At 57.9% G+C, this 56431-nt stretch carries 57 protein-coding genes (2 of these 57 cut by a window edge); 39 read left to right on the top strand and 18 right to left on the bottom strand.

Going from position 1 to position 56431, the window contains the following annotated elements; translation table 11 throughout:
- Window positions 1–658, bottom strand: partial view of an MFS transporter gene (locus tag ABUK12_RS22650; RefSeq protein WP_410013939.1) — the 5' end (the start) only. The gene continues 740 nt to the left of window position 1, outside the view; 658 of the gene's 1398 nt are visible here — the first part of the coding sequence; its start codon is at window positions 656–658; its stop codon lies off the left edge, out of view.
- Window positions 659–921: 263 nt separating this feature from the next.
- Here ABUK12_RS22650 and ABUK12_RS22645 point away from each other — a divergent pair, with 263 nt between their 5' ends.
- The 14 genes from ABUK12_RS22645 (at window position 922) to ABUK12_RS22580 (ending at window position 13745) form a co-directional block, all read left to right on the top strand.
- Window positions 922–1743 carry an AraC family transcriptional regulator gene (locus ABUK12_RS22645; RefSeq protein WP_410013938.1) on the top strand — a complete coding sequence of 274 codons (822 nt, stop codon included), beginning with the start codon at window positions 922–924 and terminating at the stop codon, window positions 1741–1743.
- Window positions 1744–2622: 879 nt separating this feature from the next.
- Window positions 2623–2973 carry a flagellar transcriptional regulator FlhD gene (gene flhD / locus ABUK12_RS22640; protein ID WP_410013937.1) on the top strand — a complete coding sequence of 117 codons (351 nt, stop codon included), beginning with the start codon at window positions 2623–2625 and terminating at the stop codon, window positions 2971–2973.
- A 2-nt stretch (window positions 2974–2975) separates the two neighbouring features.
- Window positions 2976–3542 carry a flagellar transcriptional regulator FlhC gene (flhC, locus tag ABUK12_RS22635; RefSeq protein ID WP_410013936.1) on the top strand — a complete coding sequence of 189 codons (567 nt, stop codon included), beginning with the start codon at window positions 2976–2978 and terminating at the stop codon, window positions 3540–3542.
- A gap of 323 nt (window positions 3543–3865) precedes the next feature.
- Entirely contained in the window at window positions 3866–4012 is a 147-nt protein-coding gene (locus tag ABUK12_RS22630; RefSeq protein ID WP_410013935.1) for a hypothetical protein, read from the top strand.
- Window positions 4013–4331: 319 nt separating this feature from the next.
- The gene (locus tag ABUK12_RS22625) at window positions 4332–5252 is read left to right on the top strand and encodes an alpha/beta hydrolase (RefSeq protein WP_410013934.1); all 921 of its coding nucleotides are present in this window, start codon (window positions 4332–4334) and stop codon (window positions 5250–5252) included.
- A gap of 115 nt (window positions 5253–5367) precedes the next feature.
- Window positions 5368–5514 (top strand): hypothetical protein, encoded by a 147-nt coding sequence (locus tag ABUK12_RS22620; protein WP_410013933.1) that lies wholly within the window; start codon window positions 5368–5370, stop codon window positions 5512–5514.
- A gap of 380 nt (window positions 5515–5894) precedes the next feature.
- Window positions 5895–7004 carry an ABC transporter ATP-binding protein gene (locus tag ABUK12_RS22615; protein ID WP_410013932.1) on the top strand — a complete coding sequence of 370 codons (1110 nt, stop codon included), beginning with the start codon at window positions 5895–5897 and terminating at the stop codon, window positions 7002–7004.
- Complete coding sequence (locus ABUK12_RS22610; protein WP_410013931.1) at window positions 6994–7644, top strand: ABC transporter permease; 651 nt, start codon at window positions 6994–6996, stop codon at window positions 7642–7644. The genes ABUK12_RS22615 and ABUK12_RS22610 overlap by 11 nt, the downstream gene beginning before the upstream one ends.
- Window positions 7641–8366, top strand: a complete 726-nt coding sequence (locus ABUK12_RS22605) for an ABC transporter permease (protein WP_410013930.1) — start codon at window positions 7641–7643, stop codon at window positions 8364–8366. The genes ABUK12_RS22610 and ABUK12_RS22605 overlap by 4 nt, the downstream gene beginning before the upstream one ends.
- Before the next feature lie 15 nt (window positions 8367–8381).
- Window positions 8382–9284, top strand: a complete 903-nt coding sequence (locus tag ABUK12_RS22600; RefSeq protein ID WP_410013929.1) for an ABC transporter substrate-binding protein — start codon at window positions 8382–8384, stop codon at window positions 9282–9284.
- Window positions 9285–9321: 37 nt separating this feature from the next.
- On the top strand, window positions 9322–10869 hold the full coding sequence (gene hutH / locus ABUK12_RS22595; RefSeq protein WP_410013928.1) for a histidine ammonia-lyase: 1548 nt from the start codon (window positions 9322–9324) through the stop codon (window positions 10867–10869).
- The gene (locus ABUK12_RS22590; RefSeq protein ID WP_410013927.1) at window positions 10866–12068 is read left to right on the top strand and encodes a CaiB/BaiF CoA transferase family protein; all 1203 of its coding nucleotides are present in this window, start codon (window positions 10866–10868) and stop codon (window positions 12066–12068) included. Before hutH ends, ABUK12_RS22590 begins: the two co-directional genes overlap by 4 nt.
- Before the next feature lie 22 nt (window positions 12069–12090).
- Window positions 12091–12981, top strand: coding sequence for a 3-hydroxyacyl-CoA dehydrogenase family protein (locus tag ABUK12_RS22585; RefSeq protein ID WP_410013926.1), 891 nt, complete (start codon window positions 12091–12093; stop codon window positions 12979–12981).
- Window positions 12978–13745, top strand: a complete 768-nt coding sequence (locus tag ABUK12_RS22580) for an enoyl-CoA hydratase-related protein (protein ID WP_410013925.1) — start codon at window positions 12978–12980, stop codon at window positions 13743–13745. Before ABUK12_RS22585 ends, ABUK12_RS22580 begins: the two co-directional genes overlap by 4 nt.
- A 115-nt stretch (window positions 13746–13860) precedes the next feature.
- Here ABUK12_RS22580 and ABUK12_RS22575 read toward each other — a convergent pair whose 3' ends face one another.
- Complete coding sequence (locus tag ABUK12_RS22575) at window positions 13861–14022, bottom strand: hypothetical protein (protein ID WP_410013924.1); 162 nt, start codon at window positions 14020–14022, stop codon at window positions 13861–13863.
- Between the two features lie 1234 nt (window positions 14023–15256).
- On the opposite strand from ABUK12_RS22575, the gene ABUK12_RS22570 reads away from it, so the two are divergent.
- Entirely contained in the window at window positions 15257–16246 is a 990-nt protein-coding gene (locus ABUK12_RS22570) for a GlxA family transcriptional regulator (protein ID WP_410013923.1), read from the top strand.
- Window positions 16247–16254: 8 nt separating this feature from the next.
- Here ABUK12_RS22570 and ABUK12_RS22565 read toward each other — a convergent pair whose 3' ends face one another.
- A complete protein-coding gene (locus tag ABUK12_RS22565) occupies window positions 16255–16932 on the bottom strand; it encodes a trypsin-like peptidase domain-containing protein (RefSeq protein WP_410013922.1) in 678 nt (225 codons plus the stop codon).
- 773 nt (window positions 16933–17705) lie between these two features.
- Window positions 17706–17927, bottom strand: a complete 222-nt coding sequence (locus tag ABUK12_RS22560; protein WP_410013921.1) for a hypothetical protein — start codon at window positions 17925–17927, stop codon at window positions 17706–17708.
- A gap of 140 nt (window positions 17928–18067) precedes the next feature.
- Between ABUK12_RS22560 and ABUK12_RS22555 the strand changes: the two genes are divergently transcribed.
- Both ABUK12_RS22555 and ABUK12_RS22550 read left to right on the top strand, forming a co-directional pair.
- Window positions 18068–18940: a LysR family transcriptional regulator gene (locus tag ABUK12_RS22555; protein WP_410013920.1), complete on the top strand. Its 873-nt coding sequence runs from the start codon at window positions 18068–18070 to the stop codon at window positions 18938–18940.
- Between the two features lie 17 nt (window positions 18941–18957).
- Window positions 18958–19512 carry a sugar O-acetyltransferase gene (locus ABUK12_RS22550; RefSeq protein WP_410013919.1) on the top strand — a complete coding sequence of 185 codons (555 nt, stop codon included), beginning with the start codon at window positions 18958–18960 and terminating at the stop codon, window positions 19510–19512.
- 5 nt (window positions 19513–19517) lie between these two features.
- Here the strand turns inward: ABUK12_RS22550 and ABUK12_RS22545 are convergent, their stop codons facing one another.
- The 4 genes from ABUK12_RS22545 to ABUK12_RS22530 form a co-directional block, all read right to left on the bottom strand.
- Window positions 19518–20009: a CinA family protein gene (locus ABUK12_RS22545; RefSeq protein ID WP_410013918.1), complete on the bottom strand. Its 492-nt coding sequence runs from the start codon at window positions 20007–20009 to the stop codon at window positions 19518–19520.
- A 190-nt stretch (window positions 20010–20199) separates the two neighbouring features.
- Entirely contained in the window at window positions 20200–20364 is a 165-nt protein-coding gene (locus ABUK12_RS22540) for a hypothetical protein (protein WP_410013917.1), read from the bottom strand.
- A 338-nt stretch (window positions 20365–20702) separates the two neighbouring features.
- Window positions 20703–21995: an MFS transporter gene (locus tag ABUK12_RS22535; protein WP_410016744.1), complete on the bottom strand. Its 1293-nt coding sequence runs from the start codon at window positions 21993–21995 to the stop codon at window positions 20703–20705.
- A gap of 96 nt (window positions 21996–22091) precedes the next feature.
- On the bottom strand, window positions 22092–23552 hold the full coding sequence (locus ABUK12_RS22530) for a diguanylate cyclase (protein ID WP_410013916.1): 1461 nt from the start codon (window positions 23550–23552) through the stop codon (window positions 22092–22094).
- 155 nt (window positions 23553–23707) lie between these two features.
- On the opposite strand from ABUK12_RS22530, the gene ABUK12_RS22525 reads away from it, so the two are divergent.
- From ABUK12_RS22525 to ABUK12_RS22515, 3 genes are all read left to right on the top strand, one after another.
- Window positions 23708–23992: a YciI family protein gene (locus ABUK12_RS22525; protein ID WP_410013915.1), complete on the top strand. Its 285-nt coding sequence runs from the start codon at window positions 23708–23710 to the stop codon at window positions 23990–23992.
- Window positions 23993–24319: 327 nt separating this feature from the next.
- Complete coding sequence (gene aldA / locus ABUK12_RS22520; protein WP_410013914.1) at window positions 24320–25762, top strand: aldehyde dehydrogenase; 1443 nt, start codon at window positions 24320–24322, stop codon at window positions 25760–25762.
- 175 nt (window positions 25763–25937) lie between these two features.
- Window positions 25938–26903 carry a 2-hydroxyacid dehydrogenase gene (locus ABUK12_RS22515; protein WP_410013913.1) on the top strand — a complete coding sequence of 322 codons (966 nt, stop codon included), beginning with the start codon at window positions 25938–25940 and terminating at the stop codon, window positions 26901–26903.
- Window positions 26904–26936: 33 nt separating this feature from the next.
- On the opposite strand, the gene ABUK12_RS22510 is transcribed toward ABUK12_RS22515, so the two are convergent.
- From ABUK12_RS22510 to ABUK12_RS22500, 3 genes are all read right to left on the bottom strand, one after another.
- Window positions 26937–27497, bottom strand: a complete 561-nt coding sequence (locus tag ABUK12_RS22510; RefSeq protein WP_410013912.1) for a DUF1003 domain-containing protein — start codon at window positions 27495–27497, stop codon at window positions 26937–26939.
- A 166-nt stretch (window positions 27498–27663) separates the two neighbouring features.
- Window positions 27664–28416 (bottom strand): hypothetical protein, encoded by a 753-nt coding sequence (locus ABUK12_RS22505; RefSeq protein WP_410013911.1) that lies wholly within the window; start codon window positions 28414–28416, stop codon window positions 27664–27666.
- A 339-nt stretch (window positions 28417–28755) separates the two neighbouring features.
- Complete coding sequence (locus tag ABUK12_RS22500; RefSeq protein ID WP_410013910.1) at window positions 28756–29100, bottom strand: ArsR/SmtB family transcription factor; 345 nt, start codon at window positions 29098–29100, stop codon at window positions 28756–28758.
- A 129-nt stretch (window positions 29101–29229) separates the two neighbouring features.
- On the opposite strand from ABUK12_RS22500, the gene ABUK12_RS22495 reads away from it, so the two are divergent.
- The 5 genes from ABUK12_RS22495 to ABUK12_RS22475 all read left to right on the top strand — a co-directional run bounded on the left by ABUK12_RS22495 (window position 29230) and on the right by ABUK12_RS22475 (window position 32825).
- Window positions 29230–29979, top strand: coding sequence for an SDR family NAD(P)-dependent oxidoreductase (locus ABUK12_RS22495; RefSeq protein ID WP_410013909.1), 750 nt, complete (start codon window positions 29230–29232; stop codon window positions 29977–29979).
- Window positions 29980–30091: 112 nt separating this feature from the next.
- Entirely contained in the window at window positions 30092–30388 is a 297-nt protein-coding gene (locus tag ABUK12_RS22490) for a DUF1330 domain-containing protein (RefSeq protein WP_410013908.1), read from the top strand.
- A gap of 26 nt (window positions 30389–30414) precedes the next feature.
- Window positions 30415–31095 carry an NAD(P)H-binding protein gene (locus tag ABUK12_RS22485; protein WP_410013907.1) on the top strand — a complete coding sequence of 227 codons (681 nt, stop codon included), beginning with the start codon at window positions 30415–30417 and terminating at the stop codon, window positions 31093–31095.
- A gap of 42 nt (window positions 31096–31137) precedes the next feature.
- Complete coding sequence (locus ABUK12_RS22480) at window positions 31138–32079, top strand: AEC family transporter (protein WP_410013906.1); 942 nt, start codon at window positions 31138–31140, stop codon at window positions 32077–32079.
- 17 nt (window positions 32080–32096) lie between these two features.
- Window positions 32097–32825 (top strand): SDR family oxidoreductase, encoded by a 729-nt coding sequence (locus tag ABUK12_RS22475; protein WP_410013905.1) that lies wholly within the window; start codon window positions 32097–32099, stop codon window positions 32823–32825.
- On the opposite strand, the gene ABUK12_RS22470 is transcribed toward ABUK12_RS22475, so the two are convergent.
- Window positions 32820–33833: an AMP-binding protein gene (locus ABUK12_RS22470; protein WP_410013904.1), complete on the bottom strand. Its 1014-nt coding sequence runs from the start codon at window positions 33831–33833 to the stop codon at window positions 32820–32822. The two genes, ABUK12_RS22475 and ABUK12_RS22470, sit on opposite strands and share 6 nt — an antisense overlap.
- Window positions 33834–34175: 342 nt before the next feature.
- On the opposite strand from ABUK12_RS22470, the gene metQ reads away from it, so the two are divergent.
- Entirely contained in the window at window positions 34176–34991 is an 816-nt protein-coding gene (gene metQ / locus ABUK12_RS22465; RefSeq protein WP_410013903.1) for a methionine ABC transporter substrate-binding lipoprotein MetQ, read from the top strand.
- 38 nt (window positions 34992–35029) lie between these two features.
- Here the strand turns inward: metQ and ABUK12_RS22460 are convergent, their stop codons facing one another.
- From ABUK12_RS22460 to ABUK12_RS22450, 3 genes are read right to left on the bottom strand one after another with little or no spacing between them, the layout of a single operon-like run.
- Entirely contained in the window at window positions 35030–35848 is an 819-nt protein-coding gene (locus tag ABUK12_RS22460; RefSeq protein WP_410013902.1) for a MetQ/NlpA family ABC transporter substrate-binding protein, read from the bottom strand.
- Between the two features lie 20 nt (window positions 35849–35868).
- Window positions 35869–36537 (bottom strand): methionine ABC transporter permease, encoded by a 669-nt coding sequence (locus ABUK12_RS22455; protein WP_410013901.1) that lies wholly within the window; start codon window positions 36535–36537, stop codon window positions 35869–35871.
- Entirely contained in the window at window positions 36530–37555 is a 1026-nt protein-coding gene (locus tag ABUK12_RS22450) for a methionine ABC transporter ATP-binding protein (protein WP_410013900.1), read from the bottom strand. Before ABUK12_RS22450 ends, ABUK12_RS22455 begins: the two co-directional genes overlap by 8 nt.
- A gap of 357 nt (window positions 37556–37912) precedes the next feature.
- Here ABUK12_RS22450 and ABUK12_RS22445 point away from each other — a divergent pair, with 357 nt between their 5' ends.
- The 6 genes from ABUK12_RS22445 to ABUK12_RS22420 are packed head-to-tail and all read left to right on the top strand — an operon-like array spanning window position 37913 to window position 45341.
- Entirely contained in the window at window positions 37913–39592 is a 1680-nt protein-coding gene (locus ABUK12_RS22445; protein WP_410013899.1) for a TIGR04028 family ABC transporter substrate-binding protein, read from the top strand.
- A gap of 35 nt (window positions 39593–39627) precedes the next feature.
- Window positions 39628–40572 carry an ABC transporter permease gene (locus tag ABUK12_RS22440; protein ID WP_410013898.1) on the top strand — a complete coding sequence of 315 codons (945 nt, stop codon included), beginning with the start codon at window positions 39628–39630 and terminating at the stop codon, window positions 40570–40572.
- Window positions 40569–41459, top strand: a complete 891-nt coding sequence (locus tag ABUK12_RS22435) for an ABC transporter permease (protein ID WP_410013897.1) — start codon at window positions 40569–40571, stop codon at window positions 41457–41459. Before ABUK12_RS22440 ends, ABUK12_RS22435 begins: the two co-directional genes overlap by 4 nt.
- Window positions 41459–43159, top strand: a complete 1701-nt coding sequence (locus ABUK12_RS22430) for a dipeptide ABC transporter ATP-binding protein (protein WP_410013896.1) — start codon at window positions 41459–41461, stop codon at window positions 43157–43159. The genes ABUK12_RS22435 and ABUK12_RS22430 overlap by 1 nt, the downstream gene beginning before the upstream one ends.
- 11 nt (window positions 43160–43170) lie before the next feature.
- Entirely contained in the window at window positions 43171–44235 is a 1065-nt protein-coding gene (locus tag ABUK12_RS22425) for a putative FMN-dependent luciferase-like monooxygenase (protein ID WP_410016743.1), read from the top strand.
- Window positions 44232–45341: an alkylhydroperoxidase domain protein gene (locus ABUK12_RS22420; protein ID WP_410013895.1), complete on the top strand. Its 1110-nt coding sequence runs from the start codon at window positions 44232–44234 to the stop codon at window positions 45339–45341. The genes ABUK12_RS22425 and ABUK12_RS22420 overlap by 4 nt, the downstream gene beginning before the upstream one ends.
- Window positions 45342–45398: 57 nt before the next feature.
- Here ABUK12_RS22420 and choX read toward each other — a convergent pair whose 3' ends face one another.
- Together choX and betC are read right to left on the bottom strand one after the other, a co-directional pair.
- The gene (gene choX, locus ABUK12_RS22415; protein ID WP_410013894.1) at window positions 45399–46346 is read right to left on the bottom strand and encodes a choline ABC transporter substrate-binding protein; all 948 of its coding nucleotides are present in this window, start codon (window positions 46344–46346) and stop codon (window positions 45399–45401) included.
- A gap of 23 nt (window positions 46347–46369) precedes the next feature.
- Entirely contained in the window at window positions 46370–47905 is a 1536-nt protein-coding gene (gene betC / locus ABUK12_RS22410) for a choline-sulfatase (RefSeq protein ID WP_410013893.1), read from the bottom strand.
- Window positions 47906–48011: 106 nt separating this feature from the next.
- Here betC and ABUK12_RS22405 point away from each other — a divergent pair, with 106 nt between their 5' ends.
- From ABUK12_RS22405 to ABUK12_RS22390, 4 genes are all read left to right on the top strand, one after another.
- Window positions 48012–48959: a choline sulfate utilization transcriptional regulator gene (locus ABUK12_RS22405; protein ID WP_410013892.1), complete on the top strand. Its 948-nt coding sequence runs from the start codon at window positions 48012–48014 to the stop codon at window positions 48957–48959.
- 99 nt (window positions 48960–49058) lie between these two features.
- Window positions 49059–49949 carry a glycine betaine/L-proline ABC transporter ATP-binding protein gene (locus ABUK12_RS22400; protein WP_410013891.1) on the top strand — a complete coding sequence of 297 codons (891 nt, stop codon included), beginning with the start codon at window positions 49059–49061 and terminating at the stop codon, window positions 49947–49949.
- Window positions 49946–50779 (top strand): ABC transporter permease, encoded by an 834-nt coding sequence (locus ABUK12_RS22395; RefSeq protein ID WP_410013890.1) that lies wholly within the window; start codon window positions 49946–49948, stop codon window positions 50777–50779. Before ABUK12_RS22400 ends, ABUK12_RS22395 begins: the two co-directional genes overlap by 4 nt.
- Window positions 50780–51658: 879 nt before the next feature.
- A complete protein-coding gene (locus ABUK12_RS22390) occupies window positions 51659–52729 on the top strand; it encodes a porin (protein WP_410013889.1) in 1071 nt (356 codons plus the stop codon).
- Between the two features lie 67 nt (window positions 52730–52796).
- On the opposite strand, the gene bhsA is transcribed toward ABUK12_RS22390, so the two are convergent.
- Entirely contained in the window at window positions 52797–53054 is a 258-nt protein-coding gene (bhsA, locus tag ABUK12_RS22385; RefSeq protein ID WP_410013888.1) for a multiple stress resistance protein BhsA, read from the bottom strand.
- A gap of 304 nt (window positions 53055–53358) precedes the next feature.
- Here bhsA and cecR point away from each other — a divergent pair, with 304 nt between their 5' ends.
- The 3 genes in view from cecR to ABUK12_RS22370 are tightly spaced (each overlapping or abutting the next) and all read left to right on the top strand, a layout consistent with a single transcriptional unit that may run on beyond the window.
- Window positions 53359–54057: a transcriptional regulator CecR gene (cecR, locus tag ABUK12_RS22380; protein WP_410013887.1), complete on the top strand. Its 699-nt coding sequence runs from the start codon at window positions 53359–53361 to the stop codon at window positions 54055–54057.
- On the top strand, window positions 54054–55088 hold the full coding sequence (gene hlyD / locus ABUK12_RS22375) for a secretion protein HlyD (protein WP_410013886.1): 1035 nt from the start codon (window positions 54054–54056) through the stop codon (window positions 55086–55088). The genes cecR and hlyD overlap by 4 nt, the downstream gene beginning before the upstream one ends.
- A protein-coding gene (locus tag ABUK12_RS22370; protein ID WP_410013885.1) for an ATP-binding cassette domain-containing protein crosses the window boundary here: on the top strand, window positions 55078–56431 show its 5' portion. 389 nt of this gene lie beyond the right edge of the window; the window shows 1354 of its 1743 coding nt (coding positions 1–1354); the start codon lies at window positions 55078–55080; the stop codon falls past the right edge of the window. The genes hlyD and ABUK12_RS22370 overlap by 11 nt, the downstream gene beginning before the upstream one ends.

Below are 56431 nucleotides of genomic sequence, written 5' to 3'. Positions count from 1 at the left end.
CACGCACCCAGAAAAAACAGCACAAAAACATCGCCACCGCGATAACGCACAGCACGGCGACGCCGCGTTGATAGCCTTGGGCCGCATGGCCGCGCCCCAGCGCCTCCACCAGCCAGGGCAATCCCACCGAGACCAGGAAACCGGCGACGCCGCACAGCACAAAACGCCAGGCCTGACAGGAAATCACCTCCCGGTGGACACCGGTCATGGTGTTTATCAGCGCGCAATAGGGCACATTGATGGCGGTATAACTCAGGGAGAGCATCAGGTAGGTGACAAAGGCCCAGAGGATTTTTGCATGGATGCCCACATCGGGCACGGTGAACGTCAGGATACCGATAATACCGATGGGCAGCGCGGCCCATAGTTGCCAGGGGCGAAACCGTCCCCAGCGGCTTACGGTCCGGTCAGCCACCACGCCCATCAGGGGATCGGAAACGGCATCCACGACGCGCAGCACGATAAACATAATGCCTACCAGCGCCGGGGTGAGTCCGAATATATCCGTATAAAAGAAGGTGAGGAAATTCATCATCAGGCAGGTAATAACGGTACCGCCCGCATCGCCTAAACCGTAACCGATTTTTTCACGCATGGATAAATAGCTGCCGGCGGTTATTGCCGGGGCAACCGTATGGGGAATGGAGGTGGTTGACATTATTTTCTCCTCGCCGATAACGCGTTATTGGCATGCGGAAGGATTAAGAAGTTAACGCTTCAATGTAATAAGCATTTTTAGGGTTCCACCGGTTAAACGTCGCACACTACCGGGGCCGCAACAAGGTGAGGAAAAGGCAGATAAAGGGTACAATTCCGACATGGATTTAAAATTGTGAAGCAGATCAATAGTGCGTTCATATTACCTGACATGCCCAGTCAGGTTTGCTAAGGTGAGGGAAAACGGCAACCAAGGTAATTGATATGCTAGAAATATCAGTTAATTACCCCATTAGAATTGAAAATGGCGGCCTTTTTATTTCCCGCGGCCTGGGCCACCACCCCACCCGCGTCCTGGGATCCTATGAATTAATTTTTGTTGAACAGGGGATATTAGCGATTCGAGAGAACCAGCATGATTTTTATGTCAAAGCCGGGGAATCGCTTTTATTATGGCCAGGCCGGGAACATACGGGCATAGGTAATTTTCCCGCGGATTTAAAATTTTACTGGCTGCACTTCGGCATGACGGCCAGTAATGCCGCCAAAGAACAGGCGATTAAATTACCTATACCGCAATACAGTAAAATACGCGATCCACGCCGGTTTGTTACGCTGTTTAGACTGTTTCTCAGCGAGCAGGAAAACCGATCGCCCCCTTCCTCGCTGGAATTAATTCTGCTGCTGCTGTTGCAACAGGTGGCGGACGGCTGGACCGAAAGCACTGAACCGGCGGAACCGGGCATAGCCTTGGCCTGGAAAGCGCAACAGCTGATCGGCACCCAGTTTCATCTGCCTCTTACCGCATCCGGGTTGGCGTCACAACTCTTCTGCAATGCCGACTATCTGGGCCGGGTCTATAAAATGACGTTCCGTATGACCCTTACCGAGGCCATTCACCGGCGGCGCATCGGCAACGCAGAAAAGCTGCTGGTTGCGGACTGCGGCATCATTGCCGATATCGCAAAACGCTGTGGTTTCCAGGATGTGGGATACTTCAGGCGGCTGTTTCGCCGGCTAACCGGTTTGACGCCGCTGGAATATAAAAAGCGTTACTGTAAAGAGCATATTAATTCGGATATCTAGGCACGCTGGGGAACAACAGGGGAAGACCCAAAAAAAACACCGGCCGGGAGAGGCGCCCGGATTGACGCACCCTCTGCCGCACGCAAGCCGCCCCTGCTTACTCACCCGTCGCTGAGCGATACAACCTTTACACACTGTGGAAAGCCGTTGCCGGGTATGTTATGCGCAGTAGGGTATTAATTATCATTACGGCATACGCTGGCTTAATAGGTAATTGTTAAAATACCGCAACACTATTACCTTATTACGCTCGGCTGAGCGCGAATGGATTCACTTACTGCATATAATTTTGATTAAGTCACAATTTTGCCACTAAAAATTCATGTTAAATGCACTTTAAGCAAAATAAAGAGCCTAAATATTTAACACTTCAATTTAATTACCATGCTAATATTTTTAATATCAGCTATTACTAAAAAATAGCGAAAAGTCAATAAATTATTAGTGGTTGATTTTTATAGGTATTTATTTAATATGTCGATCGCTGTAACATTTGCTTAATTAAACGCGTTGTCTTAATATAAAATTAATACTTTGTTACTATTATCCTCGCAGCAATTAAGTCAAATATTGATGGCTTCACACTTAATTCTTGGTTGCGAGAAGGTATCAGTTGTTAACTTTCATGAAAATAAATGGCATCTCATCTATTTGGTTGGTCATACAACTAATGTATGACAGACGAGCTCTCCGGCTAGTTAATAGTGAATAATTGCCCGGTGATACCAGGCTATTTTTAGCAGCAATCAGGAAAAGAGAGACGAATATGACCGAATGTGTGATGTTATGCGTTGGATTGTTATTCTTTAGTGCTTGTTTTATATAAATAATAATATCAATACTCTAATTATGATTAACGGTGATTGTCAGGATGAAAAAATGAACGCCAAAGAAATTCGCCAATATATCTTCGATCTTAATTTTTCCTATTTACTTCTGGCGCAACGCTTGATTAATCAGGATAAAGCCGCCGCAATGTTCCGCCTGGGTATTGATGAAGACATGGCCGATACGCTGAAAAAGCTGATGCCATCACAAATGACGAAACTGTCGGAAGCCAGTCAACTCTTATGCCTGTTTCGCTTTGATGACCATCAGACCATCAGATTGCTGACCCAAGAGTCGCGGATTGACGAATTGCAGCAACTTCATACGGGTATTGTTTTGTCGACTGCGTTAGCAAAACGTACAAGCGCAAAAATAGTGCCTTTACCTAACCCAAGGGGGTGACCATGACCTATAAAAGCATCATTCAGGAAGCAAAAGATATCCAAATGGCCATGGAACTGATCACCCTGGGGGCCCGTCTCCAGATGCTGGAATGTGAAACACAGATCAGCCGCCCCAAATTAATCAAACTCTATAAGGAATTGCGCGGTAGCCCTCCGCCGAAAGGGATGCTGCCGTTCTCTACCGACTGGTATATGATATGGGAGCAGAATATCCACTCCTCTATGTTTTATAATATCTTCCGGGCATTAAAGAAAAACGGCGAATCCAGCGATATAGCGATAATTATCCAGGCTTATCACCTCTATCTGGAGCAGTGCCCGCCGCAGGTGGACGAGTTACCGCTGCTGACCATGACCCGCGCCTGGACCCTGGTACGCTTTGTCAATAGCGGCATGCTGCAATTAACGCCCTGTAGCCATTGTCAGGGCCATTTTGTCACTTATGCCCATCATCCGGTTTATGGGTTTGTCTGCAGCTTATGCCAGCCGCCGTCGCGGGCCATAAAAAGACGTAAGATTATACCCGAATCAGAAATGCCAGCGATAACGCCACAATATGCGTACTAATTAATGCCCCCCTGTTTATCACGCTGGCTGAGAGGCGTGAAACGGGCTGTTGAAATCGGCATATTATGAGTGGCATACGCGCCCAGGCTAAGAGCGCCGGACAGGTTTTTTTTTCGCCAGGACATCCGTCTCGCCGCATTGCCGTTATGACGCCACCGCGGCTAACCGCTTGAGGTTATCCGTGGCGTATATCACCCGCTCCATAAATCAGTTAATTTGAACAACACCAGCGAATTTATTCGATATCCCATTATGTTAATGAGCGTTATATTTATTCCATCGAAAGCAAAACGCTTTCACTCATACCACACAGGATATCAATCATGAAAAAGACCATCGCAGCCCTCGCCCTTATCGCAGCCGTTCTTGCTCCAGCAGTTTCCATGGCGGCAGGCGGTGATTACCAAAGCTACACCAACACCTATCCGGTGACGCAAAGCAGTAATCATCACGTCAATACCGCCGAATAAGGGTGTCATGAAATAAAAGACAAAAAAATTGATTAAATCGCAAAGCCATGGCGTAAAAGTCGTGGTTTTGCGATTTTTTTTGCCCGCTTTGAGTAGCCTTGCCGGCATGCTTTGCCATCAGCGCCGCCTGGGCCACGCCATCCGGCGCAACGTGACCCGTATGCCCGCAAAATAAGAGACAACATGGCCGTTGGGCTATAAGATTCAGTGTCAGTAAACGTTGCCTGCGAGATCTCAGTGTATTTGTATTTATTAAATTCAGCTGATTTGCCGGGGTTGTCCCCGGTTATGTTAACTTTATCGGCGCGGGTTAACTCCGATGAGCACTATTGACGCGTTAGGTCCAATGGGGCCGCTTAAGGGAACCCTTAGTGGAGTGCCAGATAAGTGTTCGCCAGTGGTCCTTATCATCCCGGGGTCCGGCCCAACGGATCGCGACGGCAATAGCGTACTGGGAATAAAAGCCGCGCCCTATAAATTATTGGCGGAAGGACTGGCCGCCAAGGGGATAGTCAGCGCACGCATCGATAAGCGCGGCATGTTTGCCAGCGCGGCAGCCGTACCGGACCCGGATGCGGTGACCGTCGCTGATTATGTCGATGACATTCACAACTGGATTAACACCCTGCGCCGGCGTACCGGCACAAACGCGGTATGGTTGCTTGGCCATAGTGAAGGCGGTTTAGTGGCGCTTAGCGCACTAACACGAGCGTCGGAACATATAGCCGGGCTGATATTGGTCGCATGCCCCGGCCGGCCGGCCGGCGAAGTGCTGATGTCCCAGTTGCGCGCCAACCCCGCCAACGCGCCGTTGCTTGACGCGGCCGCCAAGGCGATCGCCGCGCTTTCGTCCGGCCAGCTCATAGATGCCAGAGCAGTGCCGCCGGCCCTGGAGGCGTTATTCCGGCCGGCGGTGCAATCCTTCCTGATCAGCCTCTTTGCCTTAGATCCCGCGCAACTCATCAAGCCGGTTAACAAGCCGGTGCTGATACTGCAGGGAAAACGCGATCTCCAGGTCGGTATTGCGGATGCCAAACGTCTCCATCAGTTCGCGCCGGCCTCTACCCTTCTCCTGATCCCCGACACCAATCATGTGCTTAAACGGGTCGCAGTTGATGAACCCAGCATCAATCTGGCCGCCTATGCCGATGCGAACCTTCCCCTGGCTCCGGGCGTTATTGAAGCCATTGCGCTTTTTGTCAGGTCGAATAGCGGACAAACCCCATATCAAATCAAATAATTTGAACAATAAAAACAAATTTATTCACTAGACCATTTAATTAATGAGCATTATATTAATCACATCGAAAGCGAAAGGCTTTCACCCGTACAAACAGAACGAGAGGATATCAATCATGAAAAAGACCATCGCAGCTTTAGCCCTTATTTCCGCCATGCTCGCCCCCGCAGTTTCCATGGCCGCCGGCGGTGACTACCAGAGCTATGCCAATACCTATCCGGTAACGCAAAGTTCTAACCAGCATGTCAATACCGCGGAATAATAGCGCGGTAAAACTAAGACAAAATTTTTCATCAAGGCGCAAATCCATATCAAGATATGATCATGGATTTGCGTTTTTTTTTGCGCTTATGGCGGTCGCATAGCCGCGCCCACGCCAAGCCCCTCCCCTCTTTATCCATACCCCCTTACCCATTAGGCAAACTCTGTTGATGGCGGTGCCTCATTACAGTGCGCCGCGCTACATGATGGAACATCCAGGCTCCCGCCCTAACTCATCATCGCGCAGGCAACGGGGCGTCCCGCCACCGCTGCGGGCGGGCGGACATCCGACTGGAGTTGGCATCTAAATTGCTTGGTTGTACATACAAGAATATACATGCCTGATTTTACAGCGCGGATTATAAATTTGATGGATAAGCCATGATCGCATTCGACAATGTCACCAAATTTTACCCCGATGGCACCGTTGCCGTGGACAGATTGTCTTTTGTCGCGCCTACGGCAAAAATCACCATTCTGGTCGGCCCCTCCGGTTGCGGCAAAACCACCTCGCTGCGCATGATCAACCGGCTGATTGAGCCGAGTTCGGGCGTGATTACGCTCAATGGGCAATCCACGCAGGATATGGATGTGGTGCGGCTGCGGCGCAAGATAGGCTATGTCATCCAGAATGCCGGCTTATTCCCGCATAAAACCGTACAGGATAATGTCGCCGTTACCGCGCGCCTTAACGGCGCGACGCGGCATGCCGCCCGGAAAACCGCGCTGGATTTACTGGCGCGGGTGGGCCTGTCGCCGGAGATGGGCCAGCGTTATCCCTGGCAATTGTCCGGCGGGCAGCAGCAGCGGGTAGGTGTTGCCCGGGCGCTGGCCTCGGATCCGGAATTCATGCTGATGGACGAGCCCTTCAGCGCGGTGGATCCGGTGGTGCGCGAGCAGTTGCAGGATGAATTCCTGCGCCTGCAAAGCGATATCGGTAAAACCATTATTATGGTCACGCACGATATTGATGAAGCCATGAAGCTGGGCGATCGGGTGGCGGTGTTCAGGCCCGGCGGCAGGCTGGCGCAGATCGACGCGCCGTCTAGGCTGCTTAACCATCCCGGCGATGCGTTTGTCGCCGATTTTATCGGCCGGGACCGTGGCTACCGTAAGCTGGCCTTTAGCGCCATCCCCTCCGGCCTGGCCTTGTCCAGCGAACCCTGCGCCGCCGTGGGGATGCCGGTCGCCGAGGCCCGTGAGCGGGCGCAGGGCCGGTGGATACTGGTGACCGCTGACAACCAGCCCCTGGGCTGGTTTGATGTCGCCCAGCCAAAAAGCCATATCCTGGCCGGCGACATTAACCTGAGCGGTACGTTTGCGCCGCTGAGCGGCTCGCTGCGGCAACTGATGGACGCGGTGCTGAGCTCGCCTTCCGGCCGGGGGATCGTCGTTGACGATAACCGGCAATTACTCGGTTCGGTGAATATCGAGCAGGCGTTCGGCGCCGCGCGTCAACCGATGGACGTGGAGCAACGCCATGCGGTTTGACTGGCTCTGGGCGCAAAAAGACACCATTTTCAACCTGCTGTGCTGGCACCTGTATTTGTCCGTGGTGCCGGTATTGATTGGGTTAATCCTGGCCATCCCGGCCGGGATCGTTATCTATCGCAGCGCGCATATCAAGAACCTGCTGCTCAATATGCTGGGACTGCTCTATACCATTCCCTCCCTGGCGTTGTTTGTGCTGCTCCCGGGGATCCTTGGCACCCGAATTCTCGACACGCTTAACGTGGTGGTTGCGCTGACGCTGTACGCGTTTTCATTATTGGTGCGCACGGTATGCGACGGGCTGGATTCCGTGCCGGAAGACACCCGCCAGGCCGCCGTGGCCCTGGGATACCGGCCGCTGCAGCGGTTCTTGCTGGTGGAGCTCCCCCTGGCGGTTCCCGTTATCGCCGCCGGGATGCGGGTGGTCCTGGTATCCAATGTCAGTATCGTGTCCATCGCCGCGGTGGTGGGCATGCCGCAGCTCGGAGCGCTGTTTACCCAGGGGTTCCAGCTGCATTTCCTGACGCCGATTATCGCCGGTATCGTCTTATGTATCGCGCTGGCCCTGGTTCTCGATAATTTACTGCTGCTGGGCGCGAATAAGATTACGGCCTGGAAACCTAAACGGAGCGGACGATGATAGCGTGGTTTATGGACAGCGCCCATTGGCTGGGCGATGACGGCCTGCTGGTATTAATCACCCAGCATGTTATTTACAGCGCCGAAGCGTTGCTTATCGCGTTGATTATCGCTTTTCCCATTGGCTGTTATGTCGGCCATACCGGCAAAGGCACACGCACGCTTATCGGTATCGCCAACGCCATGCGGGCCTTGCCCACGTTTGGCCTGATTATTTTACTGGTCATTATTTTCGGCCCGGTGTTCGAATCGGATCTGGCGTTTATCGTCCCCTGTCTGATTGTGCTGATTATACTGGCGCTGCCGCCGATTATGATGGGGATCTATTCCGGCATGACCGCCATTGATCCCAGCGTTATCGACGCCGCCGTCGGCATGGGGTATTCACCCTGGCGCCTGCTGCTGACCGTGGAAATTCCCTGCGCGCTGGCGCTGATCCTGTCCGGCATTCGCAGCGCGGCGCTGCAGATTGTCTCCACCGCCACCATTGCCGCCTATGTGTCGCTGGGCGGCCTGGGCCGGTTGATTATCGACGGCCGCGCGCAAAACGATTATCCGCAGATGGTCGCCGGCGCCATTACGGTGGGCGCGCTGGCCCTGGCGGTGGATTTTATCTTCTCGTTGTTCATTCGTTTCATGGTCTCATCCGGCATACAGCGGCGCGAGCGCCGGCGTAAGCCTTTTATTCTATTAACCCACTATATCAATCGCCTATATCATTAACCGGAGCCCGTCAAAATGAAAATGAATCAATTGCTCGCAGCAACGTTGTTTTCCGCCGTTTTATTGCAGACCGCCCCGGCATCGGCTGATGATAAAACGTCCGCGACCGGCGATATCGGGACCATTATCGTGGGATCGGCGGATTTTCCGGAAAGCCAGTTGCTGGCCACGATCTATGCCGACGCGCTGGCCGCGAAAAATATCAAAGTGGAAAAGAAATTAAACATCGGCAGCCGGGAAGTGTATATGCCCGCCTTGCTGGACGGTTCCATTAATTTAATCCCGGAATACAGCGGCGCGACACTGAGCTATCTGGACGAGAAAACCCAGGCCCATAGCGTGGAAGATGTCGAGGCCGCGCTGGGTAAAGCCCTGCCCGCCAAGATCAAGATGCTGTCCATCTCCCGGGCGCAGGATAGCGACGTGCTGGCGGTTACCGACAAAACCGCCAAAAAATATAACCTGAAGACCATCAGCGACCTGCAGCCCGTCGCCGGCAAACTGGTGTTGGGCGGACCGGCGGAATGGAAAAGCCGGCGCGAGGGGGTGAAGGGTTTAAAAGACATTTACGGCCTGACCTTTAAAAACTTCAAGGTACTGGATGTGGCGGGACCGCTGACTTTGTCGGCGCTGGTCAATAATCAAATCCAGGTGGCGGATATGACCTCGACCGACCCGGCGATGAAAAAAAATAACCTGGTGGCCCTGGAGGATCCCAAGCATCTGTTCCCGGCGCAAAATATCGTGCCCCTGATTGCCGCCGACAAACTCAGCGCCCCGGTCGGTGACACGCTGAATAAGATTTCCGCCCAGCTTACCACCGATGATCTGATTGTCATGAACGGCAAACTGGCCAATTTTGACAGTATCGATGCGGTGGCAAAGGAATGGCTGACCCAGCACGGCCTGGATAAATAATGCCGGTGAATGAAAACCATCCGGTCGGGAGCATGATATGGCTTTAGTGGATAGCATTCTGTTAGGCAAAACCGCGACCACCACCGGCGATATCGCCGCGATTGCCGCAGGCGCCGAGGTACGGCTCGATCCGCCGGCGCTGGCGGGCATGGCGGCGGTGCACCAGGAAATCAACCGGGCGCTGGCCGCGGATAAAGTGATTTACGGCCTGACCACCGGCGTGGGCGATCTGGTTACCCAGCGCCTGTCCTCGCCGCAAATCGCCGCCGTGCAGTTGAACATGCTGAAAAGCCATGCCTGCGGCACCGGCGCGGATCTGGCGCCCCGGGAAGTGCGCGCCATGATGGCGGTAATGATCAAATCGCTGTTGCAGGGTTATAGCGGCGTCAGTCCGTCTCTTGTGACCAGCATGGCGATGATGCTGAACCGGGGTGTTATTCCCTGGGCGCCCGCCAAAGGGTCGGTGGGGTATTTGATAGCCACCGCGCATATCGGCCTGGCGGTTTTCGGCCACGGCAAAGCCTGGTACCAGGGGGAACTGCTGCCCGGCGGGGAAGCGCTGCGCCGGGCGGGTATCGAGATGCGCACGCCGGGACCGCGCGAGGGACATGCCCTGGTCAGCGGCACATACGAAATCACCGCCCTGGGATGCCTGGCGGTGGAGGAATTTACCGCGCTGCTGCCGGTCGCCGACGCGGCCGGCGCAATAAGCCTGGAGGCGTTGAAAGGCAATATCCGTGGTTACGATGCCCGTCTGCACGCGCTGCGTCCGCATCCCGGCCAGCTGGAGACGGCGCGCATCCTGCGCTGCCTGCTCCAGGACAGTGAAATACTGGACCGCTATCGTGATTTTCGCGTTCAGGATGCGCTGAGCCTGCGCTGCATTCCGCAAATTCACGGCGCGGTACGCGACGTGCTGGCCTGGTGCCGGCAGGTATTGACCACCGAGATCAATTCCGTCACCGATAATCCGGTATTTCTGGTGGAGGACGGCGAGCTGCAGGTTCTGCCGGGCGGCAACGGCCATGGCGCGCCCACCGCCCTGTGTCTTGACGCGCTGGCGATCGCCGTTGCGCAGCTCAGCACGGCGTCGCAGGCGCGTTCCGACCGGTTGACCAACAGCCACCTCAGCGGTCTGCCGGCATTTTTGATCCAGGAAGGCGAGGCGTATTCCGGCATGATGATCCCGCCTTATGTCGCCGCGGCGCTGGCCGGCGAAAACCGCGCCCTGGCCTCTCCCGCCAGCGTTCACACGGTGTCGACCTGCGCGGGCCAGGAAGATCATGTCAGCATGGGTGTGACGGCGGCGCGTAAAGCGCTGGATGCCCTGCAAAACGCCGTCGATATCGTGGCCATCGAACTTCTCTGCGCCACCCAGGCCATTGATTTCCATCGGCCGCTGCGCCCCGCGCGGGGAACCCGGGCGGTGCTGGCGGTAATACGCCGGGAAGTGCCGTTCCGCCAGCGGGACGACGAGATGTATCCGGATATGTTGGCCATCCGGCGGCTGATCGCCGACGGCCGGTTATCGCAAGCCCTGGAACCCGTGCTGGCCGATGGCGCCGCTACGGGAGCGCGCCTATGACGATCCCCGTTTCACCGCGGCCGCTGGAAGGCATCCGGGTGCTCGATCTCTCGCGCGTACTGGCGGGTCCTTATTGCGCATCCCTGCTAAATGATTTGGGCGCGGAGGTGATTAAAATAGAAATGCCGGGCAAAGGCGATGATTCCCGTGATTTCGGGCCGCATATCGGCGGCGAAAGCAGTTATTTCATGCTGCTCAACCACGGCAAAAAAAGCCTGACCCTGAATCTTAAAACCCCCGAGGGCCGGCGGCTGCTGGAGCAATTAATCGCAACGGCCGATGTGCTGGTGGAAAACTTCCGCCCCGGGGTGACCCGGCGTCTGGGCATTGATTACGGCGCGGTAAGTGAAATCAATCCCAGGCTTATCTATGCCAGCATCTCCGGTTTCGGCCAGGAGGGTCCCCTGGCGCATAAGGCCGCGTATGATCACGTGATCCAGGCCATGGGCGGCATTATGCAGGCGACCGGCTGGCCGGACGGCGAGCCGACCCGCGTCGGCGACGCCATCGGCGATGTCGTCGCCGGGCTTTATTGTTCATGGGGCGTGCTGGCCGCGCTGCTGCAACGGGGCATCACCGGCCGCGGCCAGCAGGTGGACATGGCGATGCTCGACGCCATGGTCTCGTTGCAAATGGTCTCGCTCACCCAGTTGCTGGGCGGCAAACCCTCCGCCGGGCGCCTGGGCAATGCGCATCCCATCAGCGCGCCGATGGACAGTTACCGGGCCGCCGACGGCCACGTGGTCATCGCGGTCGCCAACGACAGCCTGTTCGCCCGTCTGGCGGCGGCCATTGACCAGCCTGGGCTGGATAAGGACGCGCGCTTCGCCACCGATCCGCAGCGGCTGCGACATCAGTCCGAGCTGCGCGGTTATATCGAGGCGTGGCTGCGGGATAAAAACGTGGCGCAGGCGGTGACGCTGCTCGACCAGGCGGGTATTCCCGCCGCGCCGGTTTGGGGGCTGGACGAGGTATTGCAAAGCCCGCATGCCTTAGCGCGGGGACTACTGCAAAAAGTCGTTCATCCCACCGCCGGCGAAATCAGCCTGCTCCCCCAGCCGGTCAAGCTGAGCGGCATGGCGCAGCCGCCTGAACTGATGCCGCCGCGGCTGGGCGAGCATACCCGCGGCATCCTGGGCGACATCCTGGACCTGAGCGAGCGCGAGCTGGATGAACTCCAGCAACGCGGTGTTATTTAACCCGGCAACGGAGCAAAACGCTATGCAGCCAAATAAAATCGCCGTAATCGGCGCCGGCACCATGGGAACACGCATCGCGGCGGTATTCGCGGCGCGGGGCTTTGCCGTTTCGCTCTATTCGCGCACTGCCGCCTCGCTGGAGAAAGCGGAGCCGGTGATCCGGACCCTCGCCGGGGGGGACGCGCCGGTGACCTTCACCACCGTATTAGCGGATTGCCTGTACGGTGCGGGGTTTGTGTCGGAAAACATCGCGGAAAACCTGGCGCTGAAACAGGAGGTTTTCCGGCAGATTGAGCAGCATGTCGGCGATGACTGCCTGCTGACCACCAATACGTCCAGCGTGCCGATCGGCGCTATCGCCACCGTTCTGCGGCGGCCGCAGCGGTTTATCGGCCTGCACTGGTTTAACCCGGCGGACGTGATGCCGATGCTTGAGATCGTGCGGGGACCGCTGACCGGCGAGCCCGCCTTTCAGCAGACAATGGCGCTGTGCCGCGCGCTGGGAAAGACGACCATCGCCGTCGACAAAGACGTGCCGGGATTTATCGTCAACCGTTTGCAATACGCCTTGCTGCGCGAGGCTTTGCATTTGGTATCGGCGGGCATAGGCACCGTCGAGGACGTGGATTTCGCGGTACAAAGCACCCTTGCGCCCCGCTGGTCCGCCATGGGGCCGATGAAATTAATGGATTTCGCCGGGCTGGATACCGTGCGCAACGTGGCGGCTATCCTGTTGCCGGAGCTGGCCAACGATACCCATTTGCCCGCGTGGGTGCTGGATCGGGTGGAGCAAGGCCATCTCGGCGTAAAAAGCGGCCGGGGCTTTTATGTCTGGAGCGAGGAAGAAATCAAAACCGGCATGGAACACCGCAACGACATCATTAGCCTGCTGACCGCGAAGAGGTCGTCATGAGCTTTATTTCCTGTCGCCGCGACGGGGCCGTGGCGCATATCCAGCTGGACCGGCCGGAAAAACTGAATGCCCTGAGCGCCGGCATGCTGGACGAACTCTACGCCGAACTCTCGTCGCTTGATGCCGATGCGGATATCCGCGCGGTGGTTATCTCCGGCGGTCCCCGGGCTTTCGCCGCCGGCGCCGATACCGGCGAACTGGCCGGCGCATCCGCCGTTGCGCTTTATGTCAGCGGCTTCAGCGAAAAATGGGATCGCATCGCCGCCATCGACACCCCCCTGATTGCGGCGTTATCCGGCCACACGCTGGGCGGTGGGCTGGAACTGGCGCTGTTATGCGATATTGTTATTGCCGACGATACCGCGCGGTTGGGGCTGCCCGAGACGCATATCGGCATCATTCCCGGCGCGGGGGGCACGCAGCGGCTGGTCAAAGCGGCCGGTAAAGCCATGGCGATGGACATGATCCTGACAGGGCGCCGTCTGTGCGCCGCCGAAGCGCTGGCGGCAGGCTTGATAAGCCGCATTGCCGCGCCCGGGCAATTGATTGCCGTTGCGATGGAGATTGCCCATAGCGTGGCGGCGGCGGCCCCGCTGGCGGTTAAAATGGCCAAACGCGCCGTGCTGGCGAGTTTTGATATGCCGTTGACGGCGGGCATCGGCTATGAGCGTTCGCTGTCGGCGCTGATTGCCGCCAGCGACGATCGCGACGAAGGCATGCGCGCGCTGGCGGCAAGGCGCCCGCCGCAATTCAGCGGGCGCTAATCAGTTATCGCGACGGCCGCAAGCCTGTGGGTTCGCCGGTAAACAAAAACCGCACCTTGGCCAGCCGGGAAGCCGGCATTGGGGCGCGGCGCTCACAACAGGCGGGGATGCAGGATCAGCGCGGCGTTTGGTGCCATCGCCTGGCCTCACCTAAGACAATCTCGCGGTACGCCGTGACGCGGATGCCCTGATTGGTACCGCCGGAGACCATTTCGTATTTGAGCTTTTCATCTGTCTCCGTTCCCACATTCAAGGTTTTTTTAACCGTTAAAGTCACCAGTGATGACTCCTGTAAAAAATTTGACCTGGAATCTTGTCACATGCCAGCGGCGCAAAAGCAGATCCGCATGACATTTTTTGTTTAATTTTTGCTCGCGGCCGGGGGTAAGATTTCTTAAGTTAACCTTAAGAAGGAGGTGAATCATGGCAACCGTTGCGGCGTTTATCATCTATGCCATCGTCATGACCGTTATTGCGGTGAAAGTGCGCGAGTAACGGCGACGATCTCCCCGCCCGTCCCGGGACGCGCACCGCGCCCCGGGAACACCGTCCGCGAAGACGGCAAAGGGGCGACGTGAATTCGGCGCAGGCCTGAGCGGGAATTTCTTTAAAACTGAACGGCGGTTATTTGCCGGATTTATATTTCCAGTTCCATTTAATGGAACCCATTAGGTAAATACGCCAGCGGGTTTCCCTGGCGACGTTAACCCTTTGCCGCCTGGAAAGTGAGGACTGTTTCGGCCGGGACATATTCTCGCTTGCCGTAATAATGCATTATCACAGAACAATTGTTACGCATTTAACATTCATGTAACGCCAAAGCCAATATTGTCTTGCGCCGCCACGGCGGGATGACTATTCGGTAAAACACCATCCCGGATTGATATTTACCCGACATGCTCCGCCATACTTTAAAAGGCGTTAATGCCGTCATCGCTTGCCCGATCCGGCCCATTGCGCAGGATTACGTAATGAATGATTAATGAATATAAAAATGGAATGTCATCCCAGTTACGATAATAACCCTGCCTTGCACAGTACGTCTTCGCGGAAAACGCTGTTTAATTATATATCAGTAAAATCTGATAAACCATCATAAACCTCAGTGGATCTTAATAATAAAAACGTTTCATTTCATAAAGATACTTAATTTTCAGATCTGCTGGTGCCGGGCTTTCCGGCACTGCTGTAAAAATGAATATATCCTAAAGTAATTAATAATATATGTTTTAAGTGTTTTTTCTTGCCATACTGTCCATTTTTTGCTGACCGCTTAAACAGCGGAAATAAATATTACTTATATATTAAAATGTATCTAATCATTTCAAATCCTTGCCAAGGCGCTTTACATTATCTTACTATCCGGCTATTAATATTCACAACTTTTCCACCTTGTAGATGATTATAAAAATTAAGGCCAATGGTAGCAAATTTCCAATTTACCGACGATTTGCGTCAAATGTTAACCACTACTATTGCAACACCTGTTTATCCGCACAAGGTCATTAAGCATGCCAAATCGCATACCCACAAAAAAAATAGTGATTTTGGGTATTCCACCGATCGATCTTTTAAATGTCGCCGGTCCAATGGAAGCGTTTCGTCTGGCGAATACGCTGGCGGAAAATAAATCCCCTTACCAGGTGGAACTGGTCTCCGCCGGACCGGATAAAACCATCGAAACTGAAGCGGGAATAAGCCTGCTGGGCCATTCAGCCCTGACCGATAAAAAATGGGATACGTTTGTTATCGATACGTTGATCATCACCACCACTATTGCATCATTCGGCCTGTATCCGGCGCATACCATTGAGTGGATCAGCAGCCAGGAAAGCCGGGTCCGCCGCATTTGCACCGTCTCCGGCGGTATCTTCGCCCTGGCCCAGACGGGCATGCTGGAGGGAAAACACGTGACGACCCACTGGCGCGTAATGGATGAATTCGCCAAACACCATCCCGGAGTTCATCTGGAGGAGCAGCCCATTTGGGTCAAGGATGGCAAAATATACTCCTCCGCCGGCATGTCTTCCGGCATTGATCTGGCGCTTAACCTTATCGCCGACGATCATGGCGACCGGCTGGCGGGGGAAGTGACCAAGGAGCTGGTGATGTTCCTGCGCCGGCCCGCCGATCAGGCCCAGCTCAGTTTTTCACTGTTGGCGCAATACTCCAGCCACCGCAGCCTGAAAACGCTGCAACCCTGGATACATGAGCATTTAGCCCAGGAACTTACCGTTGATGTGCTGGCGGATAAGCTGGCCATGAGCCGGAGCACCCTGATCAGAATATTTAAACATGAGCTAAACACGACGCCGGCGAAATATATCGAGAACATTCGCCTGGAAACCGCGCAGCGCTACCTGCAAATGACCACCATGAACCTGGATAAGATTGCGGCCAAATGCGGCTTTACCAGCGCGGATGTGCTCAGGCGGGTATTTCAGCGCAATATCGGCATCAGCCCCCAGGCCTATCGGCAACAGTTGGCCAAAGAGGATTGAACGTCCCGTCAGTGTAGCCCGCCGACAGCGACTCTGGCCACGGGGAGCGCGGCCGCCGGCGTCGGCAAGTCGGGCATTGCCGTCGATTTTCTCACGCTGGCCAAGTCCTTGCCGTCCATTTCGGTGGCCACCCAAGCCGCGATATTTTGATACGGGACAAAGATGCTTTGCCTGCGTTTCGGGTGCGTGGCGGTAAAGATGCCGACGATAGCGCCGTCGGCCACATATACCGGCCCGCCGCTCATGCCCTGGATGCCCCCGGCGTCGGTCAGCCCCATCCGGCAACTGGTACCTGGCTTATCCCACCAGCCGAAGGCCTGTAACGTGCCGGATGACGATGTGGGCAGCGTCGTATAGGCGTTGTAGCCATAAAGATTGACGCGTTCGCCTTTAACCGCTGATTCCAGCCTGGGCAACGCCCGTCCCTTATTATTATGGTAGATTATGGCCACATCGCAGACGGGATTATAGGCTTTTACCCGGACCATCATTAATTTAGCCACATGCCCGGCGGTAAGACTGTAATTTTCCGTCAGCGGGAAACTGGAGCCGACAGCGCCCGCCAATACAGGAATACCGATAAAATGAAAATCCGCTTTGTTACTGGCGGTCTTGTCGACATTATAATGACCTACCGCGCTGCAACCCGTCAATAATGACGCCAGGATAAAGATAATTACTTTCACTGTTGTGCCTGCTGATAACATGCATTGCAAAGAAGAGCCTTGCGACTGCTAATGAAAATGATGCCCTGTAATATACAAATAGCGTCAATCAATTTTTCATTGAGAAATTCTATATTTCGGACATGCCATGACATCCTTATCCACGCGAGTTTAAGGGAATGTTCGCTATGACGTCATTATAATGACCCATGAAATAACCATTGATTTACATCAATTTTATGCCGCCTTGTTCATCATCGACTCCTGGCGACCATGGGTTGCCACCCTATTTTCCACAGCATAGAAAGCCTGATGTCGTATTACGGGTGGTAACGGTAATTTTATATAGCCATATAATCTTATTTCTTTTTTATGCCGTTTTTTAGGCAAGCTTCTGCTGGCAATAAATTGCGCATGCCGGTGAAAACTATACAGCATAGTTAAAACAAGAATCACACATATAATTAACAAATTCATTGATAGTAAACCGGTTCGGATTTTTGATAAATATGACCCGTCCTGACCACATTCGGGGGCCATCGCGTTACGCTTTTATCGGTACAGTTATTTCATACAGATCGCCAAAAACTGGGGATATTAATTCGCCCGCGTTTTCATCAGCGCGCGAGTATATTAAGACTATAGGAAAATTCCTAGGTGTCATTGTTACGACGATATGCTTCTTTTTTCAACAGCGGGGATACGTGGTTTTGCCGGACGGGGATATTGCCGGATCTTGCGTCCAGCCGGGGGAATGGAACCTACCGGCGGCCCCTTACGGCCGCCGGCGGGATTTACTCCAGCAGCCGCGTCGGGACAAAATCGCCCGCCTCCGCCGCGTCCCGGCGGAATTTGTCCAGCGCTTCGCGACTGTCCGCCGCGCGTACCTGGAGCGGGGAGATGCTGAACCCCTGCAAAAGTACCGCGCGGATAATAATGCCCGCCGCCGGATCGTCCAGGGACTGGGGGGTGATGACGTCGGCTTTGCGCAAAAAGATAAAATGCTGTTGTTTCATGCCATTCTCCTTTATCTACCGGATAACCAGAACGCTATGTGAGCGGGATCACAAGAGCATTCATTAGGTCCGAAAACAGTAGAGCGCAAAAAATGATTGAAATATAATCACTTAAATTTCGCCATTGATAACCGTTTGGAATGGATAATCGATTATTGCGCGCCTTTGTCATCCTGGCGGCTACCAGGAACTACCGCGAGGCGGCACAACAGCTGTGTATTACCCAGCCGGCGTTGTCAAAACAGATTAAAGCCCTGGAACATGCGCTGGGCATCACGCTGTTTGTCAGGGGAAGACGGGGCGCCCTGCTGACGCATCCGGGAGAATTGCTGTTGCCGAAAGCCGCCGAACTGGTGGAGCTGGCAGGGACATTCAGGCACTATGCCCTTGGGGTGGCGAAAGGGACCACCGGCAACCTGGCGATCGGTTTTGGCATCTCCGCCTTAAAAACGGTGCCGGAATTGATTGCCCGCTTCCGGCGCGCGTATCCGGACGTGACCGTCAGTTTGGAGGACCTGTCCTCGGCGCAACAGCATGCCCGCTTATTATCCGGCCAGCTGCAGCTGGCTTTTATGCGCCTGCCGGTGGATCCGCCGCTGCAGGGGCGACGGTTTATGTCGGAAAGCCTGGTGCTGGCGGCCAATAAATCCGCCTTGCCGGCCAGAGACCCCGACATGCGGATGTGGCGGCATTTCCTGCTGGCGCAGCCCTGGGTCCAGCTTTTGCCGGATAAAGGGCCGGGGCTGTATCAGCAGATAGAACAGTATTTGCGCTTTAACCAGATTAGCCCGCGGGTGGTCCAGCAGACCCGGGATATGCAAACCCTGATGGCGCTGGTCGCGGCGGGCGTAGGAATCGCCATCGTGCCGGAAAGCGCCGCGCACATCGCTCCCAGGAATATAGCGATGATCCCGCTGCAGGGAGCCTATGCCCGCTGGGAGGTGGGCATGATTTGGAACCCCACGCTGGCGGACCCGGTGCGGGATGGGTTTATCGGCATGGTTAACGCTTAACAAGAGGCGGCAATACAATGAGCGAATTGGAGAAAATGCGCCGGGGCGAGCATTATTTTATCAACGATCCCGAACTGGTCGAAATACGGCACGCCGTCAGGGATAATGTCGATCGCTATAATGCCCTCGGGCATCGTGAAACGGCACGGCAGCAGCAGTTGCTGGCGGAAATCTTCGGCCAGGTCGGCGATGATGTGCATATCGAGAAAAACCTGCGGGTCGATTACGGCATGAACACCCGGCTCGGGAGCCATGTGTTTATCAATTTTAATTTTGTCCTGCTCGACTGCGCGCCGGTAAACATCGGCAACCATGTGTTTATCGGCCCGGACGTGCAGCTCTACACCGCCCATCATCCGCTCGACCCCGGAGAACGCGGCCGGCATATCGGCTGGGCCGAACCGGTTACGCTAAGCGATAATGTCTGGATTGCCGGCGGCTGCATTATCCTGCCAGGCGTGACGATTGGTGAAAATACCACCATCGGCGCGGGCAGCGTGGTGACGCGCCCGATTCCCGCCAATGTCGTGGCCTGCGGTAATCCGTGCCGGGTATTACGCCCCCTGCCATGAAGACGCTATTTATTTTGCAGTAATTCGCGCATCCTGACCAATGCGAAAACAGCCGCCTGTTCAATAACGGCTTCGCAATCGCCGCTGAACCGTTTTACCTGCGCATGGACCTTGTTATCCGGCGTAACCCATCCAAACCAGATGGTGCCCGCGGGGGTGCCGTCAGGTCCGTCCTCGGGTCCGGCGTAGCCGCTGACCGACAGAGCGATATCTTCACCTGCGACCTGCAGCGCGCCCGCGGCCATCTCTTTCACGACCTGTTCGCTCACGGCGGTATAGGTTTCCAGGGCGTGCCATCCGACGCGCAATACTTCATGTTTGGCGCGATCCGTATAAGTGATGAAGCCGCGGGTGAAAAAATCACCGCTGCCGCCCACGGCGCACAGCGCCATGGCCACCAGGCCCGCCGTGCAGGATTCCGCGGTGGTCAATATGAGCCTATCCCGGCGTAATGTTTCGGCAAGAGCGCCGGCGGCGGCGTTGAGTTGTGAATTCATCAGTCGAGTTTCCATAAACCTGTGGTGTTGTTCTTTTATATTATAATATCGAGGCAACACGGAAAGTGCCGGTGTTCTGAATTATAGCATTGCGCTTTTTAGCTGGATTATAAAAAATTCATGGGCTGCTGATAGTTAACATCAGCAGCCCATGGGCTTAGGCTAACAGTGCGCCCTGCCGGCGGCATCATTATTTTTTGGTGCTGCTTTTCCCCTTGGCCTTATCGTCTTTTTTATCTTTGTCGTCACTTTTGGCTTTTGCCGGCGACTTCGCTTTTTCAGAAGGTTTGTCCTTGACGGGCGCTTTATCTTTGGAGGGGGCAAACGTTCTCTTACCTTCATGATATAGGGTCATTTTAACTCCAATGCATTAGGTGATGATTTGGTAAGAAATATACAAAGTGCCGATGACCGCAAAATAACAACAGACACTTTTATTGCACTAGCATTATTAGTTTAGACCGGGCACGGGTTAACACAACTTTATTTTATCCGTGGAACCGGGACGTCCGGATTGAACGAAATGATGTTATGTTTAATAATAGACCGGGGCCACCGGCGCGCCGGCATACCCCCTGTCACCGCTGCCCAGAGGATAATGCCATGCTGCCGACATTACAGTTTATCAGTGAGCTTCTCAAGCTGATCCACAGCCTGTTCAGCTAAGGACGGACGCGGCCCTTAGCTGAAGCGTTAACGCAAATGATCGTCGCCGCGCAGGGTTATCAGCGCCAATAGGCTGATTGCTGAAATTATAACGACATAATAAGCCGGTATATCAATGTTACCCGTTTGTTTTATCAATCCGGTAATGATGAGCCCCGCGCAGCCGGAAAATACCGCGTTGGAAAGCGAATAAGAAAGACCGAGACCGGTATAACGCACCCGGGTCGGGAACATTTCGGCCAGCATCGCCGGCCCGGGACCGGCCAGCAGCCCCACCACCGCGCCGGCGACCAGCACCGCAAGCGCCTTCATCGCCAGGGGGCTAGACGGATCCTGCAGCAGATGCAGCAGCGGAAACGTAAACAGGATGGTGGCCAATATCGCCGCCACCATCACCCGCTTGCGCCCAATCCGATCGCTCAGCATACCCGCCGGCAGAATGGTCAGGGCGAAACCCACGTTGCCAAGCACGGTGGCGACCAGCGCCTGTAAAAAACTGGCGTGCAGCGTCGTTTGCAAATACGCGGGCATGACCACCAGAAAGGTGTAGCCCGCGGCGGACCAGCCCATCATGCGGCCGATGCCGAGCATGATGGCCTTGACGACGGCCAGCGCCGGCGCCGAGGGCGCTGCCGGCGCGGCGTCGTGATGGATGGCGCGAAAGGTGGGCGTTTCCTCCAGGCGCAGGCGCAGGCCCAGCGCGACGACGCCCATCGGCAACGCCAGCAGGAACGGAATGCGCCAGCCCCAAACATGCAGCTGATCGGGAGTAAGGCAGGCGCCCAGCAGCGCCACCATGCCCACGCTCGCCAGCAATCCCAGGGCCACAGTGAATGATTGCCAGGCGCCGAACAGGCCGCGCCTGCCCGGCGGAGCAAACTCGGTCATCAGCGCCACCGCGCCGCCGAACTCACCGCCGGCGGAAATCCCCTGCACCATACGCAGTAGGGTCAGCAGCAGCGGCGCGGCCACGCCCAGGGTGGCGTAGGTCGGCATTACGCCGATAAGCGCGGTGGACAGCGTCATCATGATGATAACGGTAATCAGCGTCGGCTTACGGCCGAGGCGATCGCCGATACGGCCAAAAATTATCGCTCCCAGCGGGCGGCAGAAAAAAGCCAGGGCGAAGGCGGCGTAGGTCAGCACCAGGCTGGCCGCGGCGCTTTCGCCCTGCAGGGTAAAAAAATTGGCGGCGATGAGGGTGGCGAGAAAACCATAAACGCCGAATTCGTACCATTCAATAAAATTGCCCACTGAGCCGGCAATCAGCGCTTTGCGTTGCGCGGGCGTTACCGCAATGGCGGTGCGGGAGAAAGTCATACGGTCACGGTCGCTGTCGATAAATAGGAACATGCACTATAAATCATTTGCCCGCGCTGGCAACAATACCGGCGGCGCGCGGCGTCTTGCCCGATGCTAATCGCGTTTTTCAGCGCGATTGCGTCCCGCCTTTTTCGCCTGGTATAAGGCAATATCGGCGCGATCGATTAGGGCGTCCAGGTTTTCCATTGGCCGGTGTTCCGCCACGCCGCAACTGACCGTGGCGCTTATCACCGCCCGGTCGGTAACCACCTCCGACTGCCCGATATCGTGGGAAAGGGTATTCATGCGCCGCAGCGCCTCGTCGCCATTGCATTCGGTAAGCAGCACCAAAAATTCATCGCCGCCCCAGCGGCAGACGAAATCCGTGCGGCGCAGGGACGTCCGGATTAAGCGGGCGATATGCTGGATGACCCGATCGCCCGCGCCGTGACCATAACGATCGTTGATTTGCTTAAAATAATCGATATCAATGATCGCCATGGCCAGCGGGGCGTTTTCTGCCGCCCTGGCCCCCCGCAAACGCTGGAAGCGATACTCAAACGCCTGACGGTTCATGATGCCGGTCAGTTTATCGGTGGTGGCCATGGTTTCCAGGCGGCGCTGGTAGCCGCCGATGGTCAACCATAAAAACAGGATAAACAGTACGCTGACGCCGGCCCCGATGCCGAGGTTCTTAAGCAGCGTCATAAACAGGACCCGCTCCAGGGGATGCTCGCTTTGCTCCACCATCAAATACCAGTCGAATTCCGGAATGAGGCGCGTATGGAGCAGCACCTGCCTGCCCTGGTAATCATATTGATAGCTGCCGCCCGGCACGGTCAGAATCGACGTCGCGAGCGGGCCCAGTCCCGGTTGCAAGCGGATTTGCAGCGGCCGTTTAAAGGTGGTGCCGTGCAATATGACCGCCCCGGTTTTATCAACGAAATAAATGGTGCGGTTATAGCGGCGTTCATATTTTTCAATCAGGTATTTGACTTTTTCGACGGAAAGGCCGATGCCGGTAATCCCGATAAAATTGCCCTGGTAATCCATAACCTTATGATTAACGAAGATATCCAGGTGAGTATGGTCCTCGGGATCGGGGCGCGCGTCGATAAAATACGGCTTGTCGCCGGCCGTGGCTTTTATCTGGAAATACCACCGATCCTTATCCTCCTGCTCGGAGACGGTTTCCAAAACCCGTTTGGGATCATAATAGCGCCGGGTTTTGTCGGAGACAAAAAAGGAAAAAATAGTGTCGAAACGCCGATCGATCTCGCTCAGATAGCGAATCATCGCCTTCGGATCCTGCTCGCCATCCACCAGCACCCAGTCGCGGACAAAGGTGTCATGGGCCATCAGGGAAGAAATAAATATCGGTTTTAACAGATCTTGCTGGATCTCGGAATAGACATTGTCGCTGGTCAGCGGTAGCGTGTTTTCTTCGATTTCGTCGTTGAGCGATTGCCTGGCCACCTCATAGCTGCTCCAGCTGATGATTAAAAAAGCAGTGAGCAACATCAGGGTAAATAAAATAATGGCCCGTGTTTTATTCAACCAATGCAGGTTGTTCATCAAGTTCACCTGGTACGTCATCTTCTTGCCATAAAGAGTGCGTTAATAGTGCGTCCCTGTCACGCGACAAATCCCGGTCGGGTTTCATCGGCAGGTGGAGGTTGCCACTGTTAAGGTTTATCCTGACGGCATCATAAATCACGCAGGAGCCGCAGATGTTTATCGTTGATTTAACGTATGAAGAGCCCATGGAAAAAGTTGAGGCGCTGCTGGAAGCGCACCTCGCCTGGTTGCGTAACTATTTCGCCACCGGCGATTTTGTGGCCTCCGGAAGGAAAGTGCCGCGCATCGGCGGCATCATCCTGACGCGGACCCTGCCGCGTCCCGATCTGGATGCGATCCTGGCGCAGGACCCCTTTAAGGAAGTGGCCAACTACAGCATAACCGAATTTGTCCCTTCCACCACCAGCGAACTGCTCAGCGCCCTGCGTACGCTCTGATAATGAGCAGGGCGTCACGCTCAACGCGTTGGCGCCCCCTCCTGCGGTCAATGGATTTCTGTGATATTGCTCAAAATTACACATTAATATTGCCTGTCTGCCGGACAAGGTATTTTTGAGATATTAATCACAGCGTTCTTGAAATGGTTGCCAGACTATTTTTCCTCGTGGCAATAAGACAAAGATACTGCGCGCAAAATGCGGCAAAAGCCAGGGATGCGGGGACCCATGCCGCCGCCGGGGCCATTGCATTATTACGACGGCCGGAGTAAAACTTTTATCCAATGCGCAACAATAACCCTACAATTTCTTAATGGAGTTGCAGCGATGGCAATAATACAGCAACAGATGTATATCGACGGCGAGTTTGTTTCCAACCGCAGCGATAAATGGATTGATGTCCTCAACCCCGCCACCGAGGAAGTCATATCCCAGATACCGGACGCCGATGCGGACGATGTGCGCAACGCCATCGACGCCGCCGCGCGGGCGCAGCATGATTGGGAAGACTTGCCGGCTCAGGAACGGGGCGTGTGGCTGCATAAAATTGCCCAGGGCATCCGCGCCAGGGAACAGGAGCTAACCGATATTATCGTGGCCGAAGGGGGCAAGACCCAGGGCCTGGCCAGGACCGAGGTCTTGTTTACCGCCGATTATCTCGACTATATGGCCGAATGGGCGCGGCGCTATGAGGGCGAGATCATACAAAGCGACCGGCGCAACGAGAATATTTTTGTGTTTAAAAAAGCCATCGGCGTGACCACCGGCATCCTCCCCTGGAACTTTCCCTTTTTCCTGGTGGCGCGCAAAGCGGCGCCCGCGCTTATCACCGGCAATACCATCGTCGTAAAACCCAGCCAGCTGACGCCGAACAACGCCATTGCCTTTGCCGGCATCGTGCACGAGGCCGGCTTGCCCCGCGGCGTGTTTAATCTGGTGACCGGCCGGGGTTCGGTGGTGGGCCAGGAGCTGGCGGCCAACGCAAAAGTCGGTATGGTAAGCCTGACCGGCAGCGTGGCGGCGGGAGAGCAGACCATGGCGGCGGCGGCGAAAAACATTACCAAGGTCTCGCTGGAGCTCGGCGGCAAGGCGCCGGCCATCGTCATGAACGATGCCGATCTGGATCTGGCGGTCAAGGCGATAGTCGCCTCCCGCGTCATCAATACCGGGCAGGTCTGCAACTGCGCCGAACGCGTGTATGTGCAGGAAGATATTCAGGATGACTTTATCGCCCGGCTCACCGCGGCGTTTAACCAGGTGACTTTTGGCGATCCTGCCCGGGAAGAAAACCTGGATATGGGGCCGTTGATTGACGCGGCCGCGCTGAAAAGCGTGCAGGACAAAGTGGATAACGCCGTGGCGCAAGGCGCCAGGGTGGTCACCGGCGGGCGGCGGGCGGGCGATAAGGGCTATTTTTTCCAGCCTACCCTACTGGTGGATGTAAAGCATGAGATGGATATCATGCATGAGGAAACCTTTGGCCCGGTGCTGCCGGTCACGACCTTCCGCACCCTTGACGAAGCGGTGCAAATGGCCAATGACTGCGAATTCGGCCTGACCTCCTCGATTTATACCACCAACCTCAATACCGCCATGGCGGCGATAAAAAAACTGAAGTTCGGCGAAACCTATATTAACCGGGAAAATTTCGAGGCCATGCAGGGCTTCCACGCGGGATGGCGCAAGTCGGGCATCGGCGGCGCCGACGGACGCCACGGGCTGGAAGAGTATTTGCAAACCCATGTGGTGTACCTGCAATACCAGGCCTGATGGCGGCCAGCGCCGCCGGCGGAGCGGGTTGCCGGGCGCCGGGCGCGGGTTCCAGCCGGCCTGGCGCCCGGCGGCGATTGGCCCGCCGCCGCGCCTGCGCTAGAATAACCCTCGTCCGCGGCATGCCCGCGCGGGGTCCTGCACCGCCGGACCGGAGATAAGCGACGAGGTAACCATGTCTGATAAACCGGTGCTATTTATGGCCTGCCCGCTATTTACGCAGGCCCATACCTTATTAAGCGCGCATTTCACCCTGCGCCATACCACGGAAAGCACGCTGGCAGGCACCCTGGCGTCGCTGTCCGCCATGACCGACGTGCAGGCGTTATTGGTTTCCCTGGCCATGCCGCTGGACAGCCAGGCCATCGAACAATTGCCGCGCTCCATCAAGGCTATCTGCACCTATTCGGTGGGGACCAACCATATCGATTTGGCGGCAGCCAAGGCGCGCGGCATCAAGGTGTTGTTTACGCCGGATGTGCTGAGCGAATCCTGCGCCGACACCGCCCTGCTGCTGATGTTGGGCGCGGGCCGCCGCGCGCTGGAAGGGCTGCGTCTGTTAAAAGGCGGTGATTGGCCGGGCTGGGCGCCGGACCAGCTGTTGGGCAAGGATGTCTGGAACCAGCGCCTGGGGATCTTCGGCATGGGCCGCATCGGCCAGGCCATTGCCCGGCGCGCGCGCGGTTTTGATATGGAAATTCATTACCATAACCGGCACCGGTTGCCGCCCGCGGCCGAACAACACGCCGTGTATCACGATTCCCTCGCCGACCTCGCCGCGCACAGTGATTACTTTTGCATAGCCTGTCCGCCCGCCCCGGAAACCCGGGGCGTGGTGGATGCCCCCTTGCTGGCGCAGCTGCCCAAGGGCGCGGTGGTGGTGAATATTTCGCGCGGCGACATTATCAACGATAACGCGCTGATCGCCGCGCTCAACGCGGGCCACGTGGCCGCCGCCGGGCTGGACGTTTTCGCCGGCGAGCCCGATATCCATCCCGCCTACCGGCAGATGGACAACGTATTCGGCCTGCCGCATCTGGGCAGCGCCACGCTTGCCACGCGCCTGCGCATGGCGTCGCTGCTGCGCGACGGACTGGTGGGTATTCTGGCGGGCAGGATGCCGGCCAATGCGGCCAACTGATCGCAGCCGTCGTTAACCACGGGCGGCGATCCGTCACCCCTGGGGTGTTGGCGCATCCAGCAACAGTTTTTTGTGCAATTCCGCGGCCAGCATCTCAATGCGCTCGCTCAGGTTTTTGGTCAGAGTGGTCAGCTCGGTATTTTGCTGCAGCAGCACCATGATTTGCGCCGAGGTTTGCGCCGCCCGCTCCTGGCGTTCGGCATTGGCGACGGCCAGCGCCTCGCGATGCTGGGCATCCGCGTCGGCATGCGCCTTGTCCCGCTCCGCCTGGCGCGTCTGGGCCAACAGGATCAGCGGCGCGGCATAGGCCGACTGCAGACTGAACGCCAGATTAAGCAGGATAAACGGATAGATATCGAATTTGGCGAAACCAAAGGTATTGATGCATACCCAGGCGATAACGATCAGCGTCTGCGCCCCTAAAAACATCGGCGTGCCGAAGAATCGGGCGAAACCTTCCGCCTTACGCGCAAACCAGCCGTTGCCGAACGGCGCGGACAAATGGGCGTGACGGCGGTGGAAACGCAGATGATCAATCTTTGCGGGCGCGGCGTCCGCGGCGTCGGGCGTGGCGGCTGAAGTCGGTTTTTCCATGGTTTTTCTCATCCGGGGCAATGATGTTTATCTTGCTGATAATACCGGTTATGCCAAAGGCCGAGCTCGGCCGTTGACGCATGCGCCCATTATAGTTGCCGGCGCGCGGAAACCGGCACATATAATATGTAACCGGGCGATCGCCCGGTTTCCCCATGACCTACCCTCACATCCGCAGGATCGGCGTGGTGTCGGCGTAAGCGCTGGGCACGATTCGGATACTCACGTGATCATGCAATTGCCGCTGGCAATAGCGATAGGCGGAATACGTCAGCGGCCAATACGGCTCATCCTGACGGCCTTCAATTTTCATGGCGGTTTGGTGCCGGAAATTCACATCGAAATTAACCATAATCTTATAATAATTGCTCCACTCCAGCCCCAGCTTGATGATACGTCTTAATAGCATCGTTTTTATCGCCCCCGCCAGATGAGGCCTGTTTTTATCGCCGCGCCTGCGCAAGGCTTTAAAACCCGCCACATCGCCCCGCCGTATAAATTTTCTCGCCAGCGCTCTGGTATCCCGCCATAACCCGTCATCAAAGCGCGGCCTGGAAGGGCTGTTTTTAAGCAATATGTTTTTTGCGCACTCGCAATTCCTCCCTAAGATCCGGCATTTTTCTATTTTCTCAAGCAACCGAGATTTTACGGATATAAAATCATAATTATCCCGTAAAAAGTCACGCCATGACATCAGCAACATTTTGGCGGTCGCGCCGTCGATACCCGTTAATACGGTAAAACGCCTCACCCTGCGGCGGCTAATGGCAACCCCCAGGCGTAGTTGCCTGATTTTACGATAATCCAGTTGCTCGGTAGTGATACCCAGCGCCTGGTTAAGCTGATCAAGGGTAAATTGAGTCACGCCGTCCCCGCTGTCAAGATTACGGACATTAGCAAAACCATAGACTAAAGCCACCCGTCTATTCATCGGGCGTTGATTTGTGATCACAGGGACGAATACGCTATTATCATTGGCGGCGAAAACGATATTATTTAATTTTTTATTGCAAGCGCCCTTATGATTTGCATTCATTCCAGTGATGTCATCAGTCGGAATTTTATTTAATAAGCACGCGATACTTGACGGTATAAAATTCACCATAAAACTCCTTCGTATTTAATAATATTTATCTATAACGATAACATAAATATCCATTACCCGGATTTACTAGCGCGGACGTGCCGGCGAGAAGAGTTACGATTGTATATTACTTATATTATCGGCGGGATATATTCATATACTGCAATAAAATTATTAAACAGAAGTCGTATTGTCGCGCTCTCTGGCGCACTGCGCGGCGTAGGACGTGAGGATGGCCTGGATCAGGGGGCCGAAGCGTTCCTGCAGATCGTCAAGCCGGGACGTATTGCGCACTTCCACCCCTTTGCGTTCACTGCGGATCAGGCCGGCTTCCCGTAATATCTTGAAGTGCTGGGACAAGGTGGATTTCGGCACGGCGCGATCGCTGAACGCAAGAAACGCCGAACAGGGCCGGGCGCACCCGGCCCGGGCGATCTCGGCGAAGATATGAACGCGCAGGGGATCGGACAGGGCATGCAAAATCCCCTCTACGGTAATGTCTTCAGGCGCGGGGTGCATTATCGGTCTCATAAAAAATTTATAGCAGATTGTTGACAAGGTGTCCAATAGTTCATACTTTACGAACTAAGCTAGTTCATAAATTCCGAACTAACGTACTTTATCCTATCCACCCTCCGGAGTCTGCTTATGAGTCAGTTGCAAGGTAAAGTCGCCGTCGTCACCGGCGCATCCAAGGGCATTGGCGCCGCTATCGCCAAAAGCTTTGCCGCCGCCGGCGCGTCGGTTGTGGTTAATTATGCCGCCAGCCGCGAGGATGCGGATAAAGTGGTCGCCGGGATCGTCGCCGACGGCGGCAAGGCGATTGCCGTACAGGGCGACGTGGGCAACGCGGCGGATGTCGAGCGCGTGTTCAGCGCCGCCAGGGACGCCTACGGCGCGCTGGACGTGCTGGTAAACAACGCCGGGGTCTTCGCCTTCGGACCGCTTGAAGAGGTGACCGAGGCGGAGTTCCACCGCCAGTTTAATATCAATGTGCTCGGCACTATCCTGTCGACGCGGGAAGCGCTAAAGTATTTTAATCCCCAGGGCGGCAGTGTTATCAACATTACCTCGGCGATCAGCACCCACCCCACCCCCGGCTCGGCTATTTATGCCGCGACCAAAGGGGCGATTGATACCCTGACGGTCGGCCTGTCGCGGGAACTGGGCGCACGCGGCATCCGGGTCAATGCCATCGCGCCGGGCGGCGTGGCAACCGAAGGCGCCGCCCGGTTAGGCATAGTGGGCAGCGACTTTGAAAAAGAATTAATTGCGCAGACGCCGCTGGGCCGGTTCGGCCTGCCGGGGGATATTGCCGCCGTCGCGCTGTTCCTGGTGTCTGACGCCGCCGCCTGGCTGACCGGCGAACGCATCAGTGCCTCCGGCGGCTGGCGCTGACGGCCGGCGAACACCTTACCGATAAGCCCGGCCCGGACGCCTGTCCGGCCGGGATACCCCTTTATCCGGCGGCGGCGGCGACGCCCCTGCCCCTCACACCCCGGGAGCGACTATGCCGGCCTATTTTGTTGCGGTACGTGAAGCGGTAAATGATCCAGAGCAAATGAAAATCTACGGCGAGAAGGCGGGGAAAAGCACCGCTATCCATCAGCCCGTTCCCCTGGCGCTGTACGGGCGTTTGCGCCATACCGACGGCGGCGCGGTGGAAGGCGCGGTGATCCTGGAATTTCCCACCTTCGAGGCGGCCGAAGCCTGGTATGATAGTCCCGAGTACCAGGAGGCGGTGGCGCACCGGTTTCGCGGCGCGACCTACCGGACGTTTATCATCCAGGGCGTGGAAGGCGAATAACGCGCCCGCGCCCGCGGAGAGAAGCCATGAAAGTGATGATCTGGGGCGCCACCGGCATGGTGGGCCAGGGCGTACTGCGGGAATGCCTGCTGGCTGAAGACGTGACGGCGGTCGTCGCCGTGGGGCGCTCGGCGCCGCGCGTGGAACATCCCAAACTGCAAACCCTGATCCACACCGAGCTGCTGCAGTATGACGCGATTGCGCACCGGCTCGGCGGTATCGACGCCGGGTTTTTTTGCCTGGGGGTCAGCTCGGTGGGCATGGACGAACAACGCTACGCGACCATTACCCATGATATGACCCTTGCCGCCGCGCAGGCGCTGGCGCGGATAAGCCCGGCGGCGACCTTTGTCTATCTCTCGGGCGCGGGGGCCGACAGTGCGGAAAAAAGCCGCACCATGTGGCAGCGGGTACGCGGCGGCACCGAAAACGCCCTGCAACGCCTGCCGCTGAAAGCGGTCTATATTGTTCGCCCCGGCATCATCCTGCCTAAACACGGCGCGCGGTCGAAAACGCCGCTCTACCGCGTGCTTTACCTGCTGCTGACGCCGGTGATGTCTTTGTTTAGGCCTTTGTTTCCCCGCCGTATCCTGACCACGCAAACCCTTGGCCTGGCCATGCTTAACCTTGCCCGGCGCGGTTTCTCCCGTCCGGTGCTGGAAACCGGGGATATATACGCTGTTTCCCATACGGCAAAAACAAAATAGCGTCCGGTCATAAAACGGTGTAATGGCTATAGCCGGTAATGTATGATGAATACATTATGTCGCCTGGGCCATGATATGCTTGACGTCCTCATTAAAGCCTTCTCGTTCTTTTTTATTATCGTGGTCGGTTATCTGTTAAAAAAATACGGCGTGCTGCAGCGATCCGATAGCATCGCCTTATCGAAAATAATGATGAACCTCACGCTGCCCGCGGCGGTCATTACCGGCTTTGCCAGCTTTGAAGTGGACCCTTCCCTGCTGGTTCTGGTGCTGATTGGATTTCTCTGTAATATCCTGCTGCTGGCGGCGGGCTATCTTCTTGCCCGCAAACGCGACAATGACACCAAAGTATTTTATATGATCAATTCGCCCGGCTACAATATCGGGTGTTTTACCCTGCCTTACGTGCAAAGCTTCCTCGGTCCGGTGGGCATCGTCGCCACCTGCCTGTTTGACGCGGGTAATTCGGTTATCTGCACCGGCGGCAGTTATGTCGCCGCGTCCAATGTCATCGGTATTAATACCGGCCTGAAAAACACCTTCAAGCGCTTATTTTCCTCTATTCCGTTCGACGTCTATATGCTATTGCTGGTGGCGGCCCTGTGCGGCTACCATCTGCCAAGCCAGGTCACCATACTGACGTCTATCGTCGGCAACGCCAATCCTTTTATCGCCATGCTGATAATCGGCATGATGCTTGAAATCAATATTGACCGGTCGCAGCTGAAAAACGTCTCTAAGGTGCTGGCGCTGCGTTATGGCGCCGGCGCCCTCCTGGCCGCGCTGTTTTATTATGGCACCCCGCTGCCGCTTGAAATCCGCCAGGTGCTGGCGGTGGCGGTATTTGCCCCGGTATCCGCGCTGTCGCCGATGTTTACCGCCCGGTGCAGTTCCCTGGGCTCGGTATCCAGTTTTACCGGTTCCCTGTCGATATTTATCAGCATTATCATCATCACCACCCTGCTGACGCTGATGCAGGGATAAACGCGGAGGAAGACATTATGCAGATAGAAGGCAGTATCGCACTGGTGACCGGCGCGAACCGCGGGCTTGGCAAGGCCTATGCCGAGGCGCTGCTCAACGCGGGCGCGGCCAAGGTTTACGCGGCGGCGCGCAATCCGGCCGCCATTACCGATCCGCGTCTCACGCCGGTGAAGCTGGACGTGACCTCGCCGGCCGATGTTGCCGCGGCGGCGCTTGCGTGCGCGGATGTGACCCTCCTGGTCAACAACGCCGGCATCCTGCGGCAAAGCCCGATACTGGCCCCGGGTTCCGGCGACGCCATGCGCCGGGAAATGGAAGTGAATGTCTTCGGGCTGCTGGCGATGATGACCGCCTTTGCGCCGGTGCTGGCGCAAAACGGCGGCGGCGCCCTGGTCAATATGCTTTCCGTGGTGAGCTGGTTCACCTCGCCGTTTAACGCCACCTACGGCGCGTCGAAACATGCGGCGCTGTCGGTCACGGATGCGGCGCGCATCCAGCTGCGGGCGCAAGGAACGCGCGTTATCGGCGTCTATGCCGGCTTTATCGATACCGATATGACCGCGGGCATCGACGCCGCCAAGGTATCGCCCGCGCAGGTGGCGGAACAAACCCTGGAGGGCATCCGCCACGATCGGGAGCATGTGCTGGCCGATAAGCGCGCCCGGGATGTGTGGGATAGCCTCAGGCGTGATCCCGCGGCGATGGAGGCACAAATGCAGCAGCTGTGGGATCAGCGTTCGTTATGATGGCCGTGCGCGATGCGCCGCCGCCCCGGCGAAGGGGATCTCGTGATATAAGGAGCGCGCCGCGTTGCCGGCAGCCGGCCGGCCGTTTAATACATGGCGCGGCGCCCCGTGCTGCATGACCCGGGTAAGGCTGGCGTCATCCAGGCCGTCGCCTTCCACCAGCAGGTACTGCAAGCCGCGAAAGGCATCCGGATACCTGCGCGCCATCTGGTTAAACAAGGCGGCGGAAATAAACAGGATACTGATGGCGAACTGCGCCAGCGCCGCCGTTAAGCGGGAAGCATCGCGCACGATATTCTGCGGCAGCACCACCGCCGCCGCGCCGTTAAGCAACGCCCCCCAGACCTCGAGCTGATAGGCACAACCGGTAGCAGCGGCGATGCAGCCTACCCGATCGTCGGGATTAACCCGCACGTGCCGGCGATTGATGACCTGGCCGACAAGGCCGTGCGCGTCCAGCTCACGGCTGGCGGGCCGCCCGGTTTGCGCCGTCACCAGCAGGTGGGTGCGCTGCGGCAGGGACGTGGGCTGCGGCATAAAATCGCTATCGTTACCGTCGCCCACCGCGATATCCTCAAGAATGATCAAACGGGTGTCCAGCGCCCGCTCCCGGCAAGGCGCATCGGTCAGGGTAAAAAGCACCCGCCACTGGCGCAGCATGGCGGCCAGCCGTTCGTCCGGCAGCGACACGTCCAGCGGCACCACGCTGCCGCCGGCCAGGATAACGGCCGCCTGGGCGGTGATGTGCTCGATGCCCGGCGCCAATAATACCCCCACCGGCGTTTCATGTCCTACCCCCAGCCGGCGCAGATGCGCGGCCAGAGAGCGCGCATCGCGGGCCAGTTCGCCATAGCTCAGGATGCGGTCCAGCGTAATAATCGCCGGTTTGCTTTTGTTCAGCACGGTCTGGCGCAAAAAGCGCTCGCTTAACACACCGTCCGGCGCCGGGGCGCCGGCAAGGCGCTGGGGGTAAAAACGAACGGCGGAATGAACCGGTAACTGAACCATGGGGGCACCTGAGCGCGGGGAGTCGTGTTAACATTATGGGCCAAATACTGTTGCAGTTTTATTAATTAAAGTAAAAATTATAGTTCTGTGAGTATTATCTCACTTAACGTCAGGAAAAATAGTTACTTATTGATTATATACGATTTTCTTATTTCTTAATCGACAATAATGCTCAGAACAATTCATCATTTATTAATGCACTTTCAGCAATATATTACCCCTGTCATTTGCTGTAACCTTTAATAAAAGCGCATGCCCCAGGGCTGACCGCCGGATTTGCCCACACCTTCAACCCAGCCGGATAATTCTCCGGCCATTGACCTATTCTGGAGTCGCGGTAACATGACACTCACCTATAAAACCATCGCCCTTGCCGGCATGATGGCCATCCCTCTATTGTTAAGCGCATGCGATAATGCGGATAAAAACCCCGGCCATATCAAGGTAGGCATCAGCGCGGGCATCGACCAGCCGCTGTGGGACGCGGTAAAAAAAGTGGCGAAGGATAAGTACAACCTGGACGTGGAGGTGGTGACATTCACCGATTATGTGCTGCCGAACGAAGCGTTGAACACCAAGGATATCGACGCCAATGCCTTCCAGCACGGCCCTTACCTGGATCAGCAAATCAAGGAGCGCGGCTATAAGCTGGCGGCGGTCGGCAAAACGTTTGTCTACCCCATCGCCGGCTATTCGCGCAAAATCCACGCCATCGGCCAGTTGCCGGACGGCGCGCAAATTGCCATCCCCAACGATCCGACCAATTTGGGACGATCGCTGCTGCTGCTGCAGAAAAACGGGCTGATCACACTCAGGGAAGGCACCGGACTGCTGCCGACCTCGCTTGATATTACCGCCAACCCGAAGCACCTGAAAATTGTCGAAATCGAGGCGGCGCAGCTGCCGCGCACGCTTGACGACGGCAAGGTCGACGCGGCCATCATCAATACCAACTATTCCACGCAAATCGGCCTGTCCCCCCATAAGGACGGACTGTTCATTGAAGATAAGGATTCTCCCTACGTCAACCTGATCGTGGCCCGGGAAGACAATAAGGATAGCGATAAGATAAAAAACCTGGTGAAAGCGTATCAAACCGATGAAGTGGCCGCGGCGGCGGATAAAATCTATCACGGCGACGCGGTAAAGGGCTGGTAACGCCACAGGGCCGGTTTACCGGCCCTGTACACGTGTTATTAATTATTAACCGGGATTACCGCGCCTTTATATTTTTCGCGGATCCAATCCTGAATGGCCTTGGAATGCAGTACCTTGACCAGGGCTTTTATATCCGGCTTATTTTCATCGCCGCGATGGACGGTGATAATATTGGCATAGGGGTTATTTTCGCCGCTTTCCACCGCGATGGGATCTTTAACCGGGTTAAGCCCGGCGTCGATGGCGTAGTTGGCGTTGATGACCACCGCGTCGCCCTCGTTATTGTTATACATCTGCGGCAACAGGGATCCTTCGATATTCGGCAGAAACTGGAGATGCTTCGGATTGTCGGTGATATCGGTAATGCGCGCGTCCACCTTGCTGACGCCGGGTTTCAGTTTAATCACGCCCTCGCGTTCAAAAATCGACAGGATGCGGCCTTCTTCCGCCACCGAATCGCGCATGATCACCTTGCCGTTTTGCGGCAGCGCCTTCAGGCTTTTATATTTCTTCGAGTAAATGCCGATGGGCTCGATATGGATGGCCCCCGCGCTGACGAAATCATAGGTCTTGTCGCCGGCGTGATCCTTGAGCACGCTGTTCAGGTACGGCACATGCTGGAAGTAGTTGGCGTCGATATCGCCGCTCGCCAGCGCGGTGTTGGGCAGGATGTAGTCCTGGAAGGGTTTGATTTCAAGGTCGATGCCCTGTTTGGCCAGGATGGGTTTGGCCTGCTCAAGGATCTCGGCGTGCGGCACGTTGGAAGCGCCGACGGTGAGGGTATCCGCCCGGGCCTGAGCCGACAGGCTAAGGACGGTCAGGGTGGCGGCGGCTATAAGTGTCAGGCTTTTTTTCATAATGTGGTATCCCGGTCTGTTTAACGTTTATCAAGCAGTGAGGTAATGACGTCGCCAAGCAGCTGGATAACAAACACGATGATAAGAATCATCACGGTCGCCACCAGCGTGACATCGTTATGGTTGCGTTGGAATCCTTCCAGATAGGCCAGGTTGCCCAGCCCGCCGGCGCCGATCACCCCGGCCATGGCGCTGTAGCTGACCAGCGCTATCAGGGTGACGGTGATGCCCGACACCAGGGCGGGCGAGGACTCCGGCAATAACACGCGCAAGATCAGGGTGGCGGGGCGCGCGCCCATGGCGCGGGACGCCTCGATCACGCCTTTATCCACTTCGCGCAGTCCGATCTCCACCAGGCGGGCGTAAAACGGCGCGGCGCCGACGATCAGGGCCGGCAGCGCCGCGTTGGCGCCCAGGATGGTGCCGATCAGGATTTTGGTAAACGGGATCAGCAGCACGATTAATATAATGAAGGGAATGGAACGGAACACATTCACCAGCACCGAGATCGCGCCATACACAATGCGATGGGCAAACAGGCCGCCGCGGGCGGTGAGGAACAGCGCCAGCCCAAGGGCGATGCCCAGGGCAAAGGTCGCCAGGCCGGCCAATGCGGTCATATAGAGCGTATCCGCGGTTGCCGCCCAAAGCTGGTCAATGCGCAGATGGGGAAACAGGGACTCAAGCATGTTTTACCACCTCGGTGGCGATGCCGTGGCGGGCCAAATCGGCCAGGATAGCGGCCAGCAGCGCCTCATCGGCCGCCACATGCAGCCACAGCTCGCCGAACACGCCGTTGGCGGTATGCGTCATCTTGCCGTGCAGGATATTAAACGGCAGCTGATAACGCAGCGTCAGCTCCGCCACCACCGGCTGATGGGTGCTCAGACCGACAAAGGTCAGCTTTAGGATGGCGCCGGGCAGGTTTTGCACCAGCAGCGGGTTAAAGCCCTGTTCAATCTCCTGATACTGGCTGACCTGCCTGACAAATTGCCGGGTGATCTCCTGCCGGGGATGGGTAAACACTTCTAGCACCTCCCCTTCCTCCACCACGCGCCCCGCCTCCATCACCGCCACCCGCCCGCAGATTTTGCGCACGACATGCATCTCATGGGTAATCAATACGATGGTGAGAGTAAGCTTGCGGTTAATGTCGAGCAGCAAATCCAGAATGCTGTCGGTGGTCTGCGGATCCAGCGCCGAAGTGGCCTCGTCGCACAGCAGCACCTCGGGGTTGTTGGCCAGCGCCCGGGCGATGCCCACCCGTTGTTTTTGCCCGCCGCTGAGCTGCGAGGGATAGGCGTTTTCCCGGCCCTCTAGCCCCACCAGCGCCACCAGTTCCGCCACCCGCGCGGTGATGGCGGCTTTGGACGCGCCGGCTATCTGCATGGAAAAAGCGATATTGTCCCTGACCGTGCGCGACCACAGCAGGTTAAAATGCTGGAAAATCATGCTGATTTTCAGCCGCGCCTGGCGCAGCTGTTCACCGCCGGCGCGGGCGATATCCTGGCCGGCCACCCATACCTCGCCGGCGCTGGGTTTTTCCAGCCCGTTCAGCAGGCGCACCAGCGTGCTTTTGCCCGCGCCGCTGTAGCCGACAATACCGTAAATCTGGCCGCGCCCTACGCGCAGACTGACATTATCCACCGCCACGATCGGCGTTTTATCACCGTCGAATATCTTGCTCACGTTCGTCAGCACGATCATAACCCGTCGATCCTTATTACCCCTGCCGGGACTGCGTTAAGCTGATGATTAATTTCACTGATTATTTTTTAATCATTATTTGAGATGCTAATAATGTTCGGGATAGTAGGGGAAGCTTCGTCGCGGCAGAAGAAACAATAAAATATGAGATATATTTTATTCTTCTATCTATTTGGCGAACGCCGGTTTATAACGCGTTTATTAAAGGCCAGGGATCGCTTAGCTGTATTTATTATAAAGTTAGCCAGGATTGTTATTTGGTTATGCTTTTTCCGGCAATGGATATTTGAATATATCTGTTCTGCTGGCGCGGTATTTACCCGATATTGGCTCCCATGTTTCGCCTGAGGGTTCGTCATGCAGAAAAAAAACCGTTCCAACAACAAGCATCCTGGTTTTAATGGCTTCAAACATTTGCGCGTCACGGGCCTGACGCTGGCGCTGCTCAGCCTCGCCGCCGCGGCGGCCGCAGAGACAACCAGCGCCGCCACCCCGGTACAGGGCGGCACGCTGATTTATCTGGAGCAGCAGGCGCACACCAATCTTTACCCGCCGGCCGGCGGTTTTTATCCCAACGGCGGCATTTTGAACCAGATTACCGATAAGCTGACCTATCAAAATCCGCAAACGCTGGCCATTGAGCCCTGGATCGCCGAATCCTGGACCACCAACGACGATAAAACGCAGTACACCTTTAAAATCCGCCCCGGCGTCACCTTCTCGGACGGCACGCCTCTTGACGCCAACGCGGTAGCGAAAAACTTCGATACCTTTGGCCTGGGCAATAAAGAACATCACTTGCCGGTGTCGGAAGTTATCAACAACTACGATCACAGCGAAGTGATTGACCCGCTGACGGTGAAATTCATCTTTAAAAAATCATCGCCCGGTTTCCTGCAGGGCACCGCCACCATCGGATCGGGGCTGGTATCGCTCGGCACGCTGGCGCAAAACTTCGATGCCCTGGGCGACGCCCGCCATATCATCGGCTCCGGGCCGTTTGTGGTCAGCGGGGAAACCCTGGGCCGCGAGGTGGATCTGGCCGCGCGGCCGGATTACCGCTGGGGACCGAAAAATCTGGCGCAGCAGGGGCGGGCCAATCTTGACGGCATCAAATACCTGATAACGCCGGAAGACAGCGTGCGCATCGGCGCGCTGCTGGCCGGCCAGGCGGATTTCATCCGCCAGGTCCAGGCCTACGACGAGAAACAGGTCGCCGAACAGCAGTTTAACCTGTACGCCGCGCCGACGCGCGGCGTCAACGACGGCATTTCCTTCCGGCCGGATAACCCCCTGGTGGCCGATGTGCGGGTCCGCCAGGCTCTGCTGCGCGCCACCAACAGCAAACAGATCGTCGAAACCCTGTTTTCGCCGCACTATCCCCAGGCGACGTCGGTGATAGCCGCCACGGCGGCCGGCTACGTTAACCTGGCGGACCAACTGGCCTTTGACCCGCAGCAGGCGAAAAAACTGCTTGATGAGGCCGGCTGGGCGCCGGGCGCGGACGGCGTGCGCCAGAAAGATGGCCGGCCGCTGGCGCTGACCATCTATGAATCGCCGCCGCAGCCGCAAAATAAAGAAGTCCTGCAACTGGTGGCGCAGCAGTGGAAACAGGTGGGGGCGCGGCTGAATATCCTGGCCGGCGATGCCGGCAGCAAGACGGCGGACAGTCTGGACCCGCTGAAAACCCCGGTCAACGTGGTGGAAGTCGGCCGCGCCGATCCGGATGTGATTAAAAGCGAGTTTTACCCCACCAACCGTGACGCCCTGCTGCAAAAAGGCGGTCTGAGCAGCAAGGTGAACACCTTTAGCGACGATAAGCTTAACGCGCTGCTGGTGGCCATCTCAGCGGAAGTGGACGGGCAAAAACGGCTGCGTCTGGCGGGCGATGCCCAACGTTATCTGCTCGAACAGGCCTATGTTATCCCGATTTTTGAAGAGCCGCAGGTCTTTGCCGGCGCGCCCTATCTGAAAGGCGTCAGCTTCGAGGCGGTGGGACGCCCGTCGTTTTACGGCGCTTGGCTGGAAAAACACTAAACCGCGCCGGCGGCCCTAACGCCCAGGAGGCCAGAATGAACCGTTATTTTTCCGCACGTATCGGACAGGCGCTGCTGGTGCTTTGGGCGGCCTTCACCGTTTCTTTTATCTTATTGCAGGTGCTGCCGGGGGATGCCGTCCTGATAAAATTCCAGGATCCGGATATGGGCCTGAGCGCGGCGCAAATCGCGGATATGCGCGCCGCGTACGGCGCCGATGTGTCCTTATGGCAACAGTATCTGCACGCGGCGGGCAATGTGCTGCGCGGCGATCTGGGGTACTCGGTGCAGGCCGGCGTGCCGGTAACGCAACTGCTGGCCGCCAATCTGCCCCCCACGCTGCGCCTGGCGACCGCCGGTTTCCTGGTGGCGGCGACCCTGGCGCTCGGCATAGCGTTTCTGTCGAGCCTGACGACGTTCCCCTGGCTGCGATCGCTGCTGCACGCCCTGCCCTCGTTGTTTATCTCCGTGCCCACTTTTTGGCTGGGCATCGCCCTGATCCAGCTGTTTTCCTTCCGGCTCAGGCTTATCCCGGTCGTCAATCCCGGCGAGTGGCAGGGGCTGATCCTGCCGGTTATCACCCTGGCTCTGCCGATTGCCGCCCCGCTGGCGCAGATCCTTTCCCGCAACATCGACGAGGTGCAAACACTGCCCTTCGTGGCGGTGGCGCGGGCCAAGGGCGGCAGCCGCGGCGGCGTGCTGTGGCGCCATGTGGCGCGCAACGCCGCCCTGCCGGCCCTGACCATGGCCGGCCTATTGCTGGGCGAACTGATTGCCGGCGCCCTGATAACCGAAACGGTATTCGGCCGCGGCGGCCTGGGCCAGCTTACCCTGCAGGCGGTCAATAACCAGGATGTGGCGGTGTTGCAGGCGCTGGTGCTGATTTCCAGCGCGGCCTTTGTCGCCATTAACCTGGCGGTGGATTTAGTTTATCCGCTGCTCGATCCCCGGGTGAACACCAAGACGGAGGCCGCGCCATGAGCAGCTTGCCCTTAAATACCCCCGCGCCGGCCCCCGCCGCGCCGCCGCCATCGGCCGGCGCCGGCGCCCCGGCGCGCCGTGGCCGGCGGCCTTTGCCCGTAGTGCGCCCCGGCCTGCTGTTGTCCTGGCTGGTGATTGCCGTCGTGCTCTGCTGGGCGATAGCGCCGGGGCTGTTTACCTCCTATAGCGGCACCGAAGGCATAACCGGCGCCCAGCGGCTGGCGCCGGGCGCCGATCATTGGCTCGGCACCGACCAGTTGGGACGCGATCTCTATGCCCGCATCGTCTACGGCGCGGCGTTTTCGCTGTCGGGCGCCCTGGTGGCGGTGACGGTGGGACTGGTGCTGGGCACGCTGCTTGGCGTCGTGGCCGGCGCCACCGGCGGCATCGCCGAAAGCCTGATCATGCGTTTTATCGATGTCCTGCTGTCGATACCGGGGCTGCTGTTATCGTTGAGTATTATTATTCTGCTGGGTTTCGGCACCGTGCATGCCGCGATCGCCGTGGGCGTCACCTCGGTGGCGAACTTTACCCGGCTCGCCCGCTCGGAGGTGGTGCGGGTGCGCCACAGCGATTACGTCGAGGCGGCCTACGGCAGCGGCGGCACCTTTGGCGCCGTCCTGTGGCGGCATATCCTGCCCAATTCCCTGACCTCGGTTATCGCGTTTTCCGCCCTGCAGTTCGGCAGCGCCATCCTGGCTATTTCCACGCTGAGCTTCCTGGGGTACGGAACGCCGCCGCCGACGCCGGAATGGGGCCTGCTGATTGCCGAAGGACGTAACTATATTTCCACCGCCTGGTGGCTGACCACTTTCCCCGGCGTGGTGGTGGTGCTGGTGGTGCTGTCCGCCAACCGTATCAGTCAGTCTTTTGCCAGGAGCCGCTGATGAGCCTGCTGCACGCTTTACCCGGATTGGGCGGCAAGCCCGCCGCCGCGCGCGATAGCGCAGAGCCGGCGCTGGAGCTGGATGAGGTCTGCATCGCCTACGAGGCGGGGGGGCAACGTCGGCGCGTGGTGCATGACGTTTCGTTTCGCATCCGCGCCGGCGAAGTGGTGGCCCTGGTAGGCGAGTCCGGCTCGGGCAAAACCACCATCGCCCAGGCGATTATCGGCCTGCTGGCGGACAACGGCCGGCTGGAACAAGGCGGCATCCGCCTTAACGGCGTTGACATCGCCCGCTGGCCGCAGCGTCGCCTCGACGCCCTGCGCGGGGCGCGCATCAGCCTGATCCCGCAGGACCCGACCAGTTCCCTTAATCCGGTCAAGACCATCGGCAGCCAGGTGGCGGAAATCCTCGCCATCCACGGCCGTATGCCACGCAAGGCGCGCGATGCCCGGGTCATCGCGCTGTTAACCCGCGTCGGGCTGGCGCATCCCGAGCTGCGCGTTCATCAGTATCCTCACGAACTGTCCGGCGGCATGAAACAACGGGTGTTGATCGCCATCGCCATAGCGCTGCGCCCGGCGCTGATTATCGCCGACGAACCCACCAGCGCCCTGGACGTCACGGTGCAAAAACGTATCCTGGACCTGATCGATGAGCTCAGGCGCGAATTCGGCACCGCGGTGCTGCTGGTGACCCACGATCTGGCGGTGGCGGCCGAGCGCGCCGATCGCCTGCTGGTGTTCCGCCATGGGCGGATACAAGAGCAGGGGCCGGCCGCGGAGGTGCTGCGCGCGCCCAAAAACGACTATACCCGCCAGCTGTTTAACGATGCCCCGGCGCTGTCGGCGCGCGCCCGTCCCCCCCTGCCCCGGCAGGACGCCGCGCCGATGGCGATCGTGGTCGAGAATATCGGCAAAACCTTTGCGCTGGGCGGCAAGAACGCGGCGCCCCTGCGCGCGGTGGACCAGGTGTCGTTTACCGTGGCGCAGGGCACCACCCACGCGCTGGTGGGTGAATCGGGTTCGGGCAAGACCACGCTGGCGCGTATCCTGCTGGGTTTCCAGCGGCCGGACGCCGGGCGGGCGTTTGTCGACGGCACCGAGATTACCGGACTGCGGGGAGAGCCCCTGCGCCGGTTACGCCAGAAAATCCAGCTGGTCTACCAGAACCCCTTCGGTTCCCTTGATCCGTCGCAGCGTCTGTTTAACGTTATAGAAGAACCGCTGCGCAATTTCGACCCGCTGAGCACAAGCGAACGCCGCCGGCGGGTGGAGGAGATGGCCGAACGCGTCGCCCTGCCGCCGGCGCTGCTGGATCGTAAAGCGCGCGAACTGTCCGGCGGCCAGCGCCAGCGCGTGGCCATTGCCCGCGCGCTGATCCTGCGGCCGCGCATCCTGGTCCTCGACGAGGCCACCTCGGCGCTGGATGTGACGGTACAGGCGCAGATCCTGGCGCTGCTGCAGGAATTACAGCAGCAGTTGGGCCTGACGTATTTATTCATCTCCCACGATCTCGCCATCGTGCGCCAGATTTCCCATAGCGTTTCCGTGCTGTACAAAGGCCGCCAGGTGGATGCCGGCGCCGTTGGGCGCATCTTCAGCCAGCCCGGCGACGCGTACACCCGGGAATTGATCAATGCCATACCCGGCCGGCGACCTGATCATGACGTCGTACGGCTGCAACCAGGGGATACCTTATGAGCAATAGCACTATCAGCGGTAAACGATTAGGTTTTTTTACCCGGCTGCTGGATGAGGTTAATCCACGGCAACGGTATCGTCTGGCGACCGAGCAGATTGCGCATGCCGAAACCCTTGGTTTCGACACCGCCTGGGTGGCCCAACATCACTTTCATGAAGCCGAGGGCGGCCTGCCCGCGCCGCTGGTATTTCTGGCGCACGTGGCGGCGTTAACGCGCCGTATCCGCCTGGGCACCGGCGTCATCACCCTGCCGATGGAGCTGGCGCTGCGGGTGGCGGAAGATACCGCGGTGCTGGATCTCCTGGCGGACGGACGCCTGGAGATCGGCCTGGGCTCCGGCGGCACGCCGTCTTCTTTTCCGCCGTTCGGCCTGCAAAGCAGCGAGCGCGGCGCCGCTTTCGGCGCCAACCTGGCCATCCTGCTGGCGGCCTGGCGCGGGGAGGAGATCGGTGCCGGCGGCAACCGGCTGTATCCGGCCGCCCCGCACCTGGCGGGAAGGGTATGGCAGGCGACGTTTTCAGTTGACGGCGGCGCCCGCGCCGGCGCCGCCGGCGACGGCCTGATGCTCTCGCGCACCCAGCCCCGTCCCGAACATACGCCCGACATGCCGCTGGATGCCATCCAGAATCCCATTATCGACGCTTATCTGGACGCCTTGCCCGACGGCGTCGCGCCGCGCATCCTTGGTTCCCGCACCGCGTTTGCCGCCGACGACGGCGACCTGGCGCGCCGGTTGGCGGAAAAAGGGCTGCGCCGCCAGGCGGAAAACGCCCGCGCCGCCGGACAGTCCCCGCGGGGCGATCGCCTGGATGATCTTATCGCCGCCTTTGACGTCCATCTCGGCACCCCCGATCGGGTATTGGCGACGCTGCGGCAGGATACCGCCCTGGCGCGGGTGACCGATTTGGCTTTCCAGGTCCACTCCATCGACCCGCCCCATGCTGACATTTTGCGCTCGCTGGAGCTTATCGCCCAGGAGGTGGCGCCCGGACTGGGCTGGACACCCTCGGCGCAACGCAGCGCCGAGGCGCCGGATTACCGCACCCCCACATGTTCTTCACAGGAGAGGCTATGACCGATACCCTGGCAAACGAGGATATACTCGACCACCTGGCGGAGATTGCGCCGGATTCCCCCCTGGCGGCGGCGCGTATTACCCGCGACGCGGCGACCCGTCATATTCAGGGCAGTTACCAGGCGCTGTTCACCGCCGGCGACGGCATTGATTTTTCCCTGCCGGAGCGGCTGGAGGTCGCGCGGCAGGTCGCGTTATGGCATGGCGACAGCCGCCTGGCCGACTTTTATGCGCTCCGGCAGGCCGCGCCGGCCGCCGGCAGCGCCAGGCTTGAGGCGGCGCTGGTCCATGCCCAGTTGCTCAGCCATCGTCCCGCCGCCGCCGCCGCGGAACATCTGGCGGATTTGCGGCGGGCGGGGTGGTCCCTTGACGCCATCGTGACCTTGTCGCAGCTGGTCGCGTTTGTCAGTTTCCAAAGCCGTCTGCTGCGCGGCTACCGGCTGATAAACCAGCGGCCGGTGGATACGCCGTCGGATCAGGCGGCGCCGGCGGGACGCTGGCGTACCGGGGGCACCACCCGCGGCGGGCGTACCGCTCCCCTGGCGTTTACCCAGCGGGAGCTGGGCTGGGAGCCCTGGCTCGCCGCCAAAAAATTAACCGAATTCACCCCCCAGCAGCAAAGTGTGCTGGTGAACAACGGCCATGCCGACTCCGACTATTTCCGGCTGCTGGGGCGCAACCTGCCGGTGCTTGAACAGCGAACGCTGACCGACAAAGGCATTTTTTATACTTCCGGCGGCCTGGCGCGTAAAGAGCGGGAGCTGGCCGCGGCGGTGGCCAGCAAAGTCAACGGCTGCATCTATTGCGCCTCGGTACACGCCCGCAAGGCCGGGCAGCTGTCCAAGCAGCCGGACGACATACAGCGGCTGCTGGACACCCCGCCGGGTTCGGTGCTCAGCAGCGGCCAGTCGCCGCGCTGGCAGGCAATAATTGATTTCGCCGCCGCCCTGTCCGCCACCCCGGCCGTGGCGGGGGAGCAACAGCTGGCGCGGCTGCGCGAATTGGGATTAAGCGATTTGGCGCTGCTGGATCTGGTGCAGGCCACCGCGTTTTTCGCCTGGGCCAACCGGCTGATGCTGACGCTGGGGGAACCCTTCGACGAATAACCGCGGTAAGCACAACCGCCCGCGCACTGGGGCGCGGGCGGTCCTGAGCGCCGCCGGCTAGAGCTGCAGCGCTTGGCGCACCGCGGCGAGCCCCGGCTGACCCTGGCGTGTGGTAACGCCGTCCAGCCAGCGTTCCAGCAGTTCGGGATGCTGCTTAAGCTCCGCCGCGGCCGCCTCATTGGCGGTCTGCTTATCATCCAGCACCCGTTTGATTATCCGGTTTTCCAAATCGACGTTAAACGTCAATTGAGTAAACAGCCGGCCGGTATTGGGGCATTGGGCGGCAAAATCCTTACGCGTGACGGTATTCACGGTGGCGCTGCCGTAATTCGGCCCGAAATAACGATCGCCGCCGCTCAGATAGGTCAGCTTATAGTGGGTATTCATGGCATGCGGCTCCCAGCCGAGGAACACTATCCACTGCTGCTTGCCCACCGCGCGCCCGACCTGGGCCAGCATGCCGCTTTCGCTTGATTCCACCAGCGTCCAGCCGGTCAGGTTGAAATCATGCTTATCCAGCATGTTCTTAATGTTCTGGTTGGCGGGCGCGCCGGGGGCAATACCATAAATTTTATGATCGAACCGGTCGGCATATTTTTCCAGGTCGGCAAAATCCTTTACCCCGGCCTGCGCCACATAGTCCGGCACCGCCAGGGTAAATTTAGCGCTGGCCAGGTTGGCGCCCACCACCTTGACCGCGCCGTCGCGGGTGTATTTTTCAATCACCGGCTGCTGCGCCGGCATCCAGTTGCCGAGGAACACGTCCAGTTGCCCGGTCTTCAAGCCCTGGTAAGCCAGGGCCACCGAGAGATTCTGCACCTGCTGGCGATAGCCCAGGCCCTGCAGCAGGACCCCGGCGACCGCGTTGGTGGCGGCGATATCGGACCAGCCGGGATCGGACATATTCACCGTTTGACAATCGGCCTCCCCGGCGGCGCGGGTTGGGATCGGCAGGCCCATCGCAAGCGATAGCCCCAAGGCAACAACAGCGGCGTGCACGCGCATAATCTTCCTCACAGGTAACAGTATCAGAGCGTTGAAGGCGGGCGCGGATAGCGCGCCAGCGCCTCCTGCTCGTCCAGGGATTGGTGGTTACGGATAAACCGGTGGCTGGCGTCCTGCCAGGGCTGATAATCCCAGTCGGGCGCGCCGTCCCGCCCCAGCGCCCCGGTCAGGAACAGCCTGGCGCGCTGGCTGCTTAAGATCCGCTGGTTCAGATCGGGAAGGTTCCAGCGCGCCTGTGCTTCCTGCTGAAACTGCCGCAGCTGCGGCGCAAACGCCGGCGATAACGCCAGATTGGCCAGTTCCAGGGGATCCTGGCGCAAATTGTAGAGCTGATCGGGTTCCCCCAGGGAGGCGATGAATTTCCACGGTCCGCGCCGGATCATCACCATCGGCGCCAGCGCGCCCTCCGCCAGATATTCGCCGTAAACCCCGTCCGGTCCCGCTTCGCCGCGCAGATGCGGCGCCAGGCTGCGGCCGTCCAGAGGCGCGGCCTGCTCCTCTTCCGTCAGCGGCCGGCCATGGGCCAGCTCGCGCAATGTCGGAAGCAGGTCGGCCAGCGACACATTCTGCTCAACGCGCCGGGGCGCAAAGCGGCCGGGGGCGTGGATGATCATCGGCACGCGCGACGCGCCTTCAAAAAAACTCATTTTGTACCACAGGCCGCGCTCGCCGAGCATTTCGCCATGATCGGAGATAAGGATGATAATGGTGTCGTCGGCCAGGCCGGTGGCATCCAGGGTGTCGCGCACCTCGCCGAAGCGATCGTCGACATAGGCCAGGGCGCCGTAATAGGCATGGCGCGCCCGGCGGATGTGGTCATCATCCAGCAGCCCGTCGGTCAGCTGATACATGGCGCGCAGCCGCTGCGAATGCGCGTCCGGCGGCGCGTCCCCCGCCGCCACCCTGGGCAGGTCGATATCCTGGGGGCGATAGCGATCCAGGTAACGGCGCGGGATGGCGAAGGGATCGTGGGGATGCGTGAGCGACATCATCAGCAGGAAGGGCCGCCCGTCGTCCCGCCTGGCCAAATCAAACAGCTTTTGCCGGGTGTGGAACAGGGCCTCGTCGTCAAAATCCAGCTGGTTGGTGCGGATACATTCTCCCGCGTCCAGTACCGAACTCATATTGTGATACCAGTCCAGCCGGCGTTCAGGATGACGCCAGTCCGGCGTCCAGCCGAAATCCGCCGGGTAGATATCGGTGGTCAGCCGTTCGTCAAACCCGTGCAACTGATCCGGCCCGCAAAAATGCATTTTGCCGGCCAGGTAGGTGCGATAGCCTTCCTGCCGCAGATAATGGCAGAATGTCGGACTCTCGGCGCGAAATTCCGCCGCATTATCGTATACGCCGTTACGGGAAATTAACTGGCCGGTCATCAGCGACGCGCGCGATGGCGCGCATAATGGACTATTGCAATACGCGGAGGTAAATACCACGCCTTCGCGCGCCAGTCTGTCTATATTTGGCGTTTTGCTGACATTATTTCCATAAGCGGAAAGCGCGCCGGCGGCAAGCTGATCGGCCATAAGAATAACAATATTCGGTTTTTTGCTAAGCATAGTTAAATTTCGCTTTAAATAAATTTACAGCTCAATGTTATTTTTATCGCACAAATATATTTTGCTGTGAACCGGTTAATTTCTTATCGGTCTATAAGGGGACGTTATGGCAAACAATTTCCGGCTGCCGCCGTTACAGGCGCTGACTGTTTTTGAAGCGGCGGCGCGTCATCTTAATTTTACCGCCGCCTCGAAGGAATTAGGTTCGTCACAGCCGGCGGTGAGCCAGCGCATCAATTTATTGGAAAATCAATTAGGCGCCACGCTGTTCGAACGGCGCCACCGCGGCGTGGCCCTGACCGACACCGGGGAGCAGCTTTACCAGATCGTACGCGCCAGCCTGCAGGAGATCAGTCAGCAAATAGAAAAAATACAGCTGAAAAAACAACGGGATGTGCTGCGCATCGATACGGATATGGGTTTTGCCAGCTACTGGCTGCTGCCGCGCCTGGACCAGTTGCAACAGCTGATCCCCAATGTCGATGTGCAGATATCCACCTCGCCCAACGAGTTCTCCCTGCGCGACAGCAGCGCCCATCTGGGCATCTCGTTTGGCGACGGCCAGATCCCCGGCTGCCACAGCGATATGCTGTTTCCCGAACTGGTGGTGCCGGTATGCAGCCCACTGTTTTTCCAGCAGTTCGGCAGGCCGACTGCGGCCCGGGACCTGCTGGCGCTGGCGCTGCTCAACCTGCCCGATACCCTGCCCCGGCGCTGGCTGAGCTGGCAGGATTGGTTTCGCGGCCAGGGCGTGGAGCCGGACGACGGCGTGACCTCCCTGACCTTCAACGCCTATTCGCTGGTCATCCAGGCGGCGCTGAAAAGCCAGGGCGTGGCGCTGGGCTGGAAGCCGCTGGTGGATCAATTCCTGGATAGCGGCGAACTGATCGTCTGCGGGCCGCAATTAAAAACCGGGCGCGGTTATTATTTAATTCAGCCGGAGCGGGGAAATAATCGCCTGCTTTACCAGAAAGTTAAAAAATGGTTAATCCGTGAATCGTTCAGTTTTAAACAGCATGAGGAAAATAACGCCCATTACGGTCAATTGGTTTAAACCATTTAGTTATAACTCAGACGATAATATTTTATTGCGCCGTTCTTTTTTCTTATAGCCTGTGCTTATGGTTGGGACATGGCAAAAAAATAAAATCTGATGAATGAAACGCTAATAAAAATTGACGGGCTGTATAAAATATTCGGCGACGGCGACCGGCATGCCCTGTCGCGTTTGCAACAGGGCATGGACCCTGCCGACATATTTACCCAATTTGGCTGCTCGGTGGCGTTAAACAATATTTCGCTGGATATTTATCGCGGCGAGATCTTTGTCATCGTCGGCTTATCCGGCTCCGGCAAATCCACCCTTCTGCGTACCCTCAATCGCCTGATAACACCCAGCGCCGGCGAGGTGTTTTTCAGCGGACAACCGCTATCGGGGCTATCGGCAACCGCGCTTATCCAGCTGCGCCGGCATGAAATGGGCATGGTGTTCCAGTCTTTCGCCCTGCTGCCGAGACGCAGCGTATTGGATAACGCCGCCTTCGGGCTGGAGCTGGCCGGTGTCGGCACGGCGCAGCGCCATAAGCAGGCGCTGGCGGTATTGGCGCAGGTGGGGCTGGCGCAGGTGGCGGGACAACTGCCGCATCAGCTGTCCGGCGGCATGCAGCAGCGGGTCGGCCTGGCGCGCGCGCTGGTGGTCAATCCCACGCTGCTGTTGATGGACGAGGCGTTTTCCGCGCTCGATCCCATCAACCGCCGCGAAATGCAGGAACTGCTGCTGCGCCTGCAGGCCGGCCAGCGGCGAACGGTCATTTTTGTCACTCACGATATCGAGGAGGCGCTGCGTATCGGCAGCCGCATTGCCATTATGCAGCAGGGCCGGGTCATCCAGATCGGCACCGCCGAGCAAATCGTCAATGCGCCGGCAAACGCCTACGTGCGCCGTTTTTTCTCCGGCGTCGATACATCGCGTTTCGTCCTGGCCGAAGATTATGCCGGCGCGTTCAGCGGCCAGTCACCCGCGCACCGGGAGTCCCGCCCATGACCGGAACGGTTGATTTCAGCGCGCAGATCGACGCGGGCGTGCGTTACCTGCTGGAACACTGCGGCGGATTTTTTGACGCGGTGGCCAAGGTGATCGACACGGTTGCCGGCGCCCTTGAGCTGGGCCTGGGCTGGCTTTCGCCCTGGGGGTTGGCCGTGATTGCGGTGGGATTGAGCCTGTGGCGCGTCGGCAAGGGGTTCGCCGTGTTCAGCGCCCTGGCGATGCTGTATATCATTTATAGCGGCTACAGCGAACATGCCGTGGTCACGCTTGCGCTCACCCTGGCGTCAACGTTATTCAGCCTGCTCGCCGGCATTCCCCTGGGGATTATGATAGCCCGGCGGCACCGGGCGGGCCAGCTTGTCAGGCCGATGCTGGACTTTATGCAAACCATGCCCGCCTTCGTCTACCTGATCCCCGCCACGATCCTGTTTGGCCTCGGCCGTCCGCCGGGCATTTTCGCCACCGTACTGTTCGCCATGCCGCCGGTGGTCCGCTTAACCGATTTGGGCATCCGTCAGGTGGACAAAAGCCTGGTGGAAGCCGGCCTGGCGTTTGGCTGCACCCGCCGGCAGCTATTATGGAAGGTACAGTTGCCCAATGCGCTGCCGGCCATTATGGCCGGGGTAAACCAAACCATCATGATGGCGATGTCGATGGTGATTATCGCCTCCATGGTCGGCGCCGGCGGTCTTGGCAACGATATATTGACCAGCATCCAGCAGCTGGACATCGGCCAGGGGCTGCAAAGCGGCATGGCGGTGGTGCTGATGGCCATGCTGTTGGACCGGCTCTCGGCGAGCCTGGTGCGGGAGCCTGGAGTTAAATAATAAGCATATTATTAATCATGGTTACTATTAGCTAAATAACGATATGCTTTTTTTACTTAATCAACGTTGGGCAAATTGACAATGTTTTATGGTGGTTATGCCCAGGCTGTGCGGCGAGTAAAGGGTTATTATGCTGTGATAGGTAATATCTATATCAAAAAAAACACTTTGTTTATTTTGTCATGATAATGCAAAGTAAGCGGCGTACGGGCACAGGCAAAAACGGATTGTCCGGTTAATTTAAGATAAGTTAACTTTAAGGCGGCTGTATTCGGATAAGTTTTGCTACTGCCGTATTGTCGCGACAATTGTTATACAAATGATAAATATTATCTTGACAAGTGTTATTTACAGCGAGGCAATAACGGCACGGACAATGACTCCTTGCCGCGCGCGGTGCTGGCCCGGGTAAAATGTATTATACCAATTTCGATCTGGCTGGCTGCCACGCGGGGCATCAGAGACGAGCAGTACTGATGCTGGCCAGGCTCTTTTTGACCGCGGATTTGACTTAAGCAGCGCTCATCACCGGCCGGAAGGTAGCTTGATACGGCCATTGGTTTAAACCCTTAAATAAAAAAAGGGTTTTGTGATGGCTCTCAACTTTTAAATCTGTATGACAAGTTAAGGTAGCGTACCGCGCGGCATAGCGCTCTATGATAGGTAGATTCCTACTTTAATGAAAAGTTCACAATCTTCGTGACGATTTTGCTGCTACTATCCTGCAAAATCGGTCCACAGGGTGATATTTAAATTAGCATTGCGCGTTCTCTTAGCTTTTATTTTTAAATTATAAATGCTGGTTAGCTCAGGACATCAGCCATCAAAAGGTTGAGTCCTTTTTATAAACTCGAGAGTATTTGGTAAGGAAAAACAGGAATGAAGAAGATAGCATTGGCCGTTTTAGCGACATTGATTGCCCCAGCTCTGCACGCCGCGGAAATTTATAACAAAGACGGCAACAAGCTGGATCTGTACGGCAGCGTGCGCGCCCGCCACTATTTTAGTGACAATAAGACCATTGACGGCGACCAAAGTTACATGCGTTTTGGCTTCAAAGGCCAGACCCAGATTAACGACACCCTGACCGGTTACGGCCAATGGGAATACAATGTTCAGGCCAACCATACTGAAGGCGGCACCGACGCGCTGACCGGCACCAAAACCCGTTTGGGCTTTGCCGGCTTGAAACTGAAAGACTACGGCTCAATCGACTACGGCCGCAACTGGGGCATCGCTTATGATGTCGCGGCGATAACCGATACCGCGCCAATCTTCGATGACCTGACCTACAGCGCCGCCGACGTGTTTATGGGCGGCCGTACCACCGGCGTGGCCACTTATCGCAACAACAACTTCTTCGGCCTGGTCGACGGTCTGAAATTTGGCTTGCAATACCAGGGCGCCAACGACGAAAATTCCGGTAACGCCCGTGCCGCCAACAAATCCAACGGCGACGGTTACGGCGCATCGGCGTCTTATACCTTTGATTTCGGCCTGTCGGTACTCGGCACCTATGCCTCGTCCAACCGCACCCAGCCGCAAAACAGCCTGGCTCTCGGTAACGGCGACAAAGCCGACGTCTGGGCGGGCGGCTTGAAATATGACAATTCCGGCGTCTATGCCGCCGCGTTGTACGGCGAAACGCATAACTACACCCCGATCACCGGCGGCTACGCCAATAAAACCAAGAACTTCGAAGCCATCGCTTCTTATCTGTTCGATTTTGGCCTGAAACCAATGTTCGGTTACTTCCAGTCCAAGGCCAGCGATGTTGAAGGCATCGGCGATGTCGATCTGGTGAAATACTATGACGCGTCCCTGACCTATTTCTTCAACAAGAATATCAATGCGTATGTTGATTATAAAATCAACCGTCTCAGCGAAGACAATAAGCTGGGCATCGCCGACGATGACCAGGTCGGCCTGGGCTTGACCTATCAGTTCTAAGGTTTATCAAACGCAAAAAAAAGCGGCCCTGCGGCCGCTTTTTTTATGCTGTTTTTTTACGTTGAGCTTATTTATACAGCTCGGCGCTGCCGCGCAGGGTGTCATTACCGCCGGCGCCGATAATACGATACGAGGTGGCGTTGGCGGCATCGGCCTTGGCGGCCAGCTGGGATTCCAGATCGGACAGGTTACTGGTGGTGGATGACGATACCACGCCGATGGAATGTTCGCCGGCGGGACGGCTGGTGACTTCCTGGGCGGCGAAGGCGCCGGCGGAAACGGTGCTGAATACGATGGCTGCGATGGCAAGTGTCAGGTTTTTCATAATGTCTGTTCTCATGGTATGAAGCATTAATGGACTGGACGTTAATTTGTTAACGTTCGATAAGTAAATAATAGACATCTTGGCGCCGCAGATCAAGTAATATTTTATCAATCATTAACTAATTACCTAAAGTACTGTAAAGACCGGTGAATATGTTGGCATCGCCGTGTCTGTTTGTTTCCCCGGTCAGGAAACGTCATCCTTGACGCGGCCAGCCGCCTAAATAAATCACGGCGGTCCTTTACAGCGAACCGGGCGGGGGTTAAAGTTAATCAAACGTTTGACTTATTTTATTGGAGCCACCATGCCCCCTTCTCCGGCCCCCACCGCGCGCGGCGAACAGGCGAAAGCCCAGCTGATCGCCGCCGGCATTACCTTATTTGGCGAAAAAGGCCCGCAAACCGCCACCACGCGCGAAATCGCCCAGTTGTCCGGGCAAAATATCGCGGCGATTTTTTATTATTTCGGCTCCAAGGAAGGGCTGTACCTGGCGGTCGCGCAATGGATTGCGGATTTTATCGCCCAGTCCCTGCATTCACAGGCGCAACAAATTGATGCGCTGCTGGCGCAGCCGGAGGTGGATGCCGGGCAGTGCCGGCGTTATCTGCATGAGTCCCTGCTGACCATGACCGGGCTGCTGGCCCGCAGCGAAACGCTGAATCTGAGTAAAATCATCTCGCGGGAGCAGCTCTCCCCCACTGGGGCCTACGCCATTATCCACCAGCAGGCGATTGCGCCGATGCATCAGCGCATCACCCGGCTGGTGGCGGGTTTTACCGGCTGCGATCCGCTGTCGGTCGCCACCATCGTCCACACGCATGCCCTGCTGGGCGAAGTGCTGGCGTTCCGGCTGGCGCGGGAAACCATCCTGCTGCGCACCGGATGGAGCGACCTGGGCCCGGCGCAGGTTACCCAGATCAACCAGGTGCTGACACAGCATATCGATTGGTTCCTTCATGGATTGCGGGCCGAACAGGCCGGCCACACAGGCAAAAAATCATGAATAAAAAAAGTATCACCGCGGCCGTCATCGTTATCGCGCTGCTGGGCGCGGCGATCTATGGCGTCATGTACTACCACCGCCAGCAAAACCGGCCGTTGACCCTTTACGGCAATGTGGATATCCGCACCGTTAACCTTGGTTTCCGCGTCGGCGGCCGTCTGGCTCAGTTGGCGGTGGATGAAGGCGATGTGGTGCATCCCGGCCAGGTGCTGGCGAAACTGGACGATGCGCCGTATCGCAACGCCCTCGCGCAGGCCCAGGCCAATGTGGACAGCGCCAGGGCCAAACTGGATTTATCCCGCTCCGGGTATCGCAACGAAGAAATCGCCCAAGTGCGCTCGCAGATGGCGCAGTTGCAGGCCGCCTTCAATTATGCCGACAGTTTTTACCATCGCCAGCAGGGCGCCTGGGCCAAACGGGCCATTTCCGCCGACCAGCTGGAGGACGCGCTGACCGCCAGCAACCAGGCCAAGGCCAACCTGCAGGCGGCCAGGGATAAGCTGCAACAGTACCTGGCCGGCAACCGGCCGCAGGAGATCGCCTCCGCCGAAGCGGATCTCGCCCAGGCGCAGGCGGCGCGTGACCAGGCCGCCCTGGATGCAACCGATACCATGCTGGCGGCGCCCTCGGGCGGCACTATCCTGACCCGGGCGCAGGAGGTCGGCAGCATGCTTGGCGCCGGCGACACCGTATTTACCCTTTCCCTGACGCGGCCGGTGTGGGTGCGCGCCTATATCGATGAACGCAACCTCAACCAGGCGGTGCCCGGCACCCGGATTATCATTCGCGCCGACGGCCTGCCGGACAAGGCCTATCACGGTAAAATCGGCTTTGTCTCGCCGACGGCGGAGTTCACGCCTAAAAACGTGGAAACGCCGGAACTGCGCACCGATTTGGTGTATCGCCTGCGGATTATCGTCACCGATGCCGACGACCGGCTGCGCCAGGGCATGCCGGTGACCCTGGATTTCGCCGACGGCCAGGAGCCAACCGCGGCACAGCCCGCCGGCGGGAATGTTTATGCCCGCTAACCAGATTGTGCTGGATGCGCTGGAGAAACGCTTTGCGTCCCTGGCGAAACCGGCGGTGGCCAGCCTTACCATCACCCTGCAAAGCGGCGGGGTCACCGGGCTGGTCGGCCCGGACGGCGCGGGCAAGACCACGCTGCTGCGCATGCTGGCCGGCCTGCTGACGCCAAGCCAGGGCACCCTGCGCGTGGCCGGATTGGATCCGGTGGGCGACGACGCCGGCCTGCACGCCATCCTTGGCTATATGCCGCAGAAGTTCGGGCTGTATGAAGACCTGACGGTGATGGAAAACCTGACGCTGTACGCCAGCCTGCGCGGCATTACCGGCGAACAGCGCCGGCACACCTTCGAGCGCCTGCTGGCTTTTACCGCGCTGGCGCCCTTTACCACCCGGCTGGCGGGCAAGCTGTCGGGGGGAATGAAACAAAAACTCGGCCTGGCATGCACGCTGATAGGCCAGCCCAAGGTGCTGTTGCTCGACGAGCCGGGGGTCGGGGTGGATCCCATTTCCCGCCGCGAGCTGTGGCGCATGGTGCATGAACTGGCCGACGACGGCATGCTGATCCTGTGGAGCACCTCATACCTGGACGAAGCGGAACAGTGCCGCGAGGTGCTGCTGATGAACCAAGGGGAACTGATCTATAGCGGCGCGCCCAAAGCGTTGACGGCGACCATGGCGGGCCGCACGTGGCTGGCCCATGACGCCGCCGGCACCAACCGCCAGCTGCTGCGGCGCGCGCTGCGGCTGGAACAAATAGGCGACGGCGTCATCCAGGGCAAAGCCGTGCGCCTGATCCTGAAAAAAGACGCCGACCGGTCGGGCCTGGGCCGGGCGCTCGGCTTGTCCGATGCGGATATCGAGGAAACGGCGCCGCGTTTCGAGGATGCCTTTATCGATCTGCTGGGCGGCGGCCCGGCCACCCAACAGGCGCTGGCGGATATTATGCCGCAGGTAACCGGCGACCGGCATGAAACGGTGATCGAGGCCCGGGGGCTAACCAAGAGGTTCGGTGATTTTGCCGCGACCGATAACGTGGATTTCACGGTGACCCGGGGGGAAATTTTCGGCCTGCTGGGCCCGAACGGCGCCGGTAAATCCACCACTTTTAAAATGATGTGCGGCCTGCTGATCCCCACCGCGGGCCAGGCGCTGGTGCTGGGAATGGACTTGAAGACCAGCTCCGGCAAAGCCCGCCAGCGCCTGGGATATATGGCGCAAAAATTTTCGCTCTACGGTAATCTGACGGTGGCGCAGAACCTGCGGTTTTTCTCGGGCGTCTATGGATTGCACGGTAAGCGCCAGCGCCAGAAAATCGCGCAGATGAGCGAGGCGTTCGATTTCGGCC

The sequence above is a fragment of the Sodalis sp. C49 genome, from assembly GCF_046352915.1.
GTDB lineage: Bacteria > Pseudomonadota > Gammaproteobacteria > Enterobacterales > Enterobacteriaceae > Acerihabitans.
This window is presented reverse-complemented; position numbering and strand designations above follow the sequence as displayed.

What these genes read in the sequence shown, in the direction of transcription:
- betC (WP_410013893.1), bottom strand. Translation starts at nt 47,905, where the DNA reads ATGCTTAGCAAAAAACCGAATATTGTTATTCTTATGGCCGATCAGCTT.
- ABUK12_RS22500 (WP_410013910.1), bottom strand. Translation starts at nt 29,100, where the DNA reads ATGCACCCCGCGCCTGAAGACATTACCGTAGAGGGGATTTTGCATGCC.
- ABUK12_RS22445 (WP_410013899.1), top strand. Translation starts at nt 37,913, where the DNA reads ATGCAGAAAAAAAACCGTTCCAACAACAAGCATCCTGGTTTTAATGGC.
- ABUK12_RS22630 (WP_410013935.1), top strand. Translation starts at nt 3,866, where the DNA reads ATGAAAAAGACCATCGCAGCCCTCGCCCTTATCGCAGCCGTTCTTGCT.
- ABUK12_RS22550 (WP_410013919.1), top strand. Translation starts at nt 18,958, where the DNA reads ATGAGCGAATTGGAGAAAATGCGCCGGGGCGAGCATTATTTTATCAAC.
- ABUK12_RS22530 (WP_410013916.1), bottom strand. Translation starts at nt 23,552, where the DNA reads ATGAACAACCTGCATTGGTTGAATAAAACACGGGCCATTATTTTATTT.
- ABUK12_RS22610 (WP_410013931.1), top strand. Translation starts at nt 6,994, where the DNA reads ATGCGGTTTGACTGGCTCTGGGCGCAAAAAGACACCATTTTCAACCTG.
- ABUK12_RS22570 (WP_410013923.1), top strand. Translation starts at nt 15,257, where the DNA reads ATGCCAAATCGCATACCCACAAAAAAAATAGTGATTTTGGGTATTCCA.
- ABUK12_RS22455 (WP_410013901.1), bottom strand. Translation starts at nt 36,537, where the DNA reads ATGCTTGAGTCCCTGTTTCCCCATCTGCGCATTGACCAGCTTTGGGCG.
- hutH (WP_410013928.1), top strand. Translation starts at nt 9,322, where the DNA reads ATGGCTTTAGTGGATAGCATTCTGTTAGGCAAAACCGCGACCACCACC.
- ABUK12_RS22580 (WP_410013925.1), top strand. Translation starts at nt 12,978, where the DNA reads ATGAGCTTTATTTCCTGTCGCCGCGACGGGGCCGTGGCGCATATCCAG.
- bhsA (WP_410013888.1), bottom strand. Translation starts at nt 53,054, where the DNA reads ATGAAAAACCTGACACTTGCCATCGCAGCCATCGTATTCAGCACCGTT.
- ABUK12_RS22590 (WP_410013927.1), top strand. Translation starts at nt 10,866, where the DNA reads ATGACGATCCCCGTTTCACCGCGGCCGCTGGAAGGCATCCGGGTGCTC.
- ABUK12_RS22460 (WP_410013902.1), bottom strand. Translation starts at nt 35,848, where the DNA reads ATGAAAAAAAGCCTGACACTTATAGCCGCCGCCACCCTGACCGTCCTT.
- ABUK12_RS22490 (WP_410013908.1), top strand. Translation starts at nt 30,092, where the DNA reads ATGCCGGCCTATTTTGTTGCGGTACGTGAAGCGGTAAATGATCCAGAG.
- ABUK12_RS22435 (WP_410013897.1), top strand. Translation starts at nt 40,569, where the DNA reads ATGAGCAGCTTGCCCTTAAATACCCCCGCGCCGGCCCCCGCCGCGCCG.
- ABUK12_RS22515 (WP_410013913.1), top strand. Translation starts at nt 25,938, where the DNA reads ATGTCTGATAAACCGGTGCTATTTATGGCCTGCCCGCTATTTACGCAG.
- ABUK12_RS22495 (WP_410013909.1), top strand. Translation starts at nt 29,230, where the DNA reads ATGAGTCAGTTGCAAGGTAAAGTCGCCGTCGTCACCGGCGCATCCAAG.
- ABUK12_RS22560 (WP_410013921.1), bottom strand. Translation starts at nt 17,927, where the DNA reads ATGAAACAACAGCATTTTATCTTTTTGCGCAAAGCCGACGTCATCACC.
- ABUK12_RS22645 (WP_410013938.1), top strand. Translation starts at nt 922, where the DNA reads ATGCTAGAAATATCAGTTAATTACCCCATTAGAATTGAAAATGGCGGC.
- ABUK12_RS22555 (WP_410013920.1), top strand. Translation starts at nt 18,068, where the DNA reads ATGGATAATCGATTATTGCGCGCCTTTGTCATCCTGGCGGCTACCAGG.
- ABUK12_RS22485 (WP_410013907.1), top strand. Translation starts at nt 30,415, where the DNA reads ATGAAAGTGATGATCTGGGGCGCCACCGGCATGGTGGGCCAGGGCGTA.
- choX (WP_410013894.1), bottom strand. Translation starts at nt 46,346, where the DNA reads ATGCGCGTGCACGCCGCTGTTGTTGCCTTGGGGCTATCGCTTGCGATG.
- ABUK12_RS22420 (WP_410013895.1), top strand. Translation starts at nt 44,232, where the DNA reads ATGACCGATACCCTGGCAAACGAGGATATACTCGACCACCTGGCGGAG.
- ABUK12_RS22600 (WP_410013929.1), top strand. Translation starts at nt 8,382, where the DNA reads ATGAAAATGAATCAATTGCTCGCAGCAACGTTGTTTTCCGCCGTTTTA.
- ABUK12_RS22540 (WP_410013917.1), bottom strand. Translation starts at nt 20,364, where the DNA reads ATGACCCTATATCATGAAGGTAAGAGAACGTTTGCCCCCTCCAAAGAT.
- flhC (WP_410013936.1), top strand. Translation starts at nt 2,976, where the DNA reads ATGACCTATAAAAGCATCATTCAGGAAGCAAAAGATATCCAAATGGCC.
- ABUK12_RS22475 (WP_410013905.1), top strand. Translation starts at nt 32,097, where the DNA reads ATGCAGATAGAAGGCAGTATCGCACTGGTGACCGGCGCGAACCGCGGG.
- ABUK12_RS22480 (WP_410013906.1), top strand. Translation starts at nt 31,138, where the DNA reads ATGATGAATACATTATGTCGCCTGGGCCATGATATGCTTGACGTCCTC.
- ABUK12_RS22395 (WP_410013890.1), top strand. Translation starts at nt 49,946, where the DNA reads ATGACCGGAACGGTTGATTTCAGCGCGCAGATCGACGCGGGCGTGCGT.
- ABUK12_RS22620 (WP_410013933.1), top strand. Translation starts at nt 5,368, where the DNA reads ATGAAAAAGACCATCGCAGCTTTAGCCCTTATTTCCGCCATGCTCGCC.
- ABUK12_RS22625 (WP_410013934.1), top strand. Translation starts at nt 4,332, where the DNA reads ATGAGCACTATTGACGCGTTAGGTCCAATGGGGCCGCTTAAGGGAACC.
- ABUK12_RS22535 (WP_410016744.1), bottom strand. Translation starts at nt 21,995, where the DNA reads ATGACTTTCTCCCGCACCGCCATTGCGGTAACGCCCGCGCAACGCAAA.
- metQ (WP_410013903.1), top strand. Translation starts at nt 34,176, where the DNA reads ATGACACTCACCTATAAAACCATCGCCCTTGCCGGCATGATGGCCATC.
- ABUK12_RS22510 (WP_410013912.1), bottom strand. Translation starts at nt 27,497, where the DNA reads ATGGAAAAACCGACTTCAGCCGCCACGCCCGACGCCGCGGACGCCGCG.
- ABUK12_RS22585 (WP_410013926.1), top strand. Translation starts at nt 12,091, where the DNA reads ATGCAGCCAAATAAAATCGCCGTAATCGGCGCCGGCACCATGGGAACA.
- ABUK12_RS22390 (WP_410013889.1), top strand. Translation starts at nt 51,659, where the DNA reads ATGAAGAAGATAGCATTGGCCGTTTTAGCGACATTGATTGCCCCAGCT.
- cecR (WP_410013887.1), top strand. Translation starts at nt 53,359, where the DNA reads ATGCCCCCTTCTCCGGCCCCCACCGCGCGCGGCGAACAGGCGAAAGCC.
- aldA (WP_410013914.1), top strand. Translation starts at nt 24,320, where the DNA reads ATGGCAATAATACAGCAACAGATGTATATCGACGGCGAGTTTGTTTCC.
- flhD (WP_410013937.1), top strand. Translation starts at nt 2,623, where the DNA reads ATGAACGCCAAAGAAATTCGCCAATATATCTTCGATCTTAATTTTTCC.
- ABUK12_RS22405 (WP_410013892.1), top strand. Translation starts at nt 48,012, where the DNA reads ATGGCAAACAATTTCCGGCTGCCGCCGTTACAGGCGCTGACTGTTTTT.
- hlyD (WP_410013886.1), top strand. Translation starts at nt 54,054, where the DNA reads ATGAATAAAAAAAGTATCACCGCGGCCGTCATCGTTATCGCGCTGCTG.
- ABUK12_RS22615 (WP_410013932.1), top strand. Translation starts at nt 5,895, where the DNA reads ATGATCGCATTCGACAATGTCACCAAATTTTACCCCGATGGCACCGTT.
- ABUK12_RS22470 (WP_410013904.1), bottom strand. Translation starts at nt 33,833, where the DNA reads ATGGTTCAGTTACCGGTTCATTCCGCCGTTCGTTTTTACCCCCAGCGC.
- ABUK12_RS22400 (WP_410013891.1), top strand. Translation starts at nt 49,059, where the DNA reads ATGAATGAAACGCTAATAAAAATTGACGGGCTGTATAAAATATTCGGC.
- ABUK12_RS22440 (WP_410013898.1), top strand. Translation starts at nt 39,628, where the DNA reads ATGAACCGTTATTTTTCCGCACGTATCGGACAGGCGCTGCTGGTGCTT.
- ABUK12_RS22525 (WP_410013915.1), top strand. Translation starts at nt 23,708, where the DNA reads ATGTTTATCGTTGATTTAACGTATGAAGAGCCCATGGAAAAAGTTGAG.
- ABUK12_RS22450 (WP_410013900.1), bottom strand. Translation starts at nt 37,555, where the DNA reads ATGATCGTGCTGACGAACGTGAGCAAGATATTCGACGGTGATAAAACG.
- ABUK12_RS22545 (WP_410013918.1), bottom strand. Translation starts at nt 20,009, where the DNA reads ATGAATTCACAACTCAACGCCGCCGCCGGCGCTCTTGCCGAAACATTA.
- ABUK12_RS22430 (WP_410013896.1), top strand. Translation starts at nt 41,459, where the DNA reads ATGAGCCTGCTGCACGCTTTACCCGGATTGGGCGGCAAGCCCGCCGCC.
- ABUK12_RS22605 (WP_410013930.1), top strand. Translation starts at nt 7,641, where the DNA reads ATGATAGCGTGGTTTATGGACAGCGCCCATTGGCTGGGCGATGACGGC.